This window comes from Piscibacillus salipiscarius JCM 13188 (assembly GCF_001311865.1).
GTDB lineage: Bacteria > Bacillota > Bacilli > Bacillales > Alkalibacillaceae > Piscibacillus > Piscibacillus salipiscarius.
Window position 1 is genome coordinate 55,662 of sequence record NZ_BBCD01000006.1, and the last position, 57,671, is coordinate 113,332.

54 protein-coding genes and 18 pseudogenes (2 of these 72 cut by a window edge) are annotated in these 57,671 nt (G+C 37.7%); 28 read left to right on the forward strand and 44 right to left on the reverse strand.

The window, feature by feature from the left end; all coding sequences use genetic code 11:
- The 3 genes and pseudogenes from JCM13188_RS20510 to JCM13188_RS05870 all read right to left on the reverse strand — a co-directional run.
- Nucleotides 1-125 (reverse strand): annotated as a pseudogene (locus tag JCM13188_RS20510) (CaiB/BaiF CoA transferase family protein) (it extends 941 nt beyond the left edge of the window).
- A 1-nt stretch (nt 126) separates the two neighbouring features.
- Nucleotides 127-1,270, reverse strand: a pseudogene (locus JCM13188_RS05865) (acyl-CoA dehydrogenase family protein).
- A 127-nt stretch (nt 1,271-1,397) separates the two neighbouring features.
- Nucleotides 1,398-1,943: a DUF4256 domain-containing protein gene (locus JCM13188_RS05870; RefSeq protein WP_279401464.1), complete on the reverse strand. Its 546-nt coding sequence runs from the start codon at nt 1,941-1,943 to the stop codon at nt 1,398-1,400.
- 139 nt (nt 1,944-2,082) lie between these two features.
- On the opposite strand from JCM13188_RS05870, the gene JCM13188_RS05875 reads away from it, so the two are divergent.
- Together JCM13188_RS05875 and JCM13188_RS18195 are read left to right on the forward strand one after the other, a co-directional pair.
- Nucleotides 2,083-2,283 carry an H-type small acid-soluble spore protein gene (locus JCM13188_RS05875; RefSeq protein ID WP_054752790.1) on the forward strand — a complete coding sequence of 67 codons (201 nt, stop codon included), beginning with the start codon at nt 2,083-2,085 and terminating at the stop codon, nt 2,281-2,283.
- A 62-nt stretch (nt 2,284-2,345) separates the two neighbouring features.
- A pseudogene (locus JCM13188_RS18195) lies at nt 2,346-2,527 on the forward strand (H-type small acid-soluble spore protein).
- A 156-nt stretch (nt 2,528-2,683) separates the two neighbouring features.
- Here JCM13188_RS18195 and JCM13188_RS05880 read toward each other — a convergent pair.
- Together JCM13188_RS05880 and rlmN are read right to left on the reverse strand one after the other, a co-directional pair.
- Nucleotides 2,684-3,406: a hypothetical protein gene (locus JCM13188_RS05880; RefSeq protein WP_054752792.1), complete on the reverse strand. Its 723-nt coding sequence runs from the start codon at nt 3,404-3,406 to the stop codon at nt 2,684-2,686.
- Between the two features lie 101 nt (nt 3,407-3,507).
- Nucleotides 3,508-4,589 (reverse strand): annotated as a pseudogene (rlmN, locus tag JCM13188_RS05885) (dual-specificity RNA methyltransferase RlmN).
- A 227-nt stretch (nt 4,590-4,816) separates the two neighbouring features.
- Between rlmN and JCM13188_RS05890 the strand changes: the two are divergent.
- A complete protein-coding gene (locus JCM13188_RS05890; protein WP_054752794.1) occupies nt 4,817-5,194 on the forward strand; it encodes a DoxX family protein in 378 nt (125 codons plus the stop codon).
- Here the strand turns inward: JCM13188_RS05890 and JCM13188_RS05895 are convergent.
- The 3 genes and pseudogenes from JCM13188_RS05895 to JCM13188_RS05905 form a co-directional block, all read right to left on the reverse strand.
- The gene (locus tag JCM13188_RS05895; protein WP_054752796.1) at nt 5,164-5,520 is read right to left on the reverse strand and encodes a hypothetical protein; all 357 of its coding nucleotides are present in this window, start codon (nt 5,518-5,520) and stop codon (nt 5,164-5,166) included. The two genes, JCM13188_RS05890 and JCM13188_RS05895, sit on opposite strands and share 31 nt — an antisense overlap.
- Nucleotides 5,521-5,591: 71 nt before the next feature.
- Complete coding sequence (locus JCM13188_RS05900) at nt 5,592-5,855, reverse strand: hypothetical protein (RefSeq protein WP_054752798.1); 264 nt, start codon at nt 5,853-5,855, stop codon at nt 5,592-5,594.
- Nucleotides 5,856-6,015: 160 nt separating this feature from the next.
- A pseudogene (locus tag JCM13188_RS05905) lies at nt 6,016-7,181 on the reverse strand (TraB/GumN family protein).
- A 171-nt stretch (nt 7,182-7,352) separates the two neighbouring features.
- On the opposite strand from JCM13188_RS05905, the gene JCM13188_RS05910 reads away from it, so the two are divergent.
- A complete protein-coding gene (locus tag JCM13188_RS05910; protein WP_054752800.1) occupies nt 7,353-8,960 on the forward strand; it encodes a glycoside hydrolase family 13 protein in 1,608 nt (535 codons plus the stop codon).
- Between the two features lie 63 nt (nt 8,961-9,023).
- A pseudogene (locus tag JCM13188_RS05915) lies at nt 9,024-9,817 on the forward strand (ROK family protein).
- A 44-nt stretch (nt 9,818-9,861) separates the two neighbouring features.
- Here JCM13188_RS05915 and JCM13188_RS05920 read toward each other — a convergent pair.
- The 3 genes and pseudogenes from JCM13188_RS05920 to JCM13188_RS05930 all read right to left on the reverse strand — a co-directional run bounded on the left by JCM13188_RS05920 (nt 9,862) and on the right by JCM13188_RS05930 (nt 12,214).
- Nucleotides 9,862-11,116 (reverse strand): annotated as a pseudogene (locus JCM13188_RS05920) (glucose-6-phosphate isomerase).
- 82 nt (nt 11,117-11,198) lie between these two features.
- Nucleotides 11,199-11,738, reverse strand: coding sequence for a TraB/GumN family protein (locus JCM13188_RS05925; protein WP_054752802.1), 540 nt, complete (start codon nt 11,736-11,738; stop codon nt 11,199-11,201).
- Nucleotides 11,729-12,214 carry a TraB/GumN family protein gene (locus JCM13188_RS05930; protein ID WP_054752804.1) on the reverse strand — a complete coding sequence of 162 codons (486 nt, stop codon included), beginning with the start codon at nt 12,212-12,214 and terminating at the stop codon, nt 11,729-11,731. The genes JCM13188_RS05925 and JCM13188_RS05930 overlap by 10 nt, the downstream gene beginning before the upstream one ends.
- A gap of 161 nt (nt 12,215-12,375) precedes the next feature.
- Here JCM13188_RS05930 and JCM13188_RS05935 point away from each other — a divergent pair, with 161 nt between their 5' ends.
- Together JCM13188_RS05935 and JCM13188_RS05940 are read left to right on the forward strand one after the other, a co-directional pair.
- Nucleotides 12,376-13,587, forward strand: a complete 1,212-nt coding sequence (locus JCM13188_RS05935; RefSeq protein ID WP_054752805.1) for a lysophospholipid acyltransferase family protein — start codon at nt 12,376-12,378, stop codon at nt 13,585-13,587.
- A 9-nt stretch (nt 13,588-13,596) separates the two neighbouring features.
- Complete coding sequence (locus tag JCM13188_RS05940; RefSeq protein WP_279401466.1) at nt 13,597-14,931, forward strand: sodium/glutamate symporter family protein; 1,335 nt, start codon at nt 13,597-13,599, stop codon at nt 14,929-14,931.
- Nucleotides 14,932-14,968: 37 nt separating this feature from the next.
- On the opposite strand, the gene JCM13188_RS05945 is transcribed toward JCM13188_RS05940, so the two are convergent.
- From JCM13188_RS05945 to JCM13188_RS05980, 9 genes and pseudogenes are all read right to left on the reverse strand, one after another.
- Nucleotides 14,969-15,760 carry an SDR family oxidoreductase gene (locus JCM13188_RS05945; RefSeq protein WP_054752807.1) on the reverse strand — a complete coding sequence of 264 codons (792 nt, stop codon included), beginning with the start codon at nt 15,758-15,760 and terminating at the stop codon, nt 14,969-14,971.
- A 237-nt stretch (nt 15,761-15,997) separates the two neighbouring features.
- A complete protein-coding gene (locus JCM13188_RS05950; protein WP_500796492.1) occupies nt 15,998-16,207 on the reverse strand; it encodes a magnetosome magnetite crystal formation protein family in 210 nt (69 codons plus the stop codon).
- A 248-nt stretch (nt 16,208-16,455) separates the two neighbouring features.
- Nucleotides 16,456-16,908 (reverse strand): DUF3231 family protein, encoded by a 453-nt coding sequence (locus JCM13188_RS20515; protein ID WP_369404851.1) that lies wholly within the window; start codon nt 16,906-16,908, stop codon nt 16,456-16,458.
- 5 nt (nt 16,909-16,913) lie between these two features.
- On the reverse strand, nt 16,914-17,453 hold the full coding sequence (locus tag JCM13188_RS20520) for a DUF3231 family protein (protein ID WP_369404852.1): 540 nt from the start codon (nt 17,451-17,453) through the stop codon (nt 16,914-16,916).
- Nucleotides 17,454-17,550: 97 nt separating this feature from the next.
- Nucleotides 17,551-17,946, reverse strand: a pseudogene (locus JCM13188_RS05960) (ectoine synthase).
- Between the two features lie 19 nt (nt 17,947-17,965).
- A pseudogene (gene ectB, locus JCM13188_RS05965) lies at nt 17,966-19,239 on the reverse strand (diaminobutyrate--2-oxoglutarate transaminase).
- Between the two features lie 46 nt (nt 19,240-19,285).
- Nucleotides 19,286-19,807 carry a diaminobutyrate acetyltransferase gene (gene ectA, locus JCM13188_RS05970; RefSeq protein ID WP_054752809.1) on the reverse strand — a complete coding sequence of 174 codons (522 nt, stop codon included), beginning with the start codon at nt 19,805-19,807 and terminating at the stop codon, nt 19,286-19,288.
- A 502-nt stretch (nt 19,808-20,309) separates the two neighbouring features.
- Nucleotides 20,310-21,194, reverse strand: coding sequence for an ABC transporter substrate-binding protein (locus JCM13188_RS05975; protein WP_054752811.1), 885 nt, complete (start codon nt 21,192-21,194; stop codon nt 20,310-20,312).
- A 96-nt stretch (nt 21,195-21,290) separates the two neighbouring features.
- The gene (locus JCM13188_RS05980) at nt 21,291-21,755 is read right to left on the reverse strand and encodes an ABC transporter substrate-binding protein (protein ID WP_279401467.1); all 465 of its coding nucleotides are present in this window, start codon (nt 21,753-21,755) and stop codon (nt 21,291-21,293) included.
- Nucleotides 21,756-21,858: 103 nt separating this feature from the next.
- On the opposite strand from JCM13188_RS05980, the gene JCM13188_RS05985 reads away from it, so the two are divergent.
- Together JCM13188_RS05985 and JCM13188_RS18200 are read left to right on the forward strand one after the other, a co-directional pair.
- Nucleotides 21,859-22,215: a DUF3231 family protein gene (locus tag JCM13188_RS05985; protein ID WP_054752815.1), complete on the forward strand. Its 357-nt coding sequence runs from the start codon at nt 21,859-21,861 to the stop codon at nt 22,213-22,215.
- Nucleotides 22,187-22,878, forward strand: a pseudogene (locus tag JCM13188_RS18200) (DUF3231 family protein). The gene JCM13188_RS05985 and the pseudogene JCM13188_RS18200 overlap by 29 nt, the downstream one beginning before the upstream one ends.
- 56 nt (nt 22,879-22,934) lie before the next feature.
- Here the strand turns inward: JCM13188_RS18200 and scpC are convergent.
- From scpC to JCM13188_RS06020, 6 genes and pseudogenes are all read right to left on the reverse strand, one after another.
- Nucleotides 22,935-24,445: pseudogene (scpC, locus tag JCM13188_RS06000) on the reverse strand (succinyl-CoA:acetate CoA-transferase ScpC).
- Between the two features lie 130 nt (nt 24,446-24,575).
- Complete coding sequence (locus tag JCM13188_RS06005) at nt 24,576-25,211, reverse strand: LytTR family DNA-binding domain-containing protein (protein ID WP_054752887.1); 636 nt, start codon at nt 25,209-25,211, stop codon at nt 24,576-24,578.
- A 28-nt stretch (nt 25,212-25,239) separates the two neighbouring features.
- Nucleotides 25,240-25,950 (reverse strand): annotated as a pseudogene (locus JCM13188_RS06010) (sulfite exporter TauE/SafE family protein).
- A gap of 272 nt (nt 25,951-26,222) precedes the next feature.
- The gene (locus JCM13188_RS18205; protein ID WP_279401468.1) at nt 26,223-26,636 is read right to left on the reverse strand and encodes a hypothetical protein; all 414 of its coding nucleotides are present in this window, start codon (nt 26,634-26,636) and stop codon (nt 26,223-26,225) included.
- On the reverse strand, nt 26,617-26,886 hold the full coding sequence (locus JCM13188_RS18210; protein ID WP_279401469.1) for a hypothetical protein: 270 nt from the start codon (nt 26,884-26,886) through the stop codon (nt 26,617-26,619). Before JCM13188_RS18210 ends, JCM13188_RS18205 begins: the two co-directional genes overlap by 20 nt.
- Before the next feature lie 55 nt (nt 26,887-26,941).
- Entirely contained in the window at nt 26,942-27,844 is a 903-nt protein-coding gene (locus JCM13188_RS06020) for an ABC transporter permease subunit (RefSeq protein WP_054752821.1), read from the reverse strand.
- Nucleotides 27,845-27,948: 104 nt separating this feature from the next.
- Here JCM13188_RS06020 and JCM13188_RS06025 point away from each other — a divergent pair, with 104 nt between their 5' ends.
- The 3 genes from JCM13188_RS06025 to JCM13188_RS06035 are packed head-to-tail and all read left to right on the forward strand — an operon-like array spanning nt 27,949 to nt 29,437.
- Complete coding sequence (locus JCM13188_RS06025; protein ID WP_054752822.1) at nt 27,949-28,218, forward strand: hypothetical protein; 270 nt, start codon at nt 27,949-27,951, stop codon at nt 28,216-28,218.
- Nucleotides 28,215-28,889 carry a phospholipase D-like domain-containing protein gene (locus JCM13188_RS06030; protein ID WP_054752825.1) on the forward strand — a complete coding sequence of 225 codons (675 nt, stop codon included), beginning with the start codon at nt 28,215-28,217 and terminating at the stop codon, nt 28,887-28,889. The genes JCM13188_RS06025 and JCM13188_RS06030 overlap by 4 nt, the downstream gene beginning before the upstream one ends.
- Nucleotides 28,890-28,942: 53 nt before the next feature.
- Complete coding sequence (locus JCM13188_RS06035) at nt 28,943-29,437, forward strand: phospholipase D-like domain-containing protein (RefSeq protein WP_054752826.1); 495 nt, start codon at nt 28,943-28,945, stop codon at nt 29,435-29,437.
- 96 nt (nt 29,438-29,533) lie between these two features.
- On the opposite strand, the gene JCM13188_RS06040 is transcribed toward JCM13188_RS06035, so the two are convergent.
- Nucleotides 29,534-30,310: a 3-hydroxybutyrate dehydrogenase gene (locus JCM13188_RS06040; protein ID WP_054752828.1), complete on the reverse strand. Its 777-nt coding sequence runs from the start codon at nt 30,308-30,310 to the stop codon at nt 29,534-29,536.
- Nucleotides 30,311-30,709: 399 nt separating this feature from the next.
- On the opposite strand from JCM13188_RS06040, the gene JCM13188_RS06045 reads away from it, so the two are divergent.
- Nucleotides 30,710-31,300 carry an FtsZ/tubulin family protein gene (locus tag JCM13188_RS06045; protein ID WP_054752830.1) on the forward strand — a complete coding sequence of 197 codons (591 nt, stop codon included), beginning with the start codon at nt 30,710-30,712 and terminating at the stop codon, nt 31,298-31,300.
- Nucleotides 31,301-31,323: 23 nt separating this feature from the next.
- Here the strand turns inward: JCM13188_RS06045 and ltaE are convergent.
- A pseudogene (gene ltaE / locus JCM13188_RS06050) lies at nt 31,324-32,344 on the reverse strand (low-specificity L-threonine aldolase).
- Nucleotides 32,345-32,670: 326 nt separating this feature from the next.
- Between ltaE and JCM13188_RS18220 the strand changes: the two are divergent.
- The 5 genes and pseudogenes from JCM13188_RS18220 to JCM13188_RS18230 all read left to right on the forward strand — a co-directional run.
- Nucleotides 32,671-33,462, forward strand: a pseudogene (locus JCM13188_RS18220) (DUF3231 family protein); the annotation flags it as partial.
- A 54-nt stretch (nt 33,463-33,516) separates the two neighbouring features.
- Nucleotides 33,517-34,004 (forward strand): annotated as a pseudogene (locus tag JCM13188_RS06060) (staygreen family protein).
- A 98-nt stretch (nt 34,005-34,102) separates the two neighbouring features.
- The gene (locus JCM13188_RS18225; RefSeq protein WP_279401470.1) at nt 34,103-34,255 is read left to right on the forward strand and encodes a hypothetical protein; all 153 of its coding nucleotides are present in this window, start codon (nt 34,103-34,105) and stop codon (nt 34,253-34,255) included.
- 11 nt (nt 34,256-34,266) lie between these two features.
- Nucleotides 34,267-34,902: pseudogene (locus JCM13188_RS06065) on the forward strand (MBL fold metallo-hydrolase); the annotation flags it as partial.
- A gap of 73 nt (nt 34,903-34,975) precedes the next feature.
- Nucleotides 34,976-35,134, forward strand: coding sequence for a small, acid-soluble spore protein, H family (locus JCM13188_RS18230; protein ID WP_279401471.1), 159 nt, complete (start codon nt 34,976-34,978; stop codon nt 35,132-35,134).
- Nucleotides 35,135-35,188: 54 nt separating this feature from the next.
- Here the strand turns inward: JCM13188_RS18230 and JCM13188_RS06070 are convergent, their stop codons facing one another.
- A complete protein-coding gene (locus JCM13188_RS06070; protein WP_054752833.1) occupies nt 35,189-35,902 on the reverse strand; it encodes a YybI family spore inner coat protein in 714 nt (237 codons plus the stop codon).
- A 157-nt stretch (nt 35,903-36,059) separates the two neighbouring features.
- Between JCM13188_RS06070 and JCM13188_RS18235 the strand changes: the two genes are divergently transcribed.
- Both JCM13188_RS18235 and JCM13188_RS18240 read left to right on the forward strand, forming a co-directional pair.
- Nucleotides 36,060-36,566 (forward strand): DUF8189 domain-containing protein, encoded by a 507-nt coding sequence (locus JCM13188_RS18235; protein WP_279401472.1) that lies wholly within the window; start codon nt 36,060-36,062, stop codon nt 36,564-36,566.
- Nucleotides 36,563-37,204 (forward strand): PLL family lectin, encoded by a 642-nt coding sequence (locus JCM13188_RS18240; protein ID WP_279401473.1) that lies wholly within the window; start codon nt 36,563-36,565, stop codon nt 37,202-37,204. The genes JCM13188_RS18235 and JCM13188_RS18240 overlap by 4 nt, the downstream gene beginning before the upstream one ends.
- A 243-nt stretch (nt 37,205-37,447) precedes the next feature.
- On the opposite strand, the gene JCM13188_RS18245 is transcribed toward JCM13188_RS18240, so the two are convergent.
- From JCM13188_RS18245 to JCM13188_RS06100, 6 genes are all read right to left on the reverse strand, one after another.
- Nucleotides 37,448-37,576, reverse strand: coding sequence for a hypothetical protein (locus JCM13188_RS18245; protein ID WP_279401474.1), 129 nt, complete (start codon nt 37,574-37,576; stop codon nt 37,448-37,450).
- A 14-nt stretch (nt 37,577-37,590) separates the two neighbouring features.
- The gene (locus JCM13188_RS06080; protein WP_054752834.1) at nt 37,591-38,040 is read right to left on the reverse strand and encodes a CBO0543 family protein; all 450 of its coding nucleotides are present in this window, start codon (nt 38,038-38,040) and stop codon (nt 37,591-37,593) included.
- Nucleotides 38,041-38,424: 384 nt separating this feature from the next.
- On the reverse strand, nt 38,425-39,006 hold the full coding sequence (locus tag JCM13188_RS06085; RefSeq protein WP_054752835.1) for a hypothetical protein: 582 nt from the start codon (nt 39,004-39,006) through the stop codon (nt 38,425-38,427).
- Between the two features lie 13 nt (nt 39,007-39,019).
- Entirely contained in the window at nt 39,020-40,195 is a 1,176-nt protein-coding gene (locus tag JCM13188_RS06090; RefSeq protein WP_054752888.1) for a ParM/StbA family protein, read from the reverse strand.
- Nucleotides 40,196-40,466: 271 nt separating this feature from the next.
- Nucleotides 40,467-40,754, reverse strand: coding sequence for a hypothetical protein (locus JCM13188_RS06095; RefSeq protein WP_054752836.1), 288 nt, complete (start codon nt 40,752-40,754; stop codon nt 40,467-40,469).
- A 57-nt stretch (nt 40,755-40,811) separates the two neighbouring features.
- Entirely contained in the window at nt 40,812-41,747 is a 936-nt protein-coding gene (locus JCM13188_RS06100; RefSeq protein WP_054752838.1) for a manganese-dependent inorganic pyrophosphatase, read from the reverse strand.
- 174 nt (nt 41,748-41,921) lie between these two features.
- Here JCM13188_RS06100 and JCM13188_RS18250 point away from each other — a divergent pair, with 174 nt between their 5' ends.
- From JCM13188_RS18250 to JCM13188_RS06115, 4 genes are all read left to right on the forward strand, one after another.
- Nucleotides 41,922-42,098 carry a hypothetical protein gene (locus JCM13188_RS18250; protein WP_279401475.1) on the forward strand — a complete coding sequence of 59 codons (177 nt, stop codon included), beginning with the start codon at nt 41,922-41,924 and terminating at the stop codon, nt 42,096-42,098.
- A gap of 123 nt (nt 42,099-42,221) precedes the next feature.
- On the forward strand, nt 42,222-43,205 hold the full coding sequence (locus JCM13188_RS06105) for a Na/Pi symporter (protein ID WP_279401476.1): 984 nt from the start codon (nt 42,222-42,224) through the stop codon (nt 43,203-43,205).
- Nucleotides 43,206-43,267: 62 nt separating this feature from the next.
- Nucleotides 43,268-43,612 (forward strand): Na/Pi symporter, encoded by a 345-nt coding sequence (locus tag JCM13188_RS06110; protein ID WP_279401489.1) that lies wholly within the window; start codon nt 43,268-43,270, stop codon nt 43,610-43,612.
- Complete coding sequence (locus tag JCM13188_RS06115) at nt 43,609-44,151, forward strand: Na/Pi symporter (protein WP_279401490.1); 543 nt, start codon at nt 43,609-43,611, stop codon at nt 44,149-44,151. The genes JCM13188_RS06110 and JCM13188_RS06115 overlap by 4 nt, the downstream gene beginning before the upstream one ends.
- 213 nt (nt 44,152-44,364) lie before the next feature.
- Here JCM13188_RS06115 and JCM13188_RS18255 read toward each other — a convergent pair whose 3' ends face one another.
- The 6 genes from JCM13188_RS18255 to JCM13188_RS06130 form a co-directional block, all read right to left on the reverse strand.
- Nucleotides 44,365-44,541 carry a hypothetical protein gene (locus JCM13188_RS18255; RefSeq protein WP_279401477.1) on the reverse strand — a complete coding sequence of 59 codons (177 nt, stop codon included), beginning with the start codon at nt 44,539-44,541 and terminating at the stop codon, nt 44,365-44,367.
- A gap of 156 nt (nt 44,542-44,697) precedes the next feature.
- Nucleotides 44,698-44,865, reverse strand: a complete 168-nt coding sequence (locus JCM13188_RS20525; RefSeq protein WP_500796493.1) for a hypothetical protein — start codon at nt 44,863-44,865, stop codon at nt 44,698-44,700.
- Nucleotides 44,844-45,755 (reverse strand): ABC1 kinase family protein, encoded by a 912-nt coding sequence (locus JCM13188_RS20530; protein WP_369404854.1) that lies wholly within the window; start codon nt 45,753-45,755, stop codon nt 44,844-44,846. The genes JCM13188_RS20525 and JCM13188_RS20530 overlap by 22 nt, the downstream gene beginning before the upstream one ends.
- Nucleotides 45,756-45,796: 41 nt before the next feature.
- Nucleotides 45,797-46,372 (reverse strand): ABC1 kinase family protein, encoded by a 576-nt coding sequence (locus JCM13188_RS20535; RefSeq protein WP_369404855.1) that lies wholly within the window; start codon nt 46,370-46,372, stop codon nt 45,797-45,799.
- A gap of 15 nt (nt 46,373-46,387) precedes the next feature.
- Nucleotides 46,388-46,690 carry a phasin family protein gene (locus tag JCM13188_RS06125; protein WP_054752841.1) on the reverse strand — a complete coding sequence of 101 codons (303 nt, stop codon included), beginning with the start codon at nt 46,688-46,690 and terminating at the stop codon, nt 46,388-46,390.
- A gap of 255 nt (nt 46,691-46,945) precedes the next feature.
- On the reverse strand, nt 46,946-48,469 hold the full coding sequence (locus JCM13188_RS06130; protein ID WP_054752846.1) for a malate:quinone oxidoreductase: 1,524 nt from the start codon (nt 48,467-48,469) through the stop codon (nt 46,946-46,948).
- Nucleotides 48,470-48,779: 310 nt separating this feature from the next.
- On the opposite strand from JCM13188_RS06130, the gene ahpC reads away from it, so the two are divergent.
- The 3 genes and pseudogenes from ahpC (at nt 48,780) to JCM13188_RS06145 (ending at nt 52,003) form a co-directional block, all read left to right on the forward strand.
- Complete coding sequence (ahpC, locus tag JCM13188_RS06135) at nt 48,780-49,343, forward strand: alkyl hydroperoxide reductase subunit C (protein WP_054752848.1); 564 nt, start codon at nt 48,780-48,782, stop codon at nt 49,341-49,343.
- A gap of 22 nt (nt 49,344-49,365) precedes the next feature.
- Nucleotides 49,366-50,895 (forward strand): annotated as a pseudogene (gene ahpF, locus JCM13188_RS06140) (alkyl hydroperoxide reductase subunit F).
- A 217-nt stretch (nt 50,896-51,112) separates the two neighbouring features.
- On the forward strand, nt 51,113-52,003 hold the full coding sequence (locus JCM13188_RS06145; protein ID WP_054752849.1) for a fructose bisphosphate aldolase: 891 nt from the start codon (nt 51,113-51,115) through the stop codon (nt 52,001-52,003).
- A 260-nt stretch (nt 52,004-52,263) separates the two neighbouring features.
- Here the strand turns inward: JCM13188_RS06145 and JCM13188_RS06150 are convergent, their stop codons facing one another.
- The 3 genes and pseudogenes from JCM13188_RS06150 to JCM13188_RS06165 form a co-directional block, all read right to left on the reverse strand.
- Nucleotides 52,264-52,833: a GNAT family N-acetyltransferase gene (locus tag JCM13188_RS06150; protein WP_054752851.1), complete on the reverse strand. Its 570-nt coding sequence runs from the start codon at nt 52,831-52,833 to the stop codon at nt 52,264-52,266.
- Nucleotides 52,834-53,149: 316 nt separating this feature from the next.
- The gene (locus JCM13188_RS06155) at nt 53,150-55,324 is read right to left on the reverse strand and encodes an alpha-amylase family glycosyl hydrolase (protein ID WP_054752853.1); all 2,175 of its coding nucleotides are present in this window, start codon (nt 55,322-55,324) and stop codon (nt 53,150-53,152) included.
- Nucleotides 55,312-57,476 (reverse strand): annotated as a pseudogene (locus JCM13188_RS06165) (pullulanase X25 domain-containing protein). Before JCM13188_RS06165 ends, JCM13188_RS06155 begins: the two are co-directional and overlap by 13 nt.
- 192 nt (nt 57,477-57,668) lie before the next feature.
- Here JCM13188_RS06165 and JCM13188_RS06170 point away from each other — a divergent pair.
- Nucleotides 57,669-57,671, forward strand: the 5' portion of a protein-coding gene (locus JCM13188_RS06170) for a DUF4396 domain-containing protein (RefSeq protein ID WP_054752861.1). 654 nt of this gene lie beyond the right edge of the window; 3 of the gene's 657 nt are visible here — the first part of the coding sequence; it begins with the start codon at nt 57,669-57,671; the stop codon falls past the right edge of the window.

Here is a 57,671-nt window from a genome sequence, read left to right on the forward strand (position 1 = left end):
CTGGCTGGGTCGCCATTGGGTGCTTCTACTTTTATTACTTCTGCACCTCGATCCACTAATCTTAATGTCGCAAAAGGTCCTGGTAAATACTGCGAAAAGTCTAATACTCGAATTCCTTCTAGCATGTTATAACCCCATATTCTTAGCGATAATATTTTTCATAATGTCATTGGTACCTGCATAGATCGATGATACTGGTATGTCTCTATAACGCCTTGCGATTTCGTATTCCTCCATATAACCATAGCCACCATGAAGCTGCATGCATGTTGTGGCTACTCTTCTTGCCATGTCTGTAATCCACCATTTCGCCATAGATACCTCAGTGACAACGCTTTCATTTTTCATATGCCTTTCGATCACATCATCTAAAAATGAACGGCCTACACTAATTTCTGTCGCCATTTCGGCCACTTTATGCTGAACCGTTTGGATCTTAGAAATCGGTTTTCCAAACGCTTTTCGTTCTGTCACGTAATCCTTCGTCACCTCAAGCATCTCTTCAGCTGAGACTTGGGCGCTAATGGCGACCGTTAAGCGTTCTTGCTGAAGTTGGTCCATTAAATAATAAAACCGCTTCCATCATCACCTAGTAAGTTCTCTTTAGGCACTTTCACATCTTCAAAAAATAATTCAGCTGTATCTTGTGAATGAAGTCCAACTTTATCTAACTTACGCCCTCTAGAAAATCCGGGCATGTCTTTTTCAACTACAAATAGACTAATGCCTTTATGCGCAGGTTCTGCCTTAAGGTCAGTTTTAGCTACAACAATAATTAAATCGGCATGTATCCCATTTGTGATAAACGTTTTCTGACCATTTAGCACATAATGATCTCCTTGCTTCATAGCAGTAGTTTTAATCCCTGCTAAATCAGAACCGGCATCAGGTTCCGTCATGGCAATCGCTGTCACATATTCCCCCGTTACGCATTTGGGGATCCAGCGGTTTTTCTGTTTGTCCGATCCATACGTCTCAAAGTATGGTACGACGATATCATTATGTAATCCAAAGCCGACCATTCCCGAGCCGACACGTTCGATCTCTTCGTTAAAAACTACTGAGTAGCCAAAATCTGCATTTAGCCCTCCATAAGCCTCATCGACCCAAGGACATAAAAAGCCATTCTCACCCATTTTAGTCCATAAGTCACGTGGAATTAACCGATTCTCTTCCCACTTATCGAAATATGGACGTACCTCTTGATCTAGAAATTTTTCAGTGAATCTCGATATAACCTATGATCTTGGTTTAAATACCTTGCTGTCATCCTTTTACTCCTTTATTATTTTAAATTTCTTAATATTAAGATATCATAGTGCGAATGACTGGTAAAGAGGGAGGAATGTCGAAAAAAAGAAAAGCAATGGATCGAATAAAATCCATTGCTTTTCTTATTAAATTCTTAACGAACCGCGAAATCCTCTACTCTTATAATATGACTCTGCTCCATTATGATATGTGAATACTCTTCCGTATCTGCGGTCACCAAATAGAGCCCCGCCAAGCTGCCTGACATCAGAAGGTGTATCAATCCAACTAGACGTTTTTAAATCAAACTCATCAAGTTCTTGCAGGTAGCGATACTCCTCTTCACTTAGTAACTTGATTCCCATTTCTTCTGCTAGTTCACATGCACTGTGATCGGGTTTATGCTTCTTCCTAGACTCAAGTGCAGCTTGATCATAGCAAACACTTCTGCGTCCTTTTGGGCTTTCTTTTGAACAATCTGCAAAAATGTACTCATCTGACTGATCATCGTACCTAATCACATCAGGTTCACCATCCGTTTGTTCCATTTGTTTTAAGGAATGTAGATGATCAGGGTTGTCCCTAAGTTTTTCTTCAATTTCCTTCCACTTGAGATTTTTATGACGATGCATGTTGGCTTCAAAGCGTTCTTTTAAAATTTCTAAAAGATTTTCATACTCTTCACTTGGCAATTTAAATCTCTCCCTTATTAGGTTTTGCTTTATTTTAACATAAGAATTAGCAAGGCTTTACCAAGTATATTTTCATTCAGTAAGACAAAATATAAGTACGAAACCATTCATTTATAATACGTTACCTTGGAGGTTTCATATGGACATTCAACTATTACAACAACTCGTTGATTCACCATCATTAGTCACCATTAAGTATCATGGAATACCAGTGTATATAGATAGCATTGATGAAGAAAAAGGTACTGCACAAGTTTTCCCATTAGATGACATGGACCATGTTCAAGAGGTTGATATCGATGGGTTATATGAAGATGATCCGGTTCACTTATTCTTTTAAAAACTTCGTTAATGAGCGTCTAATAACGCTTTTCATATAAACCTAAACGAAGGAGGTTTGAAATGGACCGTCTGCGTGCTGAAGAAATCGCAAGCTCCCCAAAGGTTTGTAATGTGCAATACAATGGTAAGCGAGTTTTATCCAACATGTTGAAGAAGCTCATGATGTTGCACGTGTTTATTATCTCGATGATCCGACAAATGAATTCGAGGTACAGTTAACTAACATTCGCGAAAAAAGATAAACCCGATTGCGCGACTTGGCGCAACCGGGTTTATCCCTTTTATGAGACATTTAATTCGCATATTCGGACTCGAAATTTGTCGAAAGTGGGCATTCGACAAATTTTATGAGACATTAAGAGACGTTTTTGAGACATTAAGCTCAAAATATGAGACATTTATTCGTCTTCTTTCTTCTTTGTGACCATAAATGTCATCGGGTGTTCCTTGCCGTTCATAAGGTGCTGGATATAGTTCGATGTCATATGGTATTGATCTTCAATCTTCTCTGCCAAATGGTGACTGCGTTCATAAATGATTGATCTAAAATTCGTTAATTGTTGATGCATTTTCTCAATTAAAGCTTCCTGGTTTTCAATTTTCTTTGCCATTTCCTGCTGTTTAAGTTCATGGTTTGAAATCTGCTCAGAGATTTTATGCTGAACGTCCATCATCTCATTAAGCTGTAATAACAATTCATCACTTGTATCATCTTGTTTGGTTAATTCATCAATAATATTTTGATTGGATTTATGAATACTTTTAAGCTCTTTTATCAACTGTTCTTTCGCAAATTCTTCTTGTTTCATCCAATCCTCCACTTTCGTTTGTTTTTGATCATACGATGACAAACGCATCAAAGTTTGATGTCTGAACTGATCGTGTGATTGGTGGCGGTTTTCTAAGCTTTTTATCTGATTCAAAATATATTCCTGAGTGTTTTGCTGTCTGTTGTAAAGTTGATTTAATGCATTGTAAGATCGGGTTAAATGTCGATTAACTTTTTGCTGCTCTTTAACAAATTCACTGATACGATCCACCACAACTTGTTCTTGGTTAGGAGCTTGAACAGGCTGCTTTGACCTATAGATATTTGAATCATTATTCATAAAAATCGTCAAGTGATCACTTCCTTTAACTCCTGCTTCTATAACATATGCAAACGCACAAAAAAAGAGTGCCTGTCTTAAGGGCAATTGCCTCAGACAAGCACTCTAATTATTTATGATGCACTAACTTTCTTCTTCTTTTTCGCTTTTTCAATTTGTTTACTTCTAAGTTGTCCGCAAGCAGCATCAATGTCACTACCTTGTTCCACGCGTACACCACAGTTAATATTGTTCTCAAGTAGTGTTTCATAGAACTTCAATATATTTTGCTTACGACTCCGTTCATATGGGTGGTCCGCAACTGGATTATACGGAATTAAGTTGACGTAAGATAAGTGACGTTTATCTTTTAATAATTCGACAAGCTGTTTCGCTTCCTCGACATGATCATTGACGTCATCTAATAAAATATATTCAAACGTAATTCTGCGATTCGTTTTCTCTAAATAATAATCAATTGCCGGCATCAGTTTCTCAAGCGGATACGCTCGATTGATTTTCATAATGCGTGTACGCAGCTCATTATTTGGTGCGTGAATGGATAGAGCTAAGTTGACTTGCATGTTCTCATCTGCAAATTGATATATCTTATCAGCTAAGCCACTTGTTGAAACCGTGATGTGGCGTGCACCGATCGATAAGCCTTTCTGATCATTGACAATACGTAAGAAATCCAGCGTATTATCGTAGTTATCAAAAGGCTCACCAATACCCATAACAACAATGTGGCTCACACGCTCATCCTTACCTTGTGCATCTAAATGATGTTGGACATTCATAATCTGCTCAACGATTTCACCACTTGTTAAATCACGATTTTACGTAAAATCCCACTTGCACAGAATGAACAACCAATATTACAACCTACCTGAGTGGTCACACAAACTGACAGACCATAATCAAAGCGCATTAACACGGTCTCGATATAGTTGCCATCTTGTAGTTCGAATAGAAACTTAATCGTTCCGTCTTTCGATTCTTGTTTAACCGCTTCATCTAGCGTTTGAACAACATAATGGTCTTCTAAAAGCTGTATGGTATCTTTATTAACATTTTTCATATCTGAAAATGATTTCACACGTTTACGGTAAAGCCAATCCCACACTTGGTCTGCGCGGAAACGCTTTTGACCATTTTCAACGAGCCAATCTTTCAATTGATCATAAGTTAATCCATAAATGGATTCTTTACGCATTGAAAAAAACCTTCCTTTGAATAAGACAAAGATCTTATTAATTTTACCCTCTACCTATACTACTCAATGTTATACGTTCTGACAAGTTGAAAGGTCTTCCAATCACGAGGTTTTCTAAAAAATTAATCATAAAGTCATGCTTGTCTTATTTTTCATATAAATGAACTAAGTACGTTTGCAGACAAGCTATGCTCTGCATTCGCAAACCGAGTTAAGGAGGGATCTAAATGGTAAAAATAACGACTACACAACTTGTACGTTACTTAGTCGGCTTTGTATTTATCGTTTCCAGTTTAATGAAAGTGGTGGGCAGTGGTTTAGGCGCCTATTTTACGAACCTAGGTTTTCCATCACCAATCACATTCATGTACATCGTAGCTGCGACTGAGATTGTGTTTGGTTTATTAATCATCTTAAACCGTTATGTTAAGCTTTCGACCATACCACTTATGGTTGTTGTTATTGGTGCGCTTGTTGTCACTAAGCTGCCGATGTTACATGAGGGACTGATCAACACGTTATTCCACGCACGTTTAGATATCGTAATGCTTGGCCTTTTATTTTTACTTTATCATCAGTATGACGGTAAGTTATTTAGGCCATAGCCTACCCTACCATACGTCATAAACATAACCTTGTTTGGTCTTCTTACCAACCTTTTTTCTGTAACTTGTTGGGTGCTTGGATTATATTGATACTTCAACCACCCAACATACCATCCATTTTTAGCGGCTTGTTGCTCTTCCCATAAATTAACGCCGCTCATCCATTCACCAGTTTGATCACCGGGAGGGTTTCCTTGTTTCGGGAAACTTGACCCGTTAGCTGCAATGATGGTACTTCTCGTTAACTTCGCTAACTCTTCAGGAAACTCACTGGATGCAACTCTGCAGCCTGTAAAAATTATCGTACTACCTTCGCAAAACTTCACTTGACCTGTTTGAATCAGCTTTGCTAAGTCACTTAGATATCTCGCATCTTGATGGTCGTATAAACGTTGGTTTAGGTAAAACCCATTAATGTCAGGACCACCAATTTTACGCCACCTCGGTTTCCATTAGGATCAAACGGCCAAGCATGTGAAAAGATAATGAGTTTTTCGATGCAATCTTGCCCATGATTCGAAAACTCAACTAAATGTTCCAACAGATTCTTACCTGAATTCCACTGCCTTGCATTTTCCCTTCCCACTGAGTTAATCGCCCACGACTGAAACGCTACCTCATCTCTACCTGTTGCAGCTAACGCTAATTTCCTTCGCGCCATTACATTCACCTACTTTTAATTGTGTTATTACTTATATATGCGAATGATGTTGGGCTGTTGAATTAGAGCCTAGCTATGTACTAGCAAGTTTTTGAAATTTACCCAAGTTTCTCTCAACCAATAAAAAAGAGCAGCCTAGACGGCTACTCTCGAGTGATGTTTATAAATTTTCCAAGAAAACTCGAATGCGTCCGCCCCACCGATAAACGTACCGACTGAGCTTCCGATATTCGCCATGACGACAATTAATAAAATTCGTGTTACTTTATTGCGCCAAAATCCTTTAACGGTATGAACATCTTCTGATAATTTTTCAAAATCCGCTACGCTCGGCTTTCTAACCATGGCTTGCGCAAAGCCTGCAAACCAACCCGCTGCGAGCAAGGGATTTAGTGAACTAATCGGAGCTACGACAAAGGCGGTTAAGATCGCAATTGGATGCCCCATCGCGATAGCTACACCAATCGCTGATAAAGAGCCGTTCCACAGCACCCAGGAAATCGCTTGGTACGTTCCTGCTGAAGGATTAGTGATAAACGTGTAGACAATCACAGACAAAATCAGCAGCGGTATTGCCCAGCCGATAATTTTTGGCGTTTTCGATTTTGGTGGTACTTTCGTAAGCTTTTTCAAATCATGCTCACGATAAATTTCCTTCGTAACTCCCGGAACATGAGCGGCACCTAGTACTGCTACGACTTTGTCACCTTTTGCGCTACGGATCTTCTGTGCCAAATATTGGTCGCGTTCGTCAATTAATGGCGTTTTCAATTGTGGAAATGACTCGCTAAACTCTTGTAACACCGAATCTAACATATCTTGAGACTTCATACGTTCTAGATCTTCTTCAGATAAGTCGTCATCACTAAAAATACCGTAGACAATACTCATTAGAAGCTTTAATTTACCCATGAAGCCTAGGTTGCGCCAAATACGCGAGAAAGTAATTTGGATATTTCGGTCGGCTAAGACTAAGTTAGCTCCATGCTCTTCAGCAGAGTCAATCCCTTGAATCATTTCTTGCCCAGGGTTAATCCCAAACTGTTTAGCCATCCTGCTTTGGAATGATGAGATCATCATATTCATCAAAAGCATTGTTGCTTTCTTTTCCTTAATAACCTTAAATATGTCCATATTTTTCCACTTGTTGCCTTCTTTAATGGATTGATAACGTTGTGCATCTAACTCCACGCATATGGAGTCTGGCTGCTCTGCATCAATCACTTCTTTTACTTGCTCAGCGCTTTGTTTTGATACGTGCGCTGTTCCAATTAATATAATTTCTTTACCATCTAATTCAAGACGTGTAATGTTTTCTTCTGACATAAAATAGACCCTCTTAACCTAGAATTTATATCCATATAAAGTTAGTTTATCATTAATTCGGGGTGAACAACTCATTTTTATTAACTTTTTAATGACATCCTTATATATTATGCAAAATTCAAATAGGATCCTTCTTATTTATGATAAAATAACGTCAAAAGGAGGAATTCAATGTCGGATTGGTGGAAAATGGCTTGTGTCTATCAAATCTATCCAAGGAGCTTCATGGACTCCGATGGTGATGGGATTGGTGACATTCAAGGGATTATACAAAAATTAGATTACCTGAAAACCTTAGGCATTGACATCATTTGGCTGAGCCCAATTTATGATTCTCCAAATGATGATAATGGATATGATATACGAAATTACTACAAAATCATGCAAGAGTTTGGAACGATGGAAGACTTTAATTATCTGTTAAATGAAATACATAAAAGAGGCCTCAAACTTATGATGGACCTCGTTGTTAATCATACTTCTGACGAACATGAGTGGTTCCAGAAATATGAAGACTTTTATTATTGGCGCGAAAAACCAAATAACTGGAAGTCTGTTTTTAGTGGCCCTGCCTGGGAATATGATGAAGAACGCAGGCAGTATTACTTACATATCTTTTCTAAAAAACAACCTGATTTAAACTGGGAAAACCCGAAATTACGTCAGAGTGTATACGAGATGATGCGCTGGTGGTTAGATAAAGGCGTCGATGGATTTCGGATGGATGTGATTAACTTTATTTCAAAAGACCCTGCCTTACCAGATGGACCGGACGGTGATGGAAGTCCTTACTTTATGAACGGACCTAGAATTCATGAGTTTTTACGTGAGATGAATCAAGAAGTGCTATCAAACTATGATTGTATCACGGTTGGCGAGATGCCTGGTGCATCCCCAGAAGACGCGAAAACTTACACAAACCCTGAGAATCGTGAATTAAATATGATTTTCACCTTTGAACATATGGATTTAGATGGTGGTCCGAACGGTAAATGGGATTTAAAGAAGCTTAACCTAGTTGACCTTAAGGAGAACCTAGAAAAGTGGCAGCATGCGCTACACCAAGTCGGTTGGAACAGTTTATATTGGAATAATCACGATCAACCTAGAATCGTCTCTCGTTTTGGTGATGATGGGGACTACCGAGTTGAATCAGCTAAAATGCTAGCCACTTGCCTACATATGATGCAGGGTACGCCTTATATTTATCAAGGTGAAGAGATTGGTATGACAAACGTTGCCTTTAAGTCGCTTGAAAAATATCAAGATATCGAAACACTTAATATGTACAAAGAAAAGATCGCTGAAGGCTGGAGCCATGATCAAATTATGAAAGCCATTCACACCAAAGGCAGGGACAATGCCAGAACACCTATGCAATGGTCTAATGAGGAGAATGGCGGGTTTACAACGGGAGATCCGTGGATTGATGTGAATCCTAATTATGAGAAGATTAATGCTAACGAGGCTTTACAGGATTCTAATTCTATTTTCTATTATTATCAATCACTTATTGACTTACGAAAACGTTACAACATCATCACAAAGGGCGACTTCAAGCTCATTCATCGCGAGCATCCTGATGTATTCGCATATGAACGTTCGAGTGAAGGTGAGAAACTCGTTGTTTACTGTAACTTCAGTGAAAATGTGCATACGTTTGCATTACCTGATGGTGAGATTTTAATTCATAATTACGACCAGCTTGAAAGTTGCGAACAACTTAACTTGAGACCATGGGAAGCAGTTGTTTTTATCAAACATAAGGAGGAACAGTGATGAAAGTAATTGGTGTGGATATAGGCGGCACTAAAAATTCGTATGGGTGTGTTAGATAGCGATATGACCATTTATAAAGACTACAAAGTGCCGACAAGCTTTCCACTTTATGATTTACTAGAAAAAGAGATTTTATCCATTATAGAAGAATTTCCAGATGTTGAAGCAATCGGCATAGGAACGCATGGTTTTGTCGATTCGAATAAAGGTAGAATCGTCTTTGCGTCAGATCTCCTTCCAGGATGGACAGGCACTGAGGTGAAAGCGCAACTTGAAAAGGCAACAAATAGACGCGTTGAAATTGATAATGACGCGAACGTTGCGGCGTTAGCTGAGGCAAAGATTGGTGCTGCAAAAAATATAATCGTACTGTTTGCTTAACACTTGGTACAGGTCTTGGTGGCGGAGTAATTATCGATGACTTTGTATTATCGGGAGGTCCTAATGGCGGGGCTGCCGAGTTAGGACATATGACCCTTTTTCCTGGCGGGGCTCCATGTCCATGCGGGCGCAAAGGATGTTTTGAACAATATGTTTCTGGCACAGCCTTACGCAGGCGTATAGAAGAAGCAGGCCTTCCGTACAAGCCAGAGGAACTTTTTACAGCTGAGGACCCAAAAGCCAAACAAGTTATTAAAGAGTTCACCTATGATTTAGCTGTTGTCATCAGCTCTCTGCAAGCTGCTTTTGATATGGAAGTTGTTGTTATTGGAGGGGGCGTCTCCGAGGCGGCTGATTATTGGTTCGACGATCTTCAGGAGCAGCTAAAGCCTATGCTATTAAACCCTATAGATGTCAAAGTTGCTGAGCTAAAAAACGAAGCAGGCATGTACGGCGCGGCGCAGTTAGTATTATAAAAAATAAGTCCTACGACATGTAGGACTTATTTTTTGCACTTATTCTAATACCCTGGCTTTTTTAATAACTTAAAAATGGCCGTTTTGTAGTCTTCTACTCCCGGCTGGTTAAACGGGTTAATGCCTAATAAGTAGGCACTATACGCGCAGGATAGCATGTAGAAATATAATAAATAGCCTAAGTGGTATTCATCCACTTTTTTTCACATGCACACCGATTTGTGGAACGCCACCTGATAAGTGCGCTTCTGAAACACCTTTATAAGCCGTTAAGTTAAATTCATGTAGAGACAAGCCTGCCAAGTAATTTAACTGATCAGCATTGTTCTCTTTCTCAAACACCTCAAGGTCTTCCTCAGCTTCATCAACCACAATAAACGATTCAAATAAATTACGCTTACCGTCCTGGATGTATTGTCCAAGCGAATGTAAATCCGTTGTATAGACTACCGAAATAGGGAAAATACCTGTTTGATCCTTCCCTTCACTTTCACCAAACAATTGCTTCCACCATTCTTGTACGAAATTCAGCTTTGGTTCAAATGTAGCAAGCACCTCATTGGTGTAGCCTTGTTCAAACAGTTGATGACGGATCGCTCCATAACGAATCGCTGGATTTTGATCAAGGTCAAATGAGCTAAGCTCATTTTCGGCATCTTTAGCACCTTGAATCAACTGTTCAACATCAAAGCCAGCCGCTGCTATCGGTAAAAGTCCAACCGCAGTAAAAACAGAATAGCGTCCCCCAACATCATCCGGTACAACAAAACGCTTATAGCCTTTTTCTTCAGCTAATGTTCGAAGTGCGCCTTTCTCTGCATCAGTTGTAACATAAATACGCGAATCCGCTTCTTTACCATAGCGATCCTCCATGTACTGCTGAAGGAAACGAAATGCTAAGGCAGGCTCAGTTGTGGTACCTGACTTTGAAATGACATTCAACGCAACCTCTTTGTCCTCCACATAAGCCATCAGCTGCTTTAAATAAGCCCCACTTACCTGATGGCCAGCAAATAACACTTCAAAGTTTGGATTTTTCTCGAAATATGGTTGTAATGCTTCAATGACTGCTTTTGCTCCTAAGTATGAACCACCAATTCCAATCACGATTAATACGTCAGATTTAGAACGGATCTCATCTGCTGTTTGTTTAATATCATTTAAGAAGGGTTCACTTAACCCAGACGGCCAGTCCAACCAACCTAGGAAATCATTACCCTCGCCGTTTTTCGCATATAACCCTTCATGAATGCTTTTTAATGTTTCTTTTTTATCATCTGTTAAAAATGTCTTGGACATTACCTGAATATGTAACGTTAATCATAATTACACTGTCTCCTTTCCCTTATGATTATAAAGAAAAAAAGGTGAACTCGCCACCTTATTCCTGTACGCGTTCAACTTCAAAGCCTTGCTTTTCTAATATCGAACCAATATGAGGTTCTAGCGTTAAATGAAGTGCCCCTACAATGACAAAATAAGTTTGTTCCTCACCTGATTCAAGAAATTCCTGAATTTGTTCTGCCATATTATAATTACGATCATCATTGAGTGCGGTCATGTAAGCCTCGGCATCCGGGTTACTCTCTTCTTCCTCTACCATGAGCAAGTCTAGCAGCCCTTTCTTATCCCCTTGGGTGTATAACTCTAACATTTGATCAAGCTCTTCTTTATATTGATCTTGACTCACATCTAACGTTTCTTTTAACATTTCTACCTGATAGTCGTCAGATATTCCGGCAAAAATTCCTAGTTGGTCCTCAACGGTTTCTAACGCTATGATCTCTTTTTGGTCTTCATCTGCTTTATCTAAGAAGTATTGGTCCACTCCATCTGTATATCCAATCTTTTCAACTTTCATTTGCTCAACCAATGTCATGACAAACCATGGTTTAAACTGATTAATCATCTCTATTCCCATACCAACGTTCCGCTAAACTCATTTTCTATTTGTTTATATACGTCAGTTGAAACATGGTCCTGCAGCGTTGAACCGTCTTGATAACGTGCAAGTTCAGTCGTTACCTGCATCATATTAGTCATGTTGATGTTGTTCATATCAATTTCAGGCACGATGACATCTGTTTGTTGATAAGCCTCCTCAACGTGTTTAGCCATTGGAAAAAAGTCATCCGGCGTTACATGAATGGTTCCTAGCAAATACACCGTTGTCGGACCATTAGATACTTCCCACAGGAACCCTTCTGGCCTCTCTGAACCCTGGGGCTCATCCCCTACCTTCTCTTCCTCAGGTTGCTGCTCATCAGCTTGGGCATTTACTTCTTCTGTTTCAACCTGCACATTCTCTTGTTCAGCGACTTCTGGCCCTGCTTCTTCCGTACAGCCAGAAATAACTAAACATATAACTAAACTTAGAGTCCACAGCACTTTCTTCATAACAGTATATAACTTCCCTTCCAAATCATAGAAATATATATTTACATCTTAACCATTTAGATCATTTTTTTCCATCTATATTTTAATTTAAAGATATCTATTTCATGGTATGTTAATATACTTGTATTAATAATCTATTAAACTGAAAGAGTGGTTTAGCGATGAGCATAGAAAATAAGCCAGGCCAGTTTACCAAGTCACTGCTGCTGACACCAATTCGCCTTTTTATTGAATCGCGATCAGACATCGTGATTGAACGGAATGACACGATAGGACTAAAACCGCCTTATGTCATTATTTCTAATCACGTTAATAACTGGGACCCTCTCTTCCTAAACTGTTATATTGACGAACCTATTTGTTATATCGCTGGAGAGCCGTTATTTAGACACCCCTTACTCAAACACGTCCTTAATTACGCTGGAGCCATTCGTAAGACGAAGTTCACCAATGATACAAGCACCATACGCAATGTATTGAAAGCAAAAAAACATAACAGAGTTATCGGTATATTTCCCGAAGGTAACCGCAATTGGGATGGGGTAAATGAACCCATTATTTATTCCACCGCCAAACTTATTAAACTGTTAAATCTTCCGGTGGTCGTGGCTAAAATTAAAGGAGGTTATCTCAGTCACCCAAGATGGGGAGATGGTCATCGCAAGGGTAAAATAATAATATCGTTTGAGAAGAAATGGGATTATGGTGATTTTAACGACTTAAACATCGATGACATTCACCAGCAGTTAACCGAAGCGATGCATCACGATGAAATGGCTTGGCAAAGCGAGCAACACCTTACATATGAAGCTAGACACCCTGCTCATTACTTAGAACGATTACTATTCATTTGTCCTCACTGTCATACACCAGGTGACCTACATTCTAGCGGAGATCAATTTAAGTGCTTCACTTGCAACTATCAAGTTAAATACACACCATTTGGCACTTTTGAGTCGTCGATTCAGAAAGTTTATTTTAATACACCTCATAAATGGAAAGTATGGCAGGAGTCAGTTATTGAACAACATTTTCGTGATTTTTCATGGAAAAGCGCTTGGGAGACCTGCTTGAAAGATCCTGTAAGGTTATATCGGTCTAACGATAAGAATCCTTTTAAACTGATTGGAGAAGGGACGATCACTTGGCAGGAGCAGCAGTTTATTTTTCAATCGGATCAAAAGGTTATTAATTTCGATTTTACTCAAGCTGAAGGTGTGAATATTCAATTCCACCATAAGCTCGACTTTTTATATGATGGTGATTTTTATCGAATGGTCTTTTATCAACCTAGAAGCTCTGCATACAAGTGGCTACAATTTGCTAAACAAATACAAAAACAAAAGGCGTTAGGAGTTATGGAACATGGATAATACGTGGTTATGGGTGATGGACTTCATCTTTTTATCAGCCTTATGGTACTAGCAGCCGTCCTTAAAGCACGAATCCCTGCCTTGAGACGTCTCATCATTCCAACGTCCATGATTGCAGGATTTCTTGGTCTTATATTTGGGCCAGAATTAATTGGGCTGTTACCTCTAAATGCCGATTTCCTTGGCACCATGGTTTATCATTTAATGGCAATTGGCTTTATCGCTTTATCATTAAAAGAACGAAGTGTCTCTAGCAATCCAGCTATTCTTAATTCAGGGATGTTAATTGTCTCTACCTATCTCGTACAAGGGATTGTTGGCTTTGGTATTTTCCTATTATTAGTTGAGTGGTTTTATCCAGACTTCTTCCCAGGAATAGGTTTACTACTGCCATTAGGCTTTGGACAAGGGCCTGGCCAAGCATACTCCATAGGTACTCAGTGGGAGGAACTCGGCGTTATTGGCGGTGGCAACTTAGGACTTACAATTGCAGGGATTGGATTTCTATGGGCAACTGTTATTGGCATTATTGTCATGAATATTTTAATTAAACAAAGAAAATTTACAAGAGGAAATTCTAGCGAGGAAAGAATGCCAGTTGTTGAGACGTCAGCACCCGATGAGATTCCACTAAGCGATGCAATTGATAAACTAACCTATCAAATTGCATTAATCGGTCTCATTTATTTGATTACATACTTAACGATTTATGGGTTAGATGTCATCTTAACCCCGCTTGGAACCTTTGGGGCAACGTTAGCACAGTTACTTGTCGGCTTCCATTTCTTAATTGGAAGTTTATACGCTGTATTGTTTAGGGTAGTCTTAAATAAAGTTCAAAGGGCAGGACTAAAACTTGAACATAGCCCGAACAATTTCCTTCTTCAGCGTATCGCTGGTTTTTCGTTTGACTACATGATTACAGCTTCGATTGCAGCCATTTCAATTTATGCGTTACGAGATTATATTGTCCCGGTTTTACTGATCACAACCATTGGTGGCCTGTTAACTATATTATATCTTGTTTGGATTGTTCCACGAATGTTTCCTAAAGATGCGCTTCCAAATACGCTAGGATTTTTTGGAATGCAGACAGGGACGATTTCAACAGGAATGGCGCTAGTCAAAGCAGTCGACCCTTACTTTAAGACGAATACAGCTGATAACTTAGTCATGGGGAGTGGAACCGCTCTTTTATTCGGCTTTCCGCTACTCATCTTACTTAATGTGCCTGTTGTCGGGTACATTCAAGGAAATTCGATAATGTATCTTTACACATTAGGTGGACTCATTTTGTATTTTATATTACTAGCTGGAGCTCTTCTGTTTAGAACTCGAACATAAGTAGTGCCCGGGACTGTTAAGGTGCCCGGGCACTTTTTTATAACGCTTTAACCATACCACCATCTACAATTAATGCTTGGCCAGTTAAATAAGTGTTTGCCTCTGACCCCAAGAATACCGCTACTCTTGCAAACTCTTCTGGTGTACCATATCTACCCATTGGAATAGACGATTTTGCCTTATTTTGAACTTCTTCTAAGGGAATCCCCATAGCTTGTGAATTTGCCTGATCTAACTCTGATAATCGATCAGTCCCAATACGTCCAGGGCCAAGTGTGTTAATGAGTATATTGTGGCGTCCAAATTCTTGTGACAAACTTTTTACCATGCCAGCAATCCCCGCTCGAAACGTGTTAGATAATAATAAGTTATCAATCGTTTGTTTAATGGATGAAGACGCAAAGTTGACAATGCGGCCTGATGGTTGTTTTTTCATATATGGCAAAGCTTCTCGAATTGTACGGATAAAACTAAGTAAATTCAGTTCGAACGCCTTCTGCCAGTCTTGATCGTCAAACTTCTCAAACGTCCCTGCTGGAGGTCCACCTGCATTGTTAATGAGCACATCTATTCTACCAGTTTCATCAACTACTTTCTTGAACAACGCTTTAATATCCCCAGGTCTGGTAATATCACATACTTGATAAAACACTTGGTCTTGTCCACTTTTTGAATGAATTTCATCAACCGCTGTTATCAGCTCACTTTCATTACGACTAGAGATGAACACCGTCGCTCCTTCTTTTGCATATTCTAAAGCTGTAGCTTTTCCCAACCCTTTACTTGCCGCCATGACGACAACCGTTTTCCCTTTTAGTCCTAAATCCATCGTAATCCCTCCTTATTGACACTATGGTTCACATTCGACTGTTGTGAAAATAATCCTGCTTACGAGATTGTCTAGTATTCAAGAAAATCTTCTAGTAAATTTTTAAAATTGGCTAGTATTTTCGCGATTTTGTCTAGTAAACCTTGAATTTTGTCTAGTAAAATTTAAAATTTGTCTAGTATTTAAATAAATTTTCTACATAAAAAAACTCGCCAACTAAAATTGGCGAGCCCTTAATCATGTTAAAATATCAAATTTCCCTATGAGTGGTAAGCGCTTCTTTTCACCCTTGGCAGCATTTAAAATCCCTAAAATCCACAAAACAAAAACAAACAGGTTGCCAAGAGGCAGCACGAATAACCAACCGATAATTGGGACCACTGTACCTACCGTATTTATAATAATAGCTGTTAATAAAAGCAATAGACCCTGATTAGCATGATACATTGCGAACTTAGAATCTTTCGCAGCTAATAGTGGAATAAAAAGATAAAATAAGCAACAATCCCCATCCCTTTGTTGTCTTCCGCATCTTGATCTACTTCAGGTGTCTCTTTAATGTCTTTCACTTCTTCTTCACTCATCAAAATCATCCTCTCCCAGTTAGGTCGTTTATTCAACCGTATGCTAAGAAAAAGATGTTTATGTGAGAAAAGTCCTAAAAATAAAGGTGCTCCTATACAGGAAACACCTTATCAATTCTTTTGATCAGTTTTCATTGTCTGAGGGGGTTCTTCCATCCAGCCATGGTTGATCATAATTTTTGCTCCTTTATGAGCATAAGCAAATATATCCTGCATGGTTTTAGTTATATCTTTCACCAAATCATTCCGCTGACTAAAGGCTGTACCGAGCGAACTACCACCAATGGCAAAACTACAAAATAATGAGACACAATACATCATGATCTTATCTGAGAATGGTGATGAGGCAGAGCTAGTGACATTTCCTCCAGCTGTTTGCGGGACATGTATATTGCTTTCGAGTAAAATATTTGAAACTGTTTTGATAATCTGTTTGGAAATACCTACTCCTTCTTCAAAATACCGTTTTGTATCTTTTGTATTCGCCACTTGTGAAAACCCTAAAATCATTGTCATTCCAGCTACATTTGATTCTGCTGTATGATATAAGTGAGCAGCCTCCACTGTGTTTAATGGACGTTTTCTTTAAATGGATTAAATCCACTTAAATAACTGACATCTTGAACAAACTCAACGGATTTAGGGATTTGTGTGTATGGTGAGCGCGTTAGCAGACCTTTTTGAATTAGGTATGTTGTACACTTTTCATAAGTCACTTGAGTAATGGCAGTTAATTCCTTATACATTTGCATGACGTCTTGCCGATAAGTCATATTTAGGTTTAGAGTATGCATTCCCATGCTGATTTCTTTAATAAGTCTTAAAAACATGATGTCAAACCCATTATCATATAGCTTTGGCGCACCAGGGTGAACATCATCTTCTGTAAAACCAACTGGAACAGCCGCACCTTCTTGAGTAAATAAATCTTTAATTTTCTGTTCATATGGTGAAACCTGTTCATAACAATCAACCATGATCTTTTTTGATTGTTCATCATCTGCATGTTCAATGAAATATTCTAACATACGTAGAATCATGGTTTTCTGTTGGAATGTCATCCATAAGACGCCTATTTCAGAAGAAGATAGTTTTGCTTTATCTGGCATATTCAATACCCCCGTTCTAATCCATAGTTTTTCAATTGAGTAGGCAATTATACCAAATTAAATAAAAAATAGCTCTGCTAAACGCAGAGCCATTCGTTTATTCATCATCTACTGGATAAACACCATTTTCATCGTGAACTTCCTTGCCAGAGATCGGTGGGTTAAACACGCATACCACACGCATGTCTTCGCTTCCACCGCGAAGTAAAATGTTCGTCATGCTCGTCTAAAGCATATAATGTACCAGGTGTGATTTTATGAATCTTACCATCTTTTAGTGTTTCTACTTCACCGTCACCCTCAATGCAATAAACGGCTTCTAAATGGTTTTGGTACCAGATATGAGTTTCTGTCCCAGCTTTAATAACTGTATCATGAACTGAGTATCCCATGTTATCTTTTTAAGGATTAATCTGCGACTAACCCAGTTTCCGTTTTCAGCATGAACATCTTTTTCAGTTCCGATAATATCTTCTAGTTTTACGACCTTCATTAAGTTTCTCCCCTTTGTCTTAGTTGGTTACTGGTTCTTTTACGGCGGCTTTTACACTCTCTTCAATAATCTCTAATCCTTTTCTTAATGCGTCTTCATCAATGTTAACAGCTGGGAATAACTTAAAGACTTCTCCATCCATACCTGCTGTTTCCATTACAAGACCGCGATTGAACGCTTCAGACGTCACGCGTCCTGCAATCTCTCCATTTTCACATTCGATACCGACCATTAATCCGCGACCTTTAACTTTTCCGTTAAGTTCAGGATTTTCTTCAACAATCTTATTTAAGTAATCTAATGTAATCTTAGATTTTTCTTGAATCGACTCTTCAAAGCTTGAGTCTTTCCAATAATCTAAAGCGGCAGTAGCCGTTACAAACGCGTGGTTATTACCACGGAATGTACCGTTATGTTCACCAGGGTTCCACACATCAAGCTCTGGGCGGAATAATGCAATGGCAAAAGGTACACCATAACCACTTAAAGATTTGGATAAGCAAACGATATCCGGCTTAATACCAGCTTTTTCAAAGCTAAAGAATGTTCCTGTACGGCCAATACCAGCCTGTATATCATCGACAATTAGAAGAATGTCATGTTTCTTACAAATCTCTTCTACTTTCTTAAGCCAATCAAAGCGAGCGGCATTAATACCACCTTCACCTTGAACGGTTTCAACGATCATAGCAGCTGGTAAGTCAACACCACTACCATCGTCTTCTAAATATTGTTCTAAATATTTAATCGAATCAGTCTCATCAACAAACTGATCATATGGCATTGTAACCGTGTGGTTTAACGGAACACCAGCCCCTTTACGTTTAGAAGCATTTCCTGTAACAGATAATGAACCAATTGTCATTCCATGGAAGCCTCTTGTAAAGCTTATAATGTCCGTACGTCCCGTTACTTTACGTGCAAGCTTTAAAGCACTTTCCACTGCGTTTGTTCCTGTAGGACCAGGAAACATCATTTATAATTAAGGTCACGAGGTTTTAAAATCACTTCATTAAATTTCTCGATAAACTCTGCCTTTGCAGTCGTTGCTTTATCTAATGAGTGAGTAATGCCATCGTCCATAATATACTCAATTAATTTTTCTTTCATTTTTGAATCATTATGTCCATAGTTTAGGGCTCCAGCACCAGAGAAAAAATCGATATACTCTCTCCCGTTTTCATCAAATAACTTGTGCCCTTTTGCTTTAGCAAATACCGTTGGGAAATCACGGCAATAACTGCGTACCTCTGATTCTAATGTTTCAAAGATATCCATATTTGTCTTAGACATTCTTTTCCTCCTTAATATTTATATCCTACCATCATCTTAAGCACGATTATTTTTCAACTGGTCCAATTCTGAAGCGAAGTTCTTCTTCATGCTCATCAGATGGAAATAGATCTTGAGAAAATAGCTCGGATACATCACATTTCGTATTGTTTTTCTTGGCAAAGCCTTTAAATAACGACTCGGAAGCTTTATTTGAAGGTGTCACAGTAGCTTCTAAAAAATTAACGTCTTTACAAACGTCACGGTTGAAAATTTCTTGAAGCATACGTGATGCAATGCCTTTGCCTCGCTGCGATGCATCAACCCCCACTTGCCAGATGAATAAGACGTCTTGTTTTTCTGGAGGTATAAACGCTGTTACGAACCCAACGACTTTGTCATCTTCTTTCGCTACAACACATGTTTCAGAAAAATATTCACACATCATAATGTATTTATAAACCGAATTCTGATCTAACGTTGAGTTACTTACTAAGTTCCACATTCCAGCTCCGTCTTCTGGAGTTGGTTCTTCTAATGTAACAGTATCTAAAGGTTTTAATGTTGCTGCTCCATTTTGATTACTGATAGGTAAGTTCTCCTTTCACGAACGTTTTTTTTAAACTTACATTTATTTATAATAAGGGGGGGCTCGGTTTTTCTCAATTCAGTTAAATGTTGATAAATCATGATTGATTTGAATTAACCATGGAAAAATAAGGCTTAGTGTAAGGGTCCTTAAAAATCCTTGTTTATTATTAGGTTTTCTTTAAAATATTAAGGATTTAATTATTTTGTAATAAAATTACATTTATGTGAAGTTACCTTCGACAAAAAATCTCAAAAAAAGAGCAAACCACCCTTCTTCTGATAGGTGAATTGCCCTTTAAGCCTTTTATTAACGACTAGATCACTAAATTTAAGTCTTTATACCTGCAATAGTTATTGAGTTGTGACTTTTTACTTATACCTCAACGACCAATGATTTATACCAACACTTGTTTCTGCAAATTCCAATGAGGTTCTATAAGGTACAAAATTAACATGATGATTCACTGCATATAACTGGTCAGGACTAACTAAAAATAACCCTAAAGCTTCATTGTAGATATAACGATCAATAGCTTTCGCGTACTCAATAACTTTTGAGAATTCGTTTCTCTTTCAAACAAATTGTACAAATTATTAAACTCTGGAATCTCAGGTCCAATACGATACGCCCCATCTGCTCCGAAAACTTCTCTGTGGTAAAAAGCAGGCGTTCCTTCTAAAAACAATGTGTTAAGGTCAACAATAAATAAATCAAAATAAGGGTCTAGTTTCTTTTCTGCTAATATATGTCGCCATTTTAATCGTTCCTCATTTGCTATAACCTCTAATTTTACGTTTATTCCTAATATTATGTGCAATTGTCTTGCTACAAGATTACCAATATCATGCAAATCTTCAAATACTGCAATTTTATAAGTATTTGACTCCTCCCAATTCGATTGTCTTAAATGCTTTAATGCTAACGAAGGATTTTGTTCATATGGCATGAGTCCTTCAGGGAAGTCTACAGCCCATGGAGGCGTTAGAGCAGGAATCTTTCTGCCGTAACCATTTAATCCTTCTTTAATTAACTTTTCTCGATTAATGGCATAATTAATAGCCAAACGAAAATGATGATCATGGTGAATTGAATGATATCGGTTAAAAATACCCGTAATCAATTTACGCCCTTTATCCTTAACGAGCTTAGCATACTTAGAGCGCTGGATGTCACTAGCTTTATTTGGTGAAACCTCAGTAACTAAATCAACCTCTCCTTCCGTATGCATGCATAGATGTAAGGCTTGGTCTTGTGTTAGATCATTACGAAACAAAACCTCTTTTAGTAATGGTTTACGGTCTTTATTCCAATAATGAGAATTAGATAATAAAGAAACGATCGGTGTTCGATCTTCTTTAGTCGTTAACCAGGTTAATTGGTCCATATAATCCCCAATCCAGGCCACCTCATTATAGATTGATGAGTAGCCGTCATTTAGTTTAAATGGTCCAGTACCCCACGGGCCTGGTGCATCAAGTACTCACCAATGACCTTCTCCTGAACCTAATTTACGATAACCGAACCCTAAGTATTTCCAAAACAGTAAATTCGCTTGATGTAAAGCTCTAAACTTACCTAATGCCAAGCCCTCAGGTCGTGTAAAATGAAAAATAATATTGTGCTCATTTATGATCTCAACTTCAGAACCATCCGGAAAATTTAGCCATGTACCTGGTGGATGCGGAGCAAACCACCTCTTCTCCTCAATAAAATTCAACTTCGCAATATCTGAATCATACTTCGTCCCATCTTGAAAATAAACATCGGGGTGTAATTGAATGTCCAGAGTGTAAGGATCCTTCCAGTTAAATTTTGTCGCTAGGTTTGAAATAATTGCTCCACCTGTTGATGCCCTCACAAATTCTTCCATCGTATTAAACAGTACACTTAGCCAGTTTAAAGCTGACCAGTCTACCACTTTAATGATGCCACCATGTTGGTTCATAAGCATTCCTCCTTTCTGTAAAAGGTATGTCGGTCTAAGTTTGATTAAGAATAAAATTTAAAATATTAATCAAACTATTTAGATATAAGGAGGAAATCTAATCGTGGAACGTTATAGTCATGATGCACACCTAACTTCAAGTGAAATAGCGAATTTATGGAGTCAATATATGAACGATAGTATGTCGATTTGTGTAATCAAACATTACTTACAGCATGTCAAGGACCAAGAAATTCGTGACATACTTGAATACGCTCTAGAATTAGCCACTGGTCATATTAGTCAGATTACACGGTTCCTTAATGAAGAGAATTTTCCAATTCCATTAGGTTTTACTGAAGAAGATGTAAATTTAGATGCTCCTCCCATTTTCAGTGATAAGTTAGTTATACATTATATGTACATTATGACAGTACACGGTCTCTCCGGTTATGCAGGTTCTTTTAAATACATCTATTAGAGATGACCAAGTTCAGTACTTCATATCTTGTAATCAAGAAGCAATGGAACTGTATAGAAGAATCACGAAAACGATGAGAGAAAAAGGCATGATAAATCGACCGCCTGATCTTAATCCACCAGAGGAAGTGACGATGATTCAAAAACAAAACTACTTAAGTGGTGGATGGTTTGGCCCAAAAAGACCGTTAAATGCAGTAGAAGTTTCGGGGATTTACTTTAATATGAAAAAAGATGTCGTCAAAATTTGTATGGAAATAGCATCAAAACAAATGACGTCAAGTAAGGAACTTAGGAATTATTTTGAACGAGGCAAAAAATATGTGATAAGCAGTACAATGAATTTAGCAAGTTGCTTACTGAAAGTGACCTTCCATCTGCTGTTAAACTAGATGATCAGGTAACAAATACAACGATTCCAGCTTTCTCTGACAAACTCATGCTGTTTCACATCTTAAACCTATTATCAACAGCTGCTGGTTATTATGGGGCTGCACTTGCATTGTCACAACGAAGAGACTTAGGAACGACTTATTTTTCTATGATTATTGAAGTATTAAAATATGCCGAGGACGGAATCAACATTATGATTAAAAATGGCTGGATGGAAGAGCCACCAACGTTTGTTGATCGAGACCGTTTAAGCAAGAAAAAGAAGAAATAAAAAACACCTTCAGGTAGCCATGTGCGGAGTGGCTATGAAGGTGTTTTTTGTCATGTTTACACTTTTACTAATTGTCTCATGGTTCCTTCATTTTCATATTGGCTGTGCCAAGAGAATGCTTTTTCTAGGTCATGTGGAGTATGACCACCCTTTTCAAGAGCTGATTGGTAGTAATCCATCAACTGCTCACGATACATCGGATGGGCACAATTATTAATAATTAGCTCTACACGTTGTCTTGGCGCAAGTCCACGTAAATCTGCGTATCCTTGTTCAGTGACAAGTACATCTACATCATGTTCGGTGTGGTCAACGTGAGATACAAATGGGACAATGCTAGAGATATCCCCATCCTTCGCAATTGACTTCGTTACAAATATAGCTAAACGGGCGTTACGAGCAAAATCTCCTGACCCGCCAATACCATTCATCATATGCGTTCCACGAACATGCGTGGAATTCACATTTCCATAGAGGTCCATTTCCAGTGCTGTGTTAATGGAGATTAACCCCAAACGTCTGATAATTTCTGGATGGTTTGAGATTTCTTGCGGACGCAAGATTAATTGGTTCTTATATCGTTCAAAGTTTCCAAAGACTTCGTTCATCTTAGGTTCAGATAACGTAATGGAACAACAAGATGCAAAATCAACTTTACCTGCATCAATTAAATCAAATACAGCATCCTGTAATACTTCAGAGTAGACTTTTAAGTTTTCAAAATCAGACTCTAGTAAACCGTGAAATACTGCGTTTGCAACAGAACCAATACCTGATTGTAAAGGGGCTAGACTTTTCGTTAATCGCCCTTGTTCTACTTCACTTTTTAGAAAATCAATTAAATGATTTGCCATCACTTTTGTTTCTTCATCAGGTGGTACGATATTAGATGGTGAGTCCGACTGATTAGTAAATATAATTCCTTTAATTTTATCTAAATTGACAAGAATACCTTCTGTGCCTATAGAATCTTCTGGTTTTGTTAAAGGAATAGGTTGTCTGTCACCCTGTTTTTCAGGTGAATACAAATCATGAACCCCTTTTAACTGCTCTGTTTGAGCTAAATTAATCTCTACAATAATTTCTTTCGCATTTTCCGCAAAAATAAGTGAGTTTCCTACAGATGTTGTCGGGATGATTTGACCATCTTCAGTAATCCCTACTGACTCTATAACCGCAACATCGATTTGCTCCATCGTATTTGCTCTAAGCATTTCAGACGTATGAGATAGGTGTTGATCAACAAAGTGAAATTCCCCTTCGTTCATTTTCTTTCTCATGGTTGGATCCGCCTGAAACGGTAAGCGCTTACGTAAAATACCAGCTTCTGCAAAATTTTATCCACATCAGAGCCTAACGATGCTCCTGTAAAAACATCTACCTTAAACGTAGGTTCACCTTTTGCTCGTTCAACAAGTGCGTATGGAAGGGCTTTCACATCACCGGCACGTGTAAACCCACTTAATCCTAATGTCATTCCATCTTGAATCCAAGACGCAGCAACTTCTGCTGAAACAACACGATCTTTTAAGTCTTTATGTTTAATACGTGAATATCCTTGTTCCATTGTACTCCGCCTTTCTTTTTTTCTGACTATATTGACATTTTATCGTACAAAAAGGCGGCACGACGGCTATTTGGATATAATGACTTTTATTTACGATGAAACAGAAAATTCTCGTATGAAATAGAATGAATTAGAAACCTAATAACCTCCTGAAATAGCTAGAATGTGTTTGACTAACTGGCACGTCTGAGCCATCTGTCATTTTCAACACAAATGTGGAATGAGTATCAGGGTGAATCTCTTTAATGTGATTAATATTAATAATATAAGAGCGATGGCAACGGATGAAACGATCCCTCGGTAAGAAGAAATCGAACTCATTTAGCGTATACTTATGAGTTCCAGTGGTTTGTTCACCAACTACATAAGTGTTTCGATTTTTAGCTTCTATATAGATAATTTCAGAAAATGGTGTGGGTACCCAGCTGTCTTCTTTCTTAATCGTAACGACTGACATGGCATTAGTTAGAGTTGGAAAAATAGCTGTCACGCACCCGGCAACTTCACCATTAACTTCATATGGGACAGCCATACCATAGTAAGGCACACCAAATACATCTCGGTCAATATACTCAGAGACTTTCTGTTTTGTATTTAGTGCTTTATAAGCAATGGTCCCTTCAACAACACAATCTCCAGGTTTAATCTTAAGGTTCACTCGTTTACTCGGCCTGTAATACACATACTTTTCAGTGTCTGATAACGCTATAGAGGTCTCATCTGAAAATAGCTCACTAACTAGATCAATTAATGTTTCAGCGCTCATATTTAACTTCATCTTCTCACCATTCTTTCTAAAATAGGCTATCAAATAATAAGTAAAGCCCTGTAAAAATTAATAATATATACGTAACGGTTCTAAACAAATCTTGATTTAACTTAACAAATAATTTTTGACCTAAAACTAAGCCCACTAACACAAGAGGTACTGCGATTATACTAGCTTCCCACACTCTAGGGCTTGTACCCGCAAATATTATTTGGACTAATAGACTGACCAAATATATAAAAAGAAAATACGCTAACGTCGTACCTCTTAATCGATCTTTTTTGTATCCGTACCAGAAAAATAGAGTAATAATGGCGGTCCAGGCATTCCAATACTAGCTGTTAACGACCCTGAAAACCATCCAACCACTAGATCTCTATTTTTTGAACGTCTGATTCTGTACTTTAAAATCAATAACGTGGTTAACACTAATATAACTAAACTCACCAGTAACTTTAGATTTTGAAGGTCCAGCCACAAAAACACCCATATTCCGATAGGTAATCCTACAAAACTTCCCGCGATTAAGCGTTTCATAATTCCAATTTATATCTTTTATTTTATATATTAAAGATATTGAGATTAATAAAGATAAAATCAAGTTTATTTGAATTGCCTCTGCCGGTTCAAATAATAAAAGTAAAAACGGTGTAGCCATTATGGAAAAACCAAAACCAGTGCTAGTTTGAAGGATTGATGCGACTACAATTATTATAATAAATAATACGATATCCATTCTTAAACCTCTTCTATGACTTTCATTATGCAACTATACTAACATTCGAATGCATATAAGACACTAAAACCGCATTGATCAGATATGAGAGTTTTTCTTATTAAAGATATTCTGCACACCTTGAGCTAAAACATTAAATGTAAAGATGGTAAACGTCATAGCAAAAGCAGTCCAAAATGGAATCCAAATAGCCAATCTTATATCACGATAAGCATCTGCTAATAGCATTGGCCATGATACAGAAGTGTTTCTAATTTGAAATTGACCAATTTCTACTTGAATGATTTCTTGTGAGATAAAACGCCGACAAACGCTAGTTGACCCACTAAGAACATCACTTTCCCTAGGTCCGAAACCATATAAACAATTAATTTACCATAAATAAAAGGCAATAAGTAATATCTGAAAACCCTTAGTGCACTAGAACCAACAGAAATAGCACTTAAGATATGCTCCTTAGATGCCGCTTCATCTAAATCAATTTTGATAGATTCAGCAGCTCTACCTACCTCGACCATAGCTACTATCAAAATCATAATCATGACGCGATTCTCCGTAAATAAAAATGGCGGGAGCATAGCAAGTAACAAAACCATGATAATAGTCGGAACATAAGAGAGAAACCCATTGATCCACTTTAAGAACACATGAATTCCTAACCACTTTTTATGCGCTAAAAACGCCAAAGGAATTGCAACAATATATCTCACTAACGTAATTAACACGACGACCATTAACGTTTTCTTTTGCACCCATTACAATTAAACTAAGTAAATCACGACCATCGTGATCTGACCCTAACCAGTACTGACCGTTTGGTTCATAAGGGGGTGGAATAGGAATTCCATCATCAGACCATACGTATTGAGTTTCTTCTAGCTCCTGATCAATCCAAGGAAGCTGAGGGCCAACAAATGTTATTAAAAGTAAAATCATTAATAACACTAGTCCAAAATAAGTACAGCATGTTGTTTAAACCAATTTACCATAGTCATTTGCCCCCCACCTCTTTCTTAGGAACAAACCAATAACGCAAAAGATGAGTGATTAACACTACTAAAAACATCAAGAACAAAAATGGCATCATAAAAGCTAAAGCTCTAACGTCTTCATTACCTAATATGGCACTTAAGAGCTGATACCCCGCCCCATTATAACTTGAGATTTTTTCAATAATTGGCACACTCGATAAAATATACAACATGACCATTTGGCCCTGATTCAAGATTGGTGAAAAGCAATTCCTAACCATATGCCTCATCGCATCAAACTTAGTTAACCCTTTTGAAAAAACGGTCCTCACGTAATCTCGACCCACTTCATTTTCCATTGAAACTACCGTAAATCTAGCCATATGTATGATGGGGTAAATCATCACAGATACTAATGGAATGACAAAACTGTACCATTCTTCATTTCCATATAAACTGAATTTTGGGAGGCCATCTCTCATTGAGATAATTAATAGATATTGAATCGCAATAAATAAGAAAAAATCAGGAATGGAGGCAAAGAGCCATGAGAAAAATGACATAACGTTACCGCTTATTCGTGTTCTTAGATATATTTGGAAGATCCCAATGAACGTACCAACCATCATACTTAAGATAAAAGCAGGCAAAATTACTTTCATACTTCTTACAAAAAAGCGTTCTACTTCACTTAACAAAGGACTACCAGAAGAGGTTTCACCAAACCCCTTTACTTCTTTAACATGATTGATAAAGTCCTGAATCGTCTCATTATACAGTTCTAAAGTAAACGGAAAGTCTGCATGAAATTGAAGTGGACCTACTGGAGTTACTTCTAACTCTCTTGGTAATAACAGTAAAAGCACAAATGAAACAATAATAAACATGAAAATCATTAACTGTTTTAATAGTTGCCATGTCATAGACTTCACCTGCTATTTTTCAAAATATTAAATAAATTATGACAAAATACCTATATAACGTCAACTTGCTTACTAAATTACTTATTAGGGTATATGTAGTATTAATGAAAAATGAATATTTAAGAGGAGTTTCGAGATGGCGAAGAGAAAATGGTACAAGAAAAAGAACATGGATCATTGCAGGAATTTTCATCACAATATACATTGCAACCCTTATCTATCAACAGTTTAAGCCACTTCCAGAGGGGATTTCCTATGAAGGACAAGTTCGCTCATTACACGATGAAGATATTGAATTTCTCTACGATTTAACCTATCAAAAAATGGACAAGAACATTATGACCAAGAAATATTTGATGAGGTTTATAATATGATTGAAAATGCAGAGGACTTCTTGGTTGTTGACATGTTTATGATGAATGAATCTGCATCTAGCAAAAGAGATTTTCCTAAGATTAGTCAAAAAATAAGCGAAAAAATCATACAGCAAAAGAACGAGCATCCTAACCTTAAAGTTGTGTTTATAACGGATCTCATTAATAAAACTTATAATTCACACCAGGCAGAACACATTAAACCACTCGAAGAAGCTGGAGTGGAAGTCGTTTACACAAAGCTAGATCGTCTGCGTGACCCGAATCCACTATATTCATCTTTCTACCGTATGGGTATACAATGGTTTGGCCAAAAAGGGAATGGCTGGATTATGAACCCTTTCGGAAAAGAGCTACCAGAAGTTACGGCTAGGTCTTATTTTAAGTTATTTAATATTAAAGCTAATCACAGGAAAGTTTTTGTGTCTGAAGACCAAGGTTTAGTCCTATCTGCTAATGCCCATGATGCAAGTGGTTTTCACTCTAATATTGGGTTTAAAGTAAAGGGAAACCTTCTTAAAGACTTAATAGAGTCAGAAAAAGCTGTAGCTGACTATTCAGGAGGAGACCTCTCTACCTTCCCATCGAAAGAACAAATTGAACAAATTAAACCCACTAAATCAACAGGGGATATTAAGGCAAAGGTTATAACAGAACAAAAATTGAAGTAGCTGCACTTGAAGCAATTGAATCAGCTAAAGAGAACGATCAAGTATGGCTTGGTATGTATTACTTAGCAGACCGTGATATCGTTGATGCTATTAAAGCTGCTTCAAATCGTGGTGTTACACTAAATTTAATCTTAGATCCTAACCAAAACGCGTTTGGTCATGAGAAAACAGGACTACCTAACCTACCAATCGCTCAGGAGTTATTAAACCACGATGATAAAATCAATTTAAAATGGTACAACGTTAATAAAGAACAGTATCATACCAAAATATTATTTGTAAAAAAGGCTAATGAAAGCTTCATTGTAGGCGGATCAGCCAACCTTACCTCTCGTAATATTGATGATTATAATTTAGAAAGCGATTTATCTATAACAGCACCTAATGACAGCGAACTCGTGCATAACGTTGAAGATTACTTCAAACGCATTTGGGAAAATAAAGATGCGCAGTACACTGTAAGCTATGAAGAATATGCTGGAACTTATACGACTGCGAAACGTGCATTATACTACATTCAAAAGATTACCTTATTTACGACCTATTAATACACTGACATTAAACCGAAAAAGTAGCCGACTTTGGTTAAGTAAACTTAACAAGGTTCGGCTACTTTTGATTTAATAAAGTTTTTAGAACTTGAATTATTGAGCTGTATATCCTCCATCAATCACTGTCGCTTGCCCTGTAATACCCTTCGCTTGATCGCTTGCTAAAAACATCATGTAATCGGCAATTTCTTGAACGTCGAGTAATCGCTTTTGCGGTACTAATGGATAAATCACTTCTTCTATTACAGATTCTAATGACACATTTCGTGTTCTGGCTAAATCCTCAAGTTGATTTCTAACAAGTGGTGTATCGACATACCCTGGGCAAATAGCGTTAACCGTGACACCGTGATCCGCCCCTTCTAAAGCTGCTACTTTTGTTAATCCAATCACGCCATGTTTTGCACTGTTATAAGCTGATTTTCCAGCAAACCCAACTAGCCCATTAATGGATGCCATGTTTATAATACGCCCATGTTCTTGTTTTTTCATGATAGGGAAAGCATGCTTGATCGCGACAAATGGTGCAACAAGCATAATCTTCGTCATGCGCTCAAACTGTTCAGTTGGAAAGTCTTCAATCGGTGACACATGTTGTATCCCAGCATTATTGATAAGCACATCTAAGCGCCCATACTGATTAGTTGTTGTATCAATCGCCCTTACGAGTTCGTCTTCATTAGTGACATCACAATAGACCGTCATTCCTTCAAACTGTTTAGACTTAAGCCATTCCTCTACATCTTGTAGCTTCTCCTTGTTTACATCCGTAAAAACGACCTTATTTCCCTTCTTTGCAAACTCTTCTCCTACTCTGAGACCAATCCCGCTAGCTGCACCGGTAATTAAGATAACTTTATTTTTGACCACGCTATTTCCTCCCTTATCCATAACCTTTTATACCTATCATACAACGTCAGACCTTAGACTTCCTAATTAGACACGATTCAACAAACTAGTAATAAACTTTATCCTATATTTGACAGAATTCTCACGACGGAGTCGATATAATAGTCAAAACAACGAGGATAGGAGTAGAGTTTATGGAGAAAACTGTAAATATTTATCCTGTAAACACTATGGACAACGTGATCACGAACGTTTATACTTCTATCATTTTATCGGAGGTAACTCTAGTGAAACGGATAGTTTAGTAGAACAACTTCGTGATCTAAAAGAAAGAAAAATTTATTAATCGGTGTTTTTCGGTTCCCTTTTCGATTTGAAGGTAAAAAGCGCTGGCAAACCGCTACGAAACAATATTTTCTAATGAAAGAATCATGCGATGCTGTTATCTATTTTCAAAGTGATGATTTAATGGAATTAATTGACCAAGACACAACCATACGTGATGCCCAAAATACGTTTAAGTCTATAGAAGATGACAGTATTAGGGCCATTAATAAACTCATTGATGAGACCGGTGAGATGAATATTGATTACCATGACCTTGAGAACTTCATATCAAACTTTAAAGGACCTCTATTTTCCCACACGGTTGAAGGTGAATCATTCGATACACCTTTAAAATACTTAATTGAGAAACCTTATTTACCAAAAGATTTTACTGATGGGGAACAGCTAATGATTAATATTGGCTATACGCAAGATGTTAATATGGAATCATTTCGTCAAATTAATTTAAGGCTTCATGACCTATTCTCAAAAGCCGATCTATTTAAAATTGGGTCATACTTTATTAATGAACCAGGTGAACGATTTAAAATTACGTTAATAGTAAATGGTCTTAAAGATCCTGTCTCTTTACCATTAAACGATAAACCTTCATCCACCTATCATGAGCTTAAGATGAAATGGAAGCGCGGAATAGAAAAAGGGAAAAGGCGATTAACCTTATAAAAAATACCTAAGCTCAGGTCATTTTATTTGAATAACTGATTTACTTTTGAAATAACTGTTTCTATATCTTCTTTAGAAACATCATAATTCGTCACCAAGCGAACAGAGTGAGTACCATAAGAACCTGACTTAATACCTGCTTTCTCTAGCTTCTCAATAAACTGCTCGCTCGTTAAGCCAAGATTTTCTACACTAACTAGAACCATATTTGTTTCGACTTCACTTTCAATTTCAATTCCATCTATATTCCCTAATCCTTCTGCTAGTCGTTTGGCATGATTGTGGTCTTCTTGCAAACGATTTGGCATTTCATTTAAAGCAATAATTCCTGGAGCTGCGATCATTCCTGCTTGGCGCAGTCCTCCTCCTAATCGCTTTCTCCACTTTCTAGCACGTTCAATAAACTCTTTAGGACCAGCTAAAATAGAGCCAACAGGTGCTCCTAATCCTTTAGATAAACAGAACTGAACTGTGTCTACTTGTTCAGCAATTTTATGTACAGGCTCATTCATTGCAACGGCTGCATTAAAAATTCGAGCACCGTCTAGATGAACGGGTATTTTGTACTGATTTGCTACCTTTTTAATAGCTTTCATATTCTCAAGTGGAACAACTGTTCCACCAGCTTTGTTATGCGTGTTTTCAAGGCTAATTAATCCTGTTTCAGGAAAATGAATATCCTCTGGTCGAATCGCTGACGCAACTTGCTTAGGGTCCATTGCTCCACGGTCTCCGTCAATCGTTTTGGGCTGAATGCCTGCTAATGCTGACATAGCTGCTCCTTCATAAACAAATATGGGCATTAGCCTCCATAATCACTTCATCCGCAGGTTTACAATGTGTTAATACAGCAATTTGATTCCCTTGTGTTCCACTTGTCACAAATAATGCCGCTTCTTTCCCTAATTTTTCAGCAGCTAGTTCTTCTAAACGATTAATGGTTGGATCTTCTCCATAAACATCGTCACCAACTTCAGCCTGGTAAGCTGCTTTTCGCATAGCTTCTGTTGGCTTTGTGACTGTATCACTTCTTAAATCAATCATCTAAGCCCCTCCCGTCTTTTGTATCATTTTAATACACTCCAAATCTTTTTAAAACTATTGGTTATAAAAGTTTCATACATAGGAAAAATAATCCTAAAGGAGTGTGAACGATGGGCGAACAAGTTAGCAGTCATCATTTTTCGGACTTAACAGCTAATGAAGTATCCAATCTATGGTCTTCTTACTTAAAAAAACTCTATGGAACAAAGATTGTTTGAATACTTCTATGCGTCCTGTGAAGATGACCAAACAAGGAAGATTGCAAGTAGAATCATCGAACATGCTAAGTCTACCTTAAAAGAGTTGGATACGATTTTGATCATGAAAATTTATCAACCCCCCATGCATTTACTGAACAAGATGTAACAGCTGATGCACATAAGGTCTTCTCAGATACGTTTATCTTATACTTTTGTCATGATATCACCATGCTGTCGATGAGTACTTACCCTAGCGCTCTTTCAGACTGCTCTAGGCCAGATATTCGAGAGTTTTTCCAAAAGAGAATAGAAGCATTTCTTAGTCTTCAAAACGATGTCATAAACGTCATGCTTGAAAAAGGGGTTTACTTAAAACCAGCTCAGCTAGAAATGGAAAACGAAGTGGACTTTGTTAGAAGTAAAAAGTATTTAAGTGGTCTATTTACAGGGGCAAGACCTGTAAACGCTCCAGAAATTGCGAACCTTACTCGCATTTCACATCGAGCTCAGTTCTCAAAAATGGTCTTCGTGACGTTTCATAAGTTAGCTCATAAAGTTGAACTGAAAGAACATTTCTCTCAAGGTAGAAACGGAATTGAAAATGTACTTGAATCTCTATCTGAAGTGTTAGAGAAAGAGAATATTCCACTCTCAGCTTCAGGTGATTTTAAAATATCACCAGTTGAAATGTCGCCGTTTTCAGATCGCCTCATGTTGTTCTTCGTCAATACATGTCTTGGAATGTTTTGTTTTCAAATGGTATCCCAGGCATTAAATTCAACCCTACGTTCAGATATTGTTGTTAAATTAACAAAGATTTCAACTAAAATGAGAAAGTACTATTCAGCAGGCTTATTATTAGCTATTAAAGAAGGGTGGTTTGAACAACCACCTAATCCAGTTGATCATAAAGTGTGACACGCCGAATATCTTTTAACATACAATAAACAAAAAGTTATGGGGCGTGTCGGTATGAGTCAATTTAACCCAAACCAACTATTTGTAGAATATAGAGAACAAATTTCTAAAACTAGCCCAATTGTTGGCCGTCGCCATACACTAACCCATTCAGATGTAACTGGTGACTTGTTTTAACAGTTGGGCCTCAGTTTGCTTACGATCTTATTAATGATATGAGAGATGAAGTAATGGGTGAATTTGTGAAAGTTGGAGATGAGCTTGTTTATCATGCTCACGTATTTATTGGTGGTTTATTCGATGAGGCAACGGCAGCTATTCGTGATCAAATTTTTCGAAGAGAGCTTCCTTTAGCATTAACAGCTATTCGATATGGGGAAAACCCTTTGTTCCAAACTAACCCTTCCCTTGATGAAGTGCCAGTCAAAATTCATTTTAACTCTAGTTATCCTCAGTTTAACACCAGCGAGAACTGGGGAGTTTTTTTCAGATTACAAATATGTAGATTAAACCATAACACCATAATTTTTTATAGCCTTTAGCTTTCATCAAGTGCTTGATCCTCTTCAAGCACTTTTTATTTCTCATACATAGACAAGAGCGGAATAAACTTTAATAACAATCAATTAGGAGGAATTAGATGAAAGTACTAAGACTAGGCCATGCCATGTATCAATTAACAAGTGAAGGAGGTAAAAATTATCTTATTGACCCTTTTGTTGATATGAATCCCGGCTTCCCAACTCTAATGGACTCAGAGGAATTCTACCAGCAAATTGATGCAATTTTTTAACTCATGGGCATTTCGATCATACTAGTGGTTTATCTAAATTTGTTGAACATCATTCAGAGGTTACGATTGTCGCTCAATATGAATTAGCCTTAATTTTACTACAGCAAGGGTTTGAAAATGTAATTCCAATTAACCTAGGTGGTTCCGTATCATTTGATGATGTAAAAGCCACTATGGTCCAAGCCGTACATACATCATCGTATAAGGAAACACAGTCAACCCCAATGTATGCAGGAGAATCAGCTGGGTATGTATTTGAATTTAAAGATGATTACACGCTTTACCACTCTGGCGACACTGCCCTAATGTCTGATATGAAACTTATTCAAGATGTTTATCAGCCTGAGATCGCCATACTGTCCTCATCAGGCCATTTCACCATGGGGCCAACAGAAGCAGCCTATGCAGTAGAAAATTTATTAGATGTTAAGTATGTCATTCCTAGCCATACGTTCCCTTCAGAAGAAACGGCTACATCGCCTGATACTCTTAATGCATTACTTGAGCAGTTCCCGGTTGTGGAAAATATGATCGCCAAGGATCATGAACTAGAAAGATTACTTGATAAATATCCTCATACAGAAGTTAGTGTCATTGGGTACGGAGAGGAAAGAGCTTTTGTAAAAAGCAAAAAGCCTAATGCTTAATCATTAAATTATTGTTTGAGTATTCTTCTGAACGGTTATGGTATTAGTACAACCTTACTTAGGAGGGATACTCATGAACTTAATGCGTGCTAAAGAAATTAAAGAAGATCCCAATATGAAAGATGTTGTCTATAACGAAGAATATGTGTATATTGACGATGTGGATGATGAACGTCAAAAAGCGATCATTCATTATTTAAACGTGATGGTGTTGAATTTGAAGTTGATGTAACTGAGCTAAAAGAGGAATAATAATAGCGCCCACAATAAAAAGTGGGCGTATTTTTTATATAGAGGACCCGAATATGGCGACACTTTGACGGTCAAGATTCATATAATCTTGATCCCATGCTAACGTGTTCAGAACATTACCTAGCGAGTCTGCATTATACCTTCCTGCAATACGTTGATACGCTAACAATTCATAAACCCCATTTGAATCATAATCAACTGGATACAGCCCACTTAATGGATTGACCCAGCCCTCAATAGGATTAATTAGATTGCCATTAGAATCATAAATCTCGTTTAAGTATTCCTGATCGCGGCTGCTAGAAATATCGATGATGTACTGCATTTGGTTTTGCTCACTTAACACTTGAACTTTATAGTCATCTAGATAATTGACTCTATACTGGTACTCATTATTATAAGCATTACCATTAAAAAGCAGGTTCTCTTCATTATTTAAAAAAGAGTATAAATAGGCATAAATCGTCCCCCCACTCCCGCCAGTTGCTATTCGAACCAACACATCGCTAACACCGTCTCCAGTAAAATCTCCTAAAAATAATGTTGGGTCATATCCCGCATTTTCATCTAGCTGAGTTATTGTTAATCTTCCACTCAAACCATCTTGAACAACAAGCGTGATGTCTTGAACAAATGGACTATCAGATGTCATCATACCCATCAAATAAATCTGATCCATTAGTCCATCACCTGTCGCATCACCTTGCGCAAAAGCAACAACTTGAGACCCCTGTCTATTGTTATACATCATATCCACCCCTTCAGACTTACTCCTATATCTTATGGGCAAACGCCAATCCTGCTACTGACAAATTCCCAAAATCAATTAGGTGCATACACTAATTAAAAAGTGGAGGAATTCGTATGTTTTTAATCATGATGTTAGAAATGTAACGACGCACGAGATGAGCATTAGGCAACAGCCAGTTGTGCAAGAAGTGATGGATCGACTTAGATCTGAACATAACAACTTATACGCACAGCTAACACGTGCTGGTATTTCAAGACGATTTATTGATTATATATTTTATCTAGTTGTGAGCTATACCGTTAACCAAGCGGAAACAGGCCAATCAGCAAGACAAATTTATATACAATTTCAAAGGCAAGTACCTTGGTTAAATCAATTTTTCTTAGCTCATAATGTACCACAAAACTTAGTGGATCGCGTATTAAGGACAGTGATTGAGATTACTCTAGATATAATTAGTGATGACGGTGATGACGATGATGACGATAATCAATGGTCGAGCTGGGAAAACCTTGGTGGTCGATTGACGTCTGCTCCCGCTGTCTCATCTTGGCAAGCTAATCGTCTAGATGTGTTTGCAAGAGGTCAAAATCAAGATTTGATTCATAATGGTGGGACGGCAGACGATGGAGTGACTGGGAGAGTCTCGGTGGGGTATTGACATCACCACCTGCTGCTGTTTCATGGGGGCCAAATCGCATCGATGTGTTCGTAAGGGGGACTGACCAAAGCTTATACCATAAGTGGTGGGACGGTAATAGGTGGAGCGACTGGGAAAACCTTGGTGGGACTTTAACAAGTGCACCTACTGTCTCATCGCGTCGTTCGAATCAGTTAGATGTCTTTGTTCGAGGCACAAACAACCGCCTTTACAAACGCACTTGGAACGGAACGCGCTGGCAAGACTGGGAAGACTTAGGTGGCAATTTAACATCTCATCCTGCGTCCATATCTTGGGGGCCAAATCGCATCGATGTGTTTGCAAGAGGACAAAATCAAGACTTAATTCATAAATGGTGGGATGGTAACAGATGGAGCGACTGGGAAAGCCTTGGCGGCACATTAGTTGGTGCACCAGCCGCTTCTTCTCGTCGTCCGAACCAAATAGATGTCTTCGTCAGAGGCTCAAACAATCGTTTATATAAGAAAACGTGGAATGGTTCACGCTGGGAAGAGTGGCAAGACCTTGGAGGCAACTTAACCTCTCACCCAGCAGCCGTTTCTTGGGATGAGAATCGTATTGATGTGTTTGCAAGAGGTCAAGGCAATAACCTTTACCATATTTACTGGCAATCTTAGCAAATCAATAAAAATGAAGGCTTTTTGCGCCATAGCAAAAGCCTTCATTTTGTAACTACTCCATCACCGTCTAAGATATCTACCCCAAATTTCACTATATCTACCTCTTTTTAAAATATTTCTACCGCGAAATTTGTCGACGGAGTAAAAAAGCATTTTTATCTACCCTTTTTAACAAGATATCTAACTATATAAGAAAAGGGCACGGTTTTGAGCTTAAACCATGCCCCATGTTAATAGTTTTTAATCGACATGCCGATCTTCATGTTCCTTCTTAATTTGATGCTTACGAATAAACCACCACATCACGATATACGTCAAGAACAAAAGAATTAAAAAAACAGGTGCCGACAGTACATTTTGAACTTGCATTTACTCACCGCCTCTTATTTTAGGGTATCCAATGGAAACGGGAACATGAGATAAAACAGTATAGCTAACGGAATTGATATAACAATGGCCCGAACAGGTCGTCTATAATGCACGTAAACGACTACAAATAGCGCCGCATTAAGCAAAATATTCATCCAACCATTCCATCCGTTGTCATACACATACATTCCTCTATGAGCAAATAGTGTTTGAATAATCGTATAGAATATGACCCAAGCTGACACATAGATCATCTGTTTAGTTCTATGCTTCGGAAACCTTTGTAAGTAGATCATTAAGCCAATAGGCACGATAAAGAACGTAAAGGCAATATTGATAATGGAGTGACTTAACCACTCCGCCGTTATACCTCTAAACGCCCAGAGTGTGTGATTATAGTAGAGAACATTATATGTTAGATTAATCACCATAAAAATAAAATGGTTGAATATTGCTGTCGCCATTGTGACCAATCTACAAACTTATAAGCAAAGACTGCCCAAACAATTAATACTAGAATCAAATACATGGCCCAATCTCCTTAGCAGAAATGATACTTACATCTTTGACTTAAACCTGGATCTTTATACTAGAAAAGCTCGGTACTTGAAGGTGTGGTTCAACGTTTATTCAACTGTTAACACAGAACAGGCGATCTGATTTTTATGTAATAATTAAAATATGGGACGTGAAAAGTCGTTTTACGGGACATAGAAGTTAAAGTTTAGGCATCGAATTATGTCGAAAATGGTTATTCGACTGATTTTTGAGACATTTTATCAAATTGATAGGACAATTCGGCTTAAATATGAGACATTCAAAAAAGAGTACCTCAATCATGAGATACTCTAATCATTCATCTTACTTAAGAAGTCACCAAGGAGCTCATCCAATCCTTGATCCTCTTCTGCTTCTTCTTTATTCTCTTCTGTTGCTTCATGTTGCTTTTTTAATAATGCTTCCCAGTTAAACTCTTCCATATCATCATCTGTTGACTCTGGCACTGCTTCTAACGGTTTTGATTCAGATTCCTTAGGTTCTGGTTCTTCTGCCTTCTCCTGTAAATATAGCGCTTCATCTATATCTGTCGAACGACTATTTAATGAAGCTAATAAAGCAGTCGCTCTAACAGGATCATTTAATAGATGATACACAATACTTCCAAGTAAGGCCTCTGAATGTTCGTGCTTAATCCAGTCTCTCTGAGCTTTTGTAAGCTTATTAGGAAGCGGAATAGTAATCGTCTCTCGTTCCCTACTATGATTTTCATTTACTCCTTCTAGTACATATTCTGCTATTTTACTAGAAAAGTTACGTCTCTCCGTCTCCTTTAAATATTGTAGCTCTTTTAAAATGTGATCGGGAGTATCTGATGGAACCCTGAACGAGATGGCTTGTCCACGTTTAATTTCTGTTTGAGGTTTTCTCATACCGTCACCTCACTTACTTCTTAGAGGCCTTTTTCTTTTCTTCTTCTTTCTCTTTAGGTTTCTCATTCTTTTTCAAGTAATCTGCAATTAACTTATAATATGCATTTGCCATCATCCAAATACTTTCATGCTCGTCTTCGAAGAACTCGATATTATAACCATCTAAATTATTGTTTAATGTTTTGATGTATTCTTTTAACACATTTGAACCACCGCCAACAAAGTAACAAATCTCAGTTTGAGAGTTCTTCTGCCATGTGTTGCGTAAGAGACGATATTGCTTTTTGGCTAATTCTAATAAAGTTCGGTCCGTGATGTCATGAACACTCGTCCGGCTACCTTTAACCATAATGTGATTCCGATCATTATTGCGAGTAATGATTTCAACAACATCACGTCTACTATCAAGCTCAACACCATGTTTAGTAAAAATGTCTTCACGAATATTCTCAAGTGATTCAGAGACACCTAAGTTGTAACCTTGAGCTTTGTCATCATCGACTGTGCGATTTTTAATGACTGCTATATCTGTTGATAGACCACCGATGTCCTGGATTAGAATATGTTTATCTATTAAGTCTTTATTGATCACTTTCAAGTCTTTATCCATGACTAGATTAATAAACGCTGCAAAACCTTCAGGGTAAACTTTAACCTCATCAAATTTAATATTAACTTTTAGACCTTGATATTTAGGGGTCACTAAAAATTCAACTTGGTGAACGGAACCCATTAATTTAGAGCGATACCCTGCATCATTTCCTTCCTTAACTTCTCTTAATGGAAGTCCAGTTCCTAATGTGTAATTCGCATCAACAACGTTTTGTTGCTTTTGAAAATCATTTGCTTGAACAGCGTCAAGAGCAATAGATGCAAATAACATAATTAAAGTTTGATCTTCTTGAGACTTACTACTTCCTGGGTCCAATTCTGTTGAATTTGTGCTTTTAGTGGCCAAGTGTCCAACACGATAGATGGCATTGTTTTCTTTCAATGCTGGTGAATGAACTTTAATGTGAAGTCCTTCTAATGGATCTTTCTCATCTAAATCCTCTATACCGATTACAGGGCGGTCTTCAATTTCTCTTGCGATGATATTTGGGATATTGAAGTTATTCTCCAATTGTCCGAAGATTGCCTTTAACGAATCGTTCCCAACATCAACTGCTGCAATTCTTGATTGAGTCATTGTCATCATCCTTTTTCATAGTATGTAAACCTCTTACTTACAAAGGATATTGGAGATATAAGATGACGACAATGAGCTTTAACAAAACGAAATAAAAACGTAACTTCAGTGAAATAGCGCTTTTTCTGTAAACACTTTTGTGCTCACTGTTTACAATATTGTAAACAACCAACAAAACAATATGTACACTCTTTTGTTTACAAGTAAACAATATTGTTTTCAAAAGTAAACGTACTGCAAACTTGTAAACATTGTAATAATTTTTCATCATTTAATGAAGCATTGGACCTTGACTTTTCATTCGTCTAACTTCTTGAATGTCATATAATAAATTCACTTTGATCGCTTTCATGTCTTGAGCTACTTTTAAATCATAAGCCACTTCACCCAAATATAAACTTTTTCTTTCTATAATGCCTTCCAACTCTATAAGTTCGTCATGTTTGATCATTTTAATCAAAACTCTCTCTCCGATTAAGGAATCGAACAGATGATGCTGCAGCTCTGGATTCAATTCACTAAAAGGAATAGATTCGTCCTTAAAATGCTCTAAACTCATAAAATCACCCCTTACCTTGAAGTTTTAACAAGGTAAGGGGTTTTTAAAAGGTAAATATTATTGTAGAGCTTCAAAAGCTTTAGTTAATTGCGGAACCATTTGTTTTTTTCGAGAAACGACACCTTCTAACAATACAAGATTCTGTTCAAATGTAACATTAAAGGCATATTCTATAGCTTTATAATCTTCTCCAAAAGCCAATATGATAGAATTACTATTTAGAATATCAGTAATCATTAGAATGGATAGATTTAAACTTTGTTTTTCAGTGTTCTTTTTTAATACTTGCTTTATTTCCTCTTGGTTTCGAAGTATTTCCGCTGGATTAACTACGTTTATTTGTGAGACTTTAACTCGTTTACCACTTAAATTAAAATCTTTAGAATCTAACTCTACTAACTCCTCCATAGATTTATCACTATAGTTTGTTCCTGCTTCTAACATAGATAACCCGTAGTCTTCTAGTTCTACTTTAGCTATTTTAGCTAGTTCCTTGCCAATCTCTATATCTTGATTCGTAGTAGTTGGGGATTTAAAAAGTAATGTATCCGATATTATGGCCGATAACATAAGCCCAGCAACATTCTTTTCTACTGTCACGTTATTTTCTAAGAACAACTTATAAATAATGGTTGCCGTACAACCAACGGGTTCAGCGCGGTAATAAATCGGTTCACTTGTCTCAAAGTTAGCAATTCGGTGATGATCAATGACTTCTATGACTTTTACTTTATCTATATCGATAGCACTTTGCTGCTTCTCATTATGATCTACTAGTATGACTCTTTCTGTTTCCTCTGAAACTCCACTTATCATTCTGGGTGCTTTGGTTTGAAAATATTTTAGTGCATACTTACTTTCCTCATTTAGTTCTCCTAATCTTACGGGTTCTGCTTGTTCGCCCAATTTATCTTTTAAAGTTGCATAAGCAATGGATGAACAAATTGAATCGGTATCTGGATTTTTATGTCCCAACACTAATACGTTACTCATTTAGACACTCCCTTAAAACTCTTTGAGTTCTATTGATATTCGTGATTCTTTCTTTTGTTTCTATCTCCTCGCTATTCTACTAGTTCTCTACACAATTTAGTATAAATCACTCTATTTACCCACGCATTATTCATTACCAAACCATATATAAAACGTAAAGGGAGGTGAATCTTTATGGAAATCTTACTTTTCTCTCTATTGGGCGGTTTGTTCATTTGTGTAATGTTTAGCCTAAGAATGTTAATAGAACACGAAACGGATCAAATCTTAAACACTGTCATGGATGATTATGAACCAAAACCGAACCTATCTCTATTCCAGCAACAGTACCTCAAAAGTCACCATCTCTAATCTTACAACACTCTAATAAAAATTATAAAGATTAATAGAGCTAATTAATAGATTGAACCAAGTCATTAACTTCTTTCTTCACCAGGATGTTTACCACTAACACTTTAAAAGGGGGTGAAAATAGTGTTTCAAATATTTCTATTCATCCTCACTTTAGGAGTTTTTTTGACAGGGATGTATCTAGTCAGAAACGGTCTATTCAAACTATCAGCCGATAGATTAAAAAACTGGTTAAAAACTCTAACAGATGCTCCCTGGAAAGGGCTTTTGTTGGGGACCGTTGTGACCGCAATTCTACAAAGTAGTTCAGCTGTATCCATTATCGTCATTGGGTTAGTAGCCGGTGGTATGCTTACCTTTTCTCAATCCATTGGCATAATTTTAGGAGCTAATATTGGGACAACTGTAACAACTGAGATTATTACTTTAGAAATAAATTCTTTAATCATACCAATGGCCATTATCGGGGGCGTGCTTCTTTTATTTAAAAAGGATAATTTTCGTTTTACCGGTATGGTTTTAGTTGGTTTATCTGCTGTGTTTGGAGCTATGTGGGGCTTTAAAACACTTGCGGCACCTTTAAAAGAGATGGAATACGTTCATCAGTTATTCCTGAGTTTAGATAACAATCTTTTCTATGCAGTCATCTTTGGTGCCATTGTTACAGCCGTTATTCAATCGAGTACTGCTACAACAGGTATTATGATGGGGTTTATTGCAGCAGGATCCTTAAACCTAGACACAGCCGTAGCTGTAGTATTGGGAGCTAATATTGGGACTTGTGTCGACGCATGGCTAGCTTCCATTGGTAGTGGTAGAGAAGCTAGATTAACAGCTTGGTCTCACATTTGGCTTAATGTACTGGGAGTCCTTTTGTTCTTCCCATTTATAGGATTACTCTCAGACCTAGGAGCCCATTTAGCAGAACGACCAGATGTACAGCTTGCTCATATCAGCGTCATTTTTAATGTATTAAGCTCTTTAATTGCACTTCCATTTGTCAACAAATTCTCTCAACTAATACTGAAGATCCATGACCGAAAAAAATTTGCAAGCATAAATGATCAGTTTAAAAAACATCTCCAATCAAAAGGGGGTGTTTTTTAAACTCAAAATGATTAACGGGAAGGAGGATTGATTATTGTGATTTATGTTATTTCGTTTTATTACTGCTAGGAGCAGCTATATTCGGAACACATTTAATAGGTTCGAGCTTGCTTGATAGTGCCACAGAGTCTATAAAAAATATAATAACAAGACTATTAGATCAACCTTGGAAAGGGTTACTGCTTGGCTTAATAGCCACACTCATTATTCAAAACAGTACTATCATCGTTATTTTAACCGTAGGATTAGTTGCAGCTAGATTATTCACCTTCACGCAGTCGATCGGAGTTATATTAGGTATCAATATCGGTTCGTCCATAACAATAGATTTAATTACCATTAATCCTGGTTATTTCACGATACCGATCATATTGCTTGGAGCGATTTTATGTCTTAGAAAAATATAAATGTAGTAAAGACTGGATACTCTTTAATGGGTTTCACTTTAGTTATTGGTTCCTTATGCATTATGGATGTCCTGGCAACGGATATGAAGGAAAGTATATTTTATTATGACCTATTTAATAAAATCGACCACTCAAGTTTTATTGCTGTATTAACTGGAATTATTCATACCACATTAGGACAGTCTAACTCTACTATTAACGAAATTGCAACATTGTTCGCTACAGAAAATTTTTATACAGGCATTCCATTAATTATTGGTGCTAACATTGGGACAGGTGTCATGGCTATGATCGCTTCATTAGTTACTATGAAAGAAGCACGCTTAACAGCTTATGCTTACTTGTGGCTGAATATATTGGGAGCCATTTTTATTTACCCCTTTTTGGATTATCTAGTTGAATTAAAAAATATTCTCACTCCTGCTCAAGTAAATATTATGTATAATATCACACTGTCTCTAATTACCCTTCCTTTTGTGAAATATTATAGTAGTTTCATAGATAGAATCTATCACTGGAGACAAAAATCACCTATGTAAATTATAAGAAGGCCGTCGACTACGACAGCCTTCTTATAAAGCTTTTACTTAACGTTGGGTATGAGAAAGCAACCTTTGATTTCATGAAATGTTATTCCTAAACTTGTACATAATCAAACTTTATCTGGGTCATATAACCAATGATCCCCCTAGTCTAGGGGGATCACGTCATACGACCCTTTTTAATCTTCAATGAACTCGATCATATCAATTTTATCGCATACTGCTACGAATCTGCTTTTTATGATTAGTAAAAGTAGCTAAGCCTGTACTAATGTCATAACTCTCAAATACTTCAACCCCTGATACATCTTCACCATTCATCATTAATTCTTTTACTCGTGTGCCAGGCTGTGCTTCTGACAACACCATACAAATCGGATTTCTCACCTTAAACCCTCCTTCTAATTGCAGAGTTAGTGTATTATATTAAATATTTACAAACTATGTATGTGTGTTTATTAATAAAGCTATTAAAATATGTCTTTGTCTTGTAAATTTAGTAGAATTATTTTTTCATAAGAAAAGAGAGGCAATAAACCTCTCTTAAAACCTCCCTGAACGAAAGATCGAATAAATTAACCATGTAACCATTAATACAGCAATCACAAATCCAATTTCTACAGCTGGAATATCCCAAAGCAATGATGATTGACTTCCAATCGCTGAACCTATAATTAACCCAACCATGATTAAACTAAAAGATAAAAGCACAATACTAAACGATAATCTATTACTAACTGTATCGAGTTTTGAGAAAAATGTTCAGCTTTTGGAATCGATATTTCAATAGGTATTTTTTTATTTTTAGCAATATGACTCAGCTCTCTAATGACTTCCGGCATATCCTCAATCACATCGCCATATTCATCAATCTGATCATATAAACTTTTAGCAAGCCGTTTCGGGTTATACTTTTCACGAATAAGGTCTCTTCCAAACGGTTCAGCAGCTTCGATAATATCAAATTCAGGATCTAATTGTTCTATTAATCCTTCTAACGTTAAGATGGTTTTTCCAACCAGTGATAAATCTGATGGAATCATGATTTGATGCTTATTTGCGATTGAAAACAAATCTGTTATTGACTGCCCCAAGCTCAGTTCGCTTAATGGAACTCCGTAATATTTAATCATAAACCGGTCGATATCACCACTAAGTTCATGAATATCTACATCCTCTGGAGCCACCCCCATTTTAAAAATCGCTTTGATCATATCGTCTGAGTCCTGCTTAACCATTGCCATGACTAGAGAAGCCAAATGCATTCTCATTTTAGATGACAATCTTCCCATTAGACCGAAATCCATCCAGGCGATTCGTTTTTCAGACTCTGCAAAAATATTACCAATATGAGGGTCAGCATGAAAATAACCATCTTTAAAGACTTGGTAAAATAACGTGTGAACGACACGATCAGCTAACCATTTTAAATCAAATCCTTTTTCCTTTAATTCATCAAGCTGATCGAGTTTGATTCCTTCGATAAATTCCATGGTTAACACTTGCTTGGTTGTATAGTCCCAATAAATTGAAGGTATTTTAACCGTTTCGTCTTCCTCAAATTGCTGCGCCATTAGATCAGCATTTCGCCCCTCTGTCATGTAGTCAAGTTCATCTATGATCGCCTTAGTAAATTCCTCTACTACTTCAACGACTTGGTACTGTTTTGCCCATTCAAACGTCTCTCCGCACGTTCAGCTAACTCATGTAGAATCTCTAAATCCGTATGTATTTGCTTATCCACACGCGGACGTTGAACTTTAACAGCTACATGTTCACCTGATTTTAACTTTGCCTCGTGGACCTGACCAATCGATGCGACTCCTAAAGGGATAGAGTCAAACTCTTCAAAGGTTCCATCAACATTCCCACCAAGTTCTTTTTCTATAATTTGTACCACGTCTTCAAATGAGATTGGTGAGATCTCATCTTGTAAGTATGTTAACTCATTTATAATATCTTTAGGAATAATGTCAGGACGCGTACTCGCCATCTGACCAATTTTGATAAACGTTGGGCCTAGTTCTTCTAAGAAGGCCCGAATACGCTTGCCAAGTGACTTCGTATGCTCCTGATCTCGCCTGACATATAACCGGCGAGGTAATGAGAATACCTGATCTAACCCGAGCTCTTTCACTATAAATCCTAATCCGTTACGTGAAAAAGCTGCAGCAATTTCTCGATACCGGTTCATATGCCTCATTTGTTTCCTTAACAAGAACATCCCTCCTCTCTACTCTTCTTTATTAACTTGCTCCTCAAGCTTTTCTATTCGATCTTCAAGTGCTTGAGCGGTTTCTTTTGTTGGAACCTCTAATTCATCCAAATAAGTTTTTAGCTGTCTTTTAATTTTTTCGTCGAACTGCTTTTGACTTTCTTCACCTTTCATTCTCAAATCTTTTAAAAGATTATTTGACTCCTCTTTTGATAGCTGCCCTTTTTCAACTAACTCATCTAACACTCGTTCCGCTTGATCCTTACTTGCAGAGGCTAACCCTAATCCGACAGATAAACCTTTTTTAAATAAATCTCTCATGAGAACTCCTCCTCGTACGACTTATTCTTGTTAGAAGTTTACCCTTAACGAACAAATTAGAAACAGGTCGGGATTGCCCCGTGGTGAAGTTTCTAGTATTTGAAAAAACTTTCTAGTAAATTTTTGATTTTGTCTAGTATTTTCACGGTTTTGTCTAGTAAAATCTCGAATTTGTCTAGTATTTACTCAAGAGTAATGGCGAGCAAAATAAAAAAAGCTTTTGCGCCGCATCTGCGCAAAAGCTTTATATTACCGTTAACCTATAACTGTTTGTTCATCTTCTTGTTCTTTTGATTCACCATTATCGAGATTTAGTGCTCTGGCTGTCGTTGCATGCACTTCCTCAAGTAATTGTGGATGATCCATTAAGACCTTGCCATATGAAGGAATCATTTCTTTTAATTTTGGCTCCCACTCTTCAATATGATTTGGGAAGCAATTTTCTAATATCTCAAGCATGACATTTACAGCTGTTGAGGCCCCTGGTGATGCACCAAGTAATGCAGCAATGGAACCGTCAGCCGAGTTGACCACTTCTGTACCGAACTGAAGTGTACCCTTACCACCTGCGTCCGTCTCTTTAATGACCTGAACGCGCTGACCAGCGACAACGATCTCCCAGTCTTCCGTTTTTGCATTAGGGATAAATTCACGAAGTGCTTCCATCCGTTTTTCCTTAGATTGCATGACCTGTTGAATGAGATATTTCGTTAATTTCATTTCTTTAACGCCTGCTCCAAGCATATTAACCACATTACTTGGTCTAACTGACGTGAAGAGATCTAAGTTTGAACCTTCTTTTAGGAACTTAGGCGAGAACCCAGCAAAAGGCCCGAATAATAAAGTTCGCTTTCCATCTATAAATCTTGTATCCAAATGCGGCACAGACATAGGTGGTGCGCCAACTGGTGCTTTCCCATAAACTTTAGCATGATGCTGCTTAACCACTTCAGGGTTGTTACAAACCATAAATAATCCACTAACAGGGAAACCGCCAACACCTTTACCTTCAGGAATACCAGATTTCTGAAGTAGATGTAGGCTTCCGCCACCAGCGCCAATAAATACAAATTTGGCATTAACCAGTTCGACTGATCCACTATCAACGTCTTTAACCTTAACATCCCAAGTACCATTACTTAATCGGTTTAAATCCTCTACTTGATGACGATAATTAAGCTCAACATTTTGACTTTCCAAATGGTCAAATAGCTTACGAGTTAACTCGCCGAAATTAACATCTGTACCTGAGTCAATTTTCGTTGCAGCGATTGGCTCATCCGACTTACGATTTTTCATAATTAGAGGAATCCAATCCTTAAGCTGTTCAGGGTCATCTGAGAATTCCATACCTTTAAAAAGGGGATTGCTTGTCATAGCCTCATAACGTTTCTTTAAAAAGTTAACATTATCTTCTCCTCTGACCATACTCATGTGAGGTAAAGCTTTGATGAATTCTCCTGGATCTTCAATGAGACCTTTGTTAACCAAGTAAGACCAAAACTGTTTAGAAACTTGGAACTGTTGATTAATTTTGACTGCTTTAGTTAAATCGATCGTTCCATCAGACTTCTCATTTGTGTAATTTAATTCACAAAGTGCTGCATGGCCTGTCCCTGCATTATTCCATTCGTTCGAGCTTTCTTCGCCCGTTTTACCTAACCGCTCATAAACTTTAATATCCCAATTAGGTGCGAGCTCCTTTAGAAGAGACCCTAAAGTCGCACTCATAATACCTGCACCTATTAAAATAACATCTGTTTGTTTTTGTCCGCTCATACTAACCTTCCTATATCTTAGATTTGTATGTCCTACAAATATATTTGGATAAAAGTGTCCAGCTACTATTATATAATAGAATTTGTTGATTTTAAAGTGTCGGTATTTTTTTGTTATTACCGTCTTTTTTTGTAATACGAAATGCATTTCCTTGATATTTTATTGAACAATTTTGTTATTTGTTGACAAAGTTCGACAAACCTATAATAATAACTAATGTTTGATTGTAATTATTACAGATAGGTACGTAAATTTCCCCGTAAATGTGGGTAGGCTATCTATTAGAAAAATATCAAGGAGGAATTAAGTAATGTCTTTAATCGGAAAAGAAGTAGAACCATTTAAAGCACAAGCTTACAAAAACGGAGATTTCATCGAAGTTACAGAGGAGGATTTCAAAGGTCATTGGACAGTTGTTTGCTTCTATCCTGCAGACTTCACATTCGTTTGCCCAACTGAGCTTGAAGATCTTCAAGAACAATATCCTAAACTTCAAGAACTTGGAGTAGAAGTATTCTCTGTTTCAAGAGACTCACATTTCACACATAAAGCATGGCACGATACATCTGAAAAAATCGGAAAAATTACTTACGGTATGATTGGGGACCCAGCTCACATCTTATCACGTAACTTTGACGTATATGTAGAAGATTTAGGCCAAGCAGACCGCGGCACATTCATCATCGACCCAGACGGTGTTATTCAAGCAGTAGAAATTAACGCTGAAGGTATTGGCCGTGATGCAAGCACATTAATTAACAAAATCAAAGCAGCACAATACGTGCGCAAAAACCCTGGTGAGGTTTGCCCAGCTAAATGGGAAGAAGGGGAAGAAACTCTTAAACCTAACTTAGACTTAGTAGGAAAACTTTAAGCTTTAAGGAGAGGGATTACACATGGCACTTGATGCAGAAATTAAGTCCCAATTAGATCAGTACTTGCAGCTACTAGAGGATGACCTTGTGCTCAAAGTAAGTACTGAATCTGACCAAAAATCAGAGGAAACTCAAGCACTAGTTGATGAACTAGCTGCCATGTCATCTAAAATATCTGTTGAAAAAACTCAATTAGAGCGTACACCTAGCTTTAGTGTGAATCGTGCAGGGCAAGACTCTGGCATCGCATTCGCTGGTGTACCTTTAGGGCATGAGCTCACATCACTTGTATTAGCACTCTTACAAGTAAGTGGTCGTCCGCCTAAAGTTGATGACAGCATTGCTGAACAAATCAAAGAACTCGATGGTGAGTATCACTTCGAAACGTACGTCAGCCTCTCATGTCATAACTGTCCTGATGTTGTACAAGCTCTCAATATCATGAGTGTGTTAAACCCTAACATTTCTCACACGATGGTTGATGGTGCTGTGTACAAATCAGAAGTTGAAGAAAAAGACATTATGGCCGTACCAGCTGTTTACCTTAACGGCGAGCCATTCAGTAATGGACGCATTACGATTGAAGAAATTTTAGCTAAATTAGGTAAAAGCCTAGATGCTGATGAGCTATCAAATAAAGATCCTTATGACGTTCTAGTTGTCGGTGGTGGTCCTGCAGGTGCGAGTGCTGCTATTTACTCATCACGCAAAGGAATCCGTACGGGTATGGTCTCCGAACGTCTTGGCGGACAAGTTTTAGATACATTAAGTATTGAAAACTTTATCAGCGTTAAAGGCACGGAGGGACCAAAGCTAGCTGCAGCACTTGAAGAACATGTAAAAGACTATGACATAGACATCATGAACCTGCAACGCGCTAAAGGCTTAGAAAAGAAAGATCTTTTCGAGTTAGAGCTTGAAAATGGTGCTAAACTTAAGAGTAAAAACGCTCATCGTTTCAACTGGTGCACGCTGGCGTGAGATCGGCGTTCCTGGTGAAGCTGAGTTTAAAAATAAAGGTGTTGCTTACTGTCCTCACTGTGATGGCCCGCTTTTCGAAGGAAAAGATGTAGCCGTCATCGGTGGAGGTAACTCAGGTGTTGAAGCTGCGATTGACCTTGCAGGGATTGTCAATCATGTCACACTACTTGAATACAATTCTGAACTTAAGGCCGACGAAGTGCTTCAAAAACGCCTTTACAGCTTGCCTAACGTAACTGTCTTAACAAATGCCAAAACTTCAGAAATCACTGGTGATGACAACGTCAACGGATTAAAATATGTCGATTTAGAATCAGGTGACGAAAAGCATGTCGAACTAGCTGGTGTTTTCGTTCAAATCGGTCTTATTCCGAACACTGACTGGTTAGGAGATCTAATCGACCGGAACAAATTGGTGAGATTATAACTGATAAACGGGCTGCGACGAACATTCCAGGTGTTTTCGCAGCAGGTGATTGTACCGACAGTGCCTATAATCAAATCATTGTTTCAATGGGTGAAGGTGCAACGTCTGCTTTATCAGCCTTTGATCATCTCATCAGAAATTAATTTCCATCACTACCTTGCAGATGCGGGGTAGTGATTTTTGCGAAAGCGTTAGATAAAAGGTAGATATTTTCTAGAATAGGGTAGATAAACTCAAAATAGGGGTCGATAAACCCATGCCCCTCCCAATCTTTTTAAAAATCGTAAAACCCTGTATTAGATAAGTTGAACATGTTAGGATAATATATAGATTAAGTATTGAATATTAGGAGTGAAGACCATGAACGAAAATCACTTTAACCAAATGAAAACAAAAGGCGGATTTATTGCGGCTCTTGACCAGAGTGGTGGCAGTACACCAAAAGCTCTTGCGGCATATGGCGTAACAGAAGATCAATATACAAACGAAGATGAAATGTTCGACCTTGTGCATCAAATGAGAACGCGCATTATTACATCACCAGCGTTTAGCTCAGACAAAATTATCGGTGCAATTCTTTTCGAACAAACAATGGACCGTGAAATTGAAGGGAAGTATACAGGCGATTATCTTGCAGAAAAAGGTGTTGTACCTTTCTTGAAAGTAGATAAAGGTCTTGCTGATCAAGAAAATGGCGTTCAAATGATGAAGCCCATTCATGATTTAGACGAAACGCTTCGCCGAGCTAATGAACGTAAAATGTTCGGTACAAAAATGCGTTCTGTCATTCATGAAGCGAATCAAGAAGGTATTAAAGCAGTTGTTGACCAACAATTTGAAATCGGTAAACGCATTATTGAAGCTGGCCTTGTGCCAATTATCGAGCCTGAAGTCAACATTAACAGCCAAGATAAAGAACAAGCTGAAGAAATGTTAAAAGAAGAACTTCTTAAGCATCTAAATGAGTTGTCAGATGATCAGAACGTGATGTTAAAGCTTACTATTCCAACAAAAGCTAATCTTTATAAAGAATTAATTGACCATCCTAATGTGGTTCGTGTGGTAGCTCTATCTGGTGGTTATTCACGCGAAGAAGCTAATGAAAAGCTTAAAGATAATGATGGTTTAATTGCGAGCTTCTCTCGTGCATTAGCGAGTGACTTACACGTCAATCAATCTGATGAAGAGTTCAACGAAAAGTTACAAAAAGCTGTTAATTCAATTCATGATGCTTCAGTAAATAAAAATTAAAATTTAAATAATTTAAAACCCGTACAATGGTAGTGTATTACACTAATCCTTGTACGGGTTTCTTTTATAAGCGTTGTCAAAATACTTCGCTTACGAAAGGCACAGCTTCAACTTTCACATTCGGTTTAGGTGATTTTTAGTTCGTGCTGTTCTGCGACGAACTGGACGGTCTCACTCTTCTTCAACTAACACCTACGCCCCCCAATTATAGAAAAAGCGACTGTTCTTAATAATCAATCGCCTTATTCGTTTAAAAAAACTTACTCAATAGAATTTTTAAAATAGATTAGATTATCTGTCCATTCTCCAAATTCGAAAATAAACCCTTTTCTTGTACATTCATACTTCATCCCAACACTCTCTGCTAAATTGATTGAAGCAGAATTATCTAAATTGATATGGGCTTCTATACGGTGGAATTTTAAATAATTAAAAGCAATATTAAGTGCTTCCTTTACCGCTTCGTTACCGTACCCTTTTCTCCAATACTGATTATGGATTGAGTATCCTATCCTACCCCATTGAAAGTCATCTCTTTCTATAGTTGAAAAATCCACCATACCTAAATGTGTACCGTCTTCCTTTCTAAACACACCAAATACATATGCAGTGTCTGTAAGTGCTAACTCTTGTTGTTTATCTACCAGATTATGAAACCATTCCAGTGTGCACTCACTCATATCTATTTTTCCTTTATCGTGGCGAAATTGAGATGGATAACGGTTTTCAAATTCATTCAGCCAATTATCATAATCGGCTTTCTGTAATGGTCTTATTACTAATCTTTCTGTTTCTGAAACAAGCTTAAATTTTTCTTTTGTCAATTTCAATGTGACATCTCCTCTGTATAGACTTTTTTCTAAATACAAAACCTGCTTTGTTAACTTGATTTAGTTTATATGCCATCAGACATCACACCTTTCTGTATGTAATATAAGTAAAAAACTACTATTAATTTGAACTATGCTTTGTAGAACATTCTTTAACTTATTTTACCATATAAATGTTAATCTCCCTAAAATTCACTAAATATATATAAAAAGTAGTTCAATTATGGGTATAAAAGTGCAATTTTGTACTCCAAAACTGAACTACTAAGATTAACAATTTGTAATTTTATTTATTGACTGTTAATTACTTCTTACCTCACTCTTTATTTAACGTAAACACGATATCTTTTGTATTTTTAGAAATGGCGCCTGCGTCATTGTTAAAGATCTCCGATTTGTTTTCCTCAGACGGTTCAATATGAATGTTGAATTGATTTTCCCCATCTTGAAGCGTCACTTCATGTGTCCAGGACATATCATCATTAACTGTAACAGTCTCACCGTTGATCGTTAATACACCCTCTTTAATCGCATTTCCACTTAAAGTTACTGTATCTTCACTTACGTTTTGTCCACTTGAATGCGATGTCACGACAACTGGTTGATCAACCCAGCGTAAAATGGTGTCCTCAACGACCATTTTATTATTACCCTGATTCTCAACGACAATTTGAAGGTCTGTTCCTTCCGCACCGTAACCATAATAACTAATGTCATCATCATTTGGATCCTCTGGTGTATGGTCGGCTAAACCTTCACGATCCCACGAACCATCACGTACATATTTGTACGTAATTACTTCACCAACTTGCGCCTCAACCGTGTACTGCCAATCTGGTGTGACGGCCCCAGCACGACTCATCTCCCATGCACTCGTATTCCAACCATTCATACTATTAGGAATGGTTAACGTTGCATCGAGTGGCGTGTATTCTGGCGCACTCACTTTAAATGTGACATCAACAGTTACTAACTGAGGTGTAACAGAAACTTCATTCGATTTCACCACATTCCCGTACTGATCAAATAACGCGATGACGTATTGGTAAGTCTCTTCATTCACCACATTAATATCTCGGTAATCTCTAACATCTGTATCCCATAGCTTTTTCACGAGTTCACCATTACGATAAATCCCGATCATGTATGGGTCTTGTTCATTCTCAACCGACCACGAGAGATTCACTTGACCGGATTCCTGAAGTGGCTGTTCAAGTGTAACTGAATCGGCAGGAGGAGTCGTGTCTTCACCCTTACTCATGCTAAACGTCTGTACATCTGTATAAATATATTCTCTGCCTTGATCGGTTGTAAAAGCATAGCGGTACTCATATTCACCCGCATCAATTGGTAAAAACTCTGCTTCAAACACATTAGATAATGAATCTTGGCCGGTATACTGAGCTGGTACGTCCACCCAAGCTGAATCCCCTAACCTATACTGAAGTATTGCATCTAACCCTTCAGCTAAATCATCATTTGTATAACCTTCAATAAGTAGTGATGCTTCAACTTTCTTAGAATTAGCAAGATCTATGGTACTGTCACTCAACTGAGTAAGATGTGTCACGTCATAATACGTCAATGGTATATGCGGAATAACCTTCTCTGTTTGCACCACATCTGATTCATTACCGTGATCATCCACTCGCGTGACACCAAAATAGTATGCACGCCCATTGTCTAAGCCGTCAATGACCACCTCTTGCTTAGTTGTTTCAGCAACTTTCTCATAAAGTGTGCCAGCTATATTGGTCTGATAAACACTGTAAGTGCCTTTCTTTCCTTTCCAGCTTAGGGTAACCTGACCTTCCCCTTCTTCTGCGTCTAATTTCGCAACCGAGTTAACTTCCTTTACTTGAGCAGGCTTAGAGACTAACATTCGCCCGCTCATTGGTGGTAACACCACTTCAAGCATTCCATCCTGAGTCGTCACTTTATATGGCTGGTCAAGCTCATCAATGAACTGAACACCATTCAATGCAAAGTCACTCGTATCGATTGTTACGACTTTTTCTTCATTTGAACGATTCATAACCACAATCCCATATTTCTTTGCATGTTGACGGCCATATGCCATCACATCATCTTTAGCATATAAATGTGAAAGTGATCCTTTCTTAAATAACGCTTGATTTTCCTCACGAATATCACCTAAGGTTTGGTAATGCTTAATTAGATCATCATCTTCACTACCCCAAGGATATGTGCGGCGATCATCAGGGTCTTTAGAACCTGTAACCCCTGCTTCATCACCATAATAAACTGTAGGCGCACCAGCATACCCATATTGGAAGATGGCAGCTAACTTTAACCGTTTTAGTCCAAGTTCATGGTCATAGTTTGGATCGTCCTCTGCTCGCTCATACGATTCAGAACCATTACCCAGGACATAAACCGCTCTAACGGTATCATGAGACCCCATTAGGTTCATAAGGTTATAGAATGCTTCCTTAGGATAATCCTCCTGAACAGCCATCAATTGCTCCATCGCTTGTTCCTCTTTACCATTACGTAAAAGTCAATAACAGCCCCTCTAAAACGATAGTTCATGACAGAGTCATATAAATCACCTAGGAAATATTTTGATGCATCATCCCAAATCTCGCCCAATATTAACGGGGATCCACCTTGGTCTAACTCGATTTGTTTAAGTTCATCTCTAAATTCTCTCCAAAACTCAGGGTCAACCTCATTTGCGACGTCTAATCTCCAGCCAGATCCGCCTTGGTTTAACCATGATTTGGCAACAGAATCATCCTCATACATAATGTAATCTGCAAACTTCTCATTATTTAACTCAGATTGATAAGGTACGACATCACCTGGAATAGAAGCTATTTCTGGTAGACTATCGAATCCCCACCATCCTTGATAATCATAACGTTCGGTTGGCTGACCAACATCTACCTTGGTGTTCTTTATGTTAAACCAGTTATGGAAGCCATAAGGACTAAACACTTGTCCATCTTCCTTAAACTCTTCTTCAGTTTGAGCTTTCGCTTCTTCTTCAGTCATGCCTTCTTCATTCATTAAGTCATAAATTCGAGACCAGTACTCATAAGCCCCAACGGTTTCATACTTTCCATAACGGTCAAAGTAAATCGAATCATCACCTACATGGTTAAACACTCCATCTAAAATTAAGTGCATGCCACGTTTTTCAGTTCATCTGTAAATGCCTTAAATTCCTCAGGTGTTCCAAACATGGGGTCAATCGATTTATAATCGGTAGCATCGTATTTATGATTCGATGCTGCGTGTGAAATTGGATTTAAATAGATGGTATTCACACCTAGTGACTCAATATAATCTAATTTTTCTTGAATTCCTTTAATGTCTCCTCCATAAAAATCATTACTCCAAATACCATCGCCATCGTAACCAGATGTACCTGCTAATCTCGGATTATCAGGGAGCTCTCCCCAATCCTGGTATTCAATTGGTTCATCACCACGCGCATTCGACTTCGCATCGTCATTTTCCGGGTTTCCATTATAAAAACGGTCTGGGAAAATTTGATAAACCACAGCTTCTTTCATCCAGTCAGGCGTCTCGTATTCTGGGTCATAAACAGTCAGCTGGAATAATTCATTGACCGTATCGCCAGATCGACCTGCTTGGCCCTGCTGAGCGTCTTCTCCGTACTCTTTAACCACTTCTCCATCATAAGCGATGAATTTGTAACCATGAACGCCCTTTTCACTCGGAGTCCAAGTAGCCTCCCAAAAATCTAAGTCTTTCCCGTCCACGGTTGTCCAACCAGACTCGGTCATAGGGACCACTTCTGAATCACCTGTTGTGTAGTTCTTCACATGTAAATTAGCCTTCTCTAAATCCCCTTTTGCAGAAGCTAGACGAAGTGTTACCGCCTCCCCTGCTTTAACAGCACCGAAAGGGTCTCGGTATGTTTCGTCCCATGTATTATGAAAAAGAGAAGCTTGATCAATCTCATCTTTGTTCGAATTTAAATTTGTATAAACTTCTTTTGTCTCATGATTATAATAAAACGTAATGTCTTGAGGACGTTTTAAATTAAGACTTGCATTACTGCTAGGATATTCCTCCCCCCAACTATCACCTAGCGCTATCTTATACTCATAATCACCTTTAGGTACTTGAGAGGTAAACTCATAAATATTATCATAGTCCTCATCTGTTAATAAGGCCGTAGAAGTACCAGGGGACCACTCATCACCAGCATCGATTACTGGCTGCAGATTCCCAACTAAACGAGGTTGTTTGTCTTCTGTGATTGTTGTTACCACATGACTTTCATCGTTATAGACAAACCGAACCGTTGTCTCTTCTTCTAACGATAACGTCATGTTAGATCCGTTTTGCTCTCCATTTGCACCGTAATTCTCATCCCAGCCCCCATTGATCGCAATTTTATACTCGTATGTACCGGCTGGTAGTGTTTTCTCTAGATAATAATGACCATTTTGAGCATTGTTCATTTGAAACTCACTTGATGACGGATTCCAATAAGTCGGATCTCCATCGGAACCAAAACTACCAACTAAGAAGACATCACGTTCATCAGCATTAATAGACTGATGACTGAAAAGACCACTTAGAGGTTGAAACAACATCAATAAAATAGTCATGTAAACTAAAGTTTTTGTTTTATAAAGTCTCATAAACTCGCTCCTTTTTTTAGTTTATGCAAACGTTTGCACAAACGATAAAAATAAAAGATGCATCCAAATCCATGCAACCGCTTTCATTATTGTACTAAATTTTCAGATTTTTTAAATAGGACTTTAGTTTGGTTTTGTATTCGTTTATTAATCTATTAAATAGGATAAACAACTATAGTAAGGAGGAATTCGATG

Coding starts and splice junctions, on each gene's coding strand:
- JCM13188_RS05875 (WP_054752790.1), top strand. CDS start 2,083: ATGGACATTCAACTATTACAACAACTCGTTGATTCACCATCATTAGTC.
- JCM13188_RS05890 (WP_054752794.1), top strand. CDS start 4,817: ATGGTAAAAATAACGACTACACAACTTGTACGTTACTTAGTCGGCTTT.
- JCM13188_RS05900 (WP_054752798.1), bottom strand. CDS start 5,855: ATGGCGCGAAGGAAATTAGCGTTAGCTGCAACAGGTAGAGATGAGGTA.
- JCM13188_RS05910 (WP_054752800.1), top strand. CDS start 7,353: ATGTCGGATTGGTGGAAAATGGCTTGTGTCTATCAAATCTATCCAAGG.
- JCM13188_RS05925 (WP_054752802.1), bottom strand. CDS start 11,738: ATGGGAATAGAGATGATTAATCAGTTTAAACCATGGTTTGTCATGACA.
- JCM13188_RS05930 (WP_054752804.1), bottom strand. CDS start 12,214: ATGAAGAAAGTGCTGTGGACTCTAAGTTTAGTTATATGTTTAGTTATT.
- JCM13188_RS05935 (WP_054752805.1), top strand. CDS start 12,376: ATGAGCATAGAAAATAAGCCAGGCCAGTTTACCAAGTCACTGCTGCTG.
- JCM13188_RS05940 (WP_279401466.1), top strand. CDS start 13,597: ATGGGTGATGGACTTCATCTTTTTATCAGCCTTATGGTACTAGCAGCC.
- JCM13188_RS05945 (WP_054752807.1), bottom strand. CDS start 15,760: ATGGATTTAGGACTAAAAGGGAAAACGGTTGTCGTCATGGCGGCAAGT.
- JCM13188_RS05950 (WP_500796492.1), bottom strand. CDS start 16,207: ATGTATCATGCTAATCAGGGTCTATTGCTTTTATTAACAGCTATTATT.
- JCM13188_RS20520 (WP_369404852.1), bottom strand. CDS start 17,453: ATGCCAGATAAAGCAAAACTATCTTCTTCTGAAATAGGCGTCTTATGG.
- JCM13188_RS05975 (WP_054752811.1), bottom strand. CDS start 21,194: ATGGACCAATTAACCTGGTTAACGACTAAAGAAGATCGAACACCGATC.
- JCM13188_RS05980 (WP_279401467.1), bottom strand. CDS start 21,755: ATGAACCAACATGGTGGCATCATTAAAGTGGTAGACTGGTCAGCTTTA.
- JCM13188_RS06005 (WP_054752887.1), bottom strand. CDS start 25,211: ATGAGCGCTGAAACATTAATTGATCTAGTTAGTGAGCTATTTTCAGAT.
- JCM13188_RS18210 (WP_279401469.1), bottom strand. CDS start 26,886: ATGATTTTACTTTTAATAACATTTGTTGGCCCTCAGCTTCCTTGGATT.
- JCM13188_RS06020 (WP_054752821.1), bottom strand. CDS start 27,844: ATGACATGGCAACTATTAAAACAGTTAATGATTTTCATGTTTATTATT.
- JCM13188_RS06025 (WP_054752822.1), top strand. CDS start 27,949: ATGAAAAATGAATATTTAAGAGGAGTTTCGAGATGGCGAAGAGAAAAT.
- JCM13188_RS06030 (WP_054752825.1), top strand. CDS start 28,215: ATGATTGAAAATGCAGAGGACTTCTTGGTTGTTGACATGTTTATGATG.
- JCM13188_RS06035 (WP_054752826.1), top strand. CDS start 28,943: ATGTATTACTTAGCAGACCGTGATATCGTTGATGCTATTAAAGCTGCT.
- JCM13188_RS06045 (WP_054752830.1), top strand. CDS start 30,710: ATGAAAGAATCATGCGATGCTGTTATCTATTTTCAAAGTGATGATTTA.
- JCM13188_RS18225 (WP_279401470.1), top strand. CDS start 34,103: ATGAAAGTACTAAGACTAGGCCATGCCATGTATCAATTAACAAGTGAA.
- JCM13188_RS18230 (WP_279401471.1), top strand. CDS start 34,976: ATGAACTTAATGCGTGCTAAAGAAATTAAAGAAGATCCCAATATGAAA.
- JCM13188_RS06070 (WP_054752833.1), bottom strand. CDS start 35,902: ATGTATAACAATAGACAGGGGTCTCAAGTTGTTGCTTTTGCGCAAGGT.
- JCM13188_RS18235 (WP_279401472.1), top strand. CDS start 36,060: ATGAGCATTAGGCAACAGCCAGTTGTGCAAGAAGTGATGGATCGACTT.
- JCM13188_RS18245 (WP_279401474.1), bottom strand. CDS start 37,576: ATGCAAGTTCAAAATGTACTGTCGGCACCTGTTTTTTTAATTCTTTTG.
- JCM13188_RS06080 (WP_054752834.1), bottom strand. CDS start 38,040: ATGGCGACAGCAATATTCAACCATTTTATTTTTATGGTGATTAATCTA.
- JCM13188_RS06085 (WP_054752835.1), bottom strand. CDS start 39,006: ATGAGAAAACCTCAAACAGAAATTAAACGTGGACAAGCCATCTCGTTC.
- JCM13188_RS06090 (WP_054752888.1), bottom strand. CDS start 40,195: ATGACTCAATCAAGAATTGCAGCAGTTGATGTTGGGAACGATTCGTTA.
- JCM13188_RS06095 (WP_054752836.1), bottom strand. CDS start 40,754: ATGAGTTTAGAGCATTTTAAGGACGAATCTATTCCTTTTAGTGAATTG.
- JCM13188_RS06100 (WP_054752838.1), bottom strand. CDS start 41,747: ATGAGTAACGTATTAGTGTTGGGACATAAAAATCCAGATACCGATTCA.
- JCM13188_RS18250 (WP_279401475.1), top strand. CDS start 41,922: ATGGAAATCTTACTTTTCTCTCTATTGGGCGGTTTGTTCATTTGTGTA.
- JCM13188_RS20530 (WP_369404854.1), bottom strand. CDS start 45,755: ATGACAGAGGGGCGAAATGCTGATCTAATGGCGCAGCAATTTGAGGAA.
- JCM13188_RS06125 (WP_054752841.1), bottom strand. CDS start 46,690: ATGAGAGATTTATTTAAAAAAGGTTTATCTGTCGGATTAGGGTTAGCC.
- JCM13188_RS06130 (WP_054752846.1), bottom strand. CDS start 48,469: ATGAGCGGACAAAAACAAACAGATGTTATTTTAATAGGTGCAGGTATT.
- ahpC (WP_054752848.1), top strand. CDS start 48,780: ATGTCTTTAATCGGAAAAGAAGTAGAACCATTTAAAGCACAAGCTTAC.
- JCM13188_RS06145 (WP_054752849.1), top strand. CDS start 51,113: ATGAACGAAAATCACTTTAACCAAATGAAAACAAAAGGCGGATTTATT.
- JCM13188_RS06155 (WP_054752853.1), bottom strand. CDS start 55,324: ATGGAGCAATTGATGGCTGTTCAGGAGGATTATCCTAAGGAAGCATTC.